This is a genomic window from Bifidobacterium psychraerophilum (genome assembly GCF_000741705.1).
In the GTDB taxonomy this organism is placed as follows: Bacteria; Actinomycetota; Actinomycetes; order Actinomycetales; family Bifidobacteriaceae; genus Bombiscardovia; species Bombiscardovia psychraerophila.
In genome coordinates, this window is record NZ_JGZI01000010.1 from 749,730 (window position 1) to 807,400 (window position 57,671).

Below are 57,671 nucleotides of genomic sequence, written 5' to 3' on the forward strand. Positions count from 1 at the left end.
ACAGTGCGCAGCACCATGAGCTCACCCGAAGGAAAGGCTTCAGCGACCTTTACCGAAAGCACTCAGGCGAACGCCATTCCAATTCGCGCTGATGCGCAAGGGCATCGCAGCATTCATACCCGCGGTCTTCGCGGCATTCTGAATCGTGCTGGCGTTAGGGGCTCCCGGTCGTCCGGGCTTAGGAGTCAGGATCCAGAGCGGGCCGTCATCTCCCAAAACCGTATATGCATCCACAATGGTGTCGGCAAGGTCGTCCTCATCATCTCCATCACGCCACCAGATTATGGTTCCGTCAATCGCCGAGTCATAATCTTCGTCAACGATTTCTTCGCCGGTGCACTTTTCTATCCGAGCGCGAATGTCATCATCCACATCGTCGTCCCACATCCATTCCTGGATAATGCCACCGGGATGGAATCCGAATTCTTCCGCTTCCTGGGTCGTCGTATCAGCCACAACCCCAGCATAACAACACAGGCGAACAGCATGTTAACAAGATGTCCATCCGCAAGCCATCACCCGCGCCACAGACGCCCCGACAGGACAGGGAATCACACATGCATGCGGTGATGATCCACGCCCGTGAAACACGCGGCACAGGAATCGGAGCAGCCAAGGACCGGCGTGACAGAGAACGGAATACGAGCCCGCAGCGCGATTCCCCGCGAACGCGACATGGCCTGTTGGGTGCCCTGCCCGGGTTTCGAAGTGTGTGAATCGGCTTTGCGGTGTCTGCCGTGTCCGGATTGCTTGAACGTTGCGTTTGGTATTACGGCTTGTGGCAATCGCTGCGCGATTCTTACTGAGCGTTGCACGCTCCATCGCACCCCGAAGAGGGGGTGCTCACCTCACCTACATGCAGCCCACAGGGCTGCATGCTTAACGGCTCAGCTTTGTGGCCGCTCACTTCGCCTGTTTTGTTCAACGTTGCTTTTGGTGTTTACGACTTGTGGCAATCGCTGCGCGATTCTTCGCGGCCTTTGTGGCCGCTCACTTCGCCTACGTACAGCCCACTGGGCTGTACGCTTTACGGCTCAGCAGGTTGGGAGGGAGGAGGCTTTGCCTTGGCCTATGGCGACCAAGGCCTGGTAGGCGCCATCCAAGGTGGAGACCTTGACGACCCTCAACCCACTGGGCACATGGCCCACCACATCGGAGCAATTCGATGCCGGCGCGAGGAACCACTGCGCACCATCGCGCTTCGCCCCAAGCATTTTGAGTCGGATGCCTCCTATCGCGCCGACCTTACCCTCATCATCCATCGTGCCCGTCCCGGCGATCTTCTTGCCGCCGGTCTCGTTCTGCTCGGTGAGTTTGTCAATCGTCCCAAGGGTATACATCAGACCGGCCGAAGGACCACCAATGTCATCAACATGGATGGAGACCTTCGCCGAGGAAACATCCACGCCCTTCGCCTCCAGGAATTTCAATGCCTGTGAGGTTGCGGCATCCTGCGAGGATGTCATCTGCGTCTTGTTCTCGTTCACATACTGGTCAACGGTCTGCCCCTCGGGGAATATGGCCTCGCGTGGCATGACGATGCTATGGCTGTCGAACCACGCCCAAAGAACCTGCGCATTGGTGACGGGATACCCCGGAACACCCACCGCATTGACGGTCGTCATCAGCAAGGAACCCGAATCCTTGTATGTCGTGACACCGGAGATCTTGATGACCGCGGCATCACCCGACTTGCCCAGCACATCCTGCGTCGGCCCCGGGCTCTCCACCACATAAGGACTCGGGAGCAGGAGCATGATCAGTCCTATCACCAAAGCGAGCGCACCTACCCGCGCTCCCATCGGCGTCGCTTTGTAACGGTTCAGAAAGCCTTTGAATGCGCCAGTGGCGGACATTCCCCGTTTCGTATGCAGAGTTGCCATACCTCTAATAGTATGGATGTGGACGACGAGTATGCTTGTCGGCACGAAATCATCTCGACAAAGACGGAATATGGGCGACGCTATGGACGATAATGCAATCCACCAATGGTTGATCGAATGCTTCGGTCCTATGCAGGGCGAAGCTGCGTGGCAGCAGTTCTCCCAGCTCCCCGAATCGATGCGCGATCAGATTCGCGCGCAGGGAGAGCAGGGGCTGCCGAAACCCGCGGAAGTGCAGTCACTGATCCAGGCGTTCACGGCAGGAGGCCTCAACACGGCCGGTGATGTGCAACGCACGGTTGAAGAAGGCCCCATCAACATTCGTCTCGCCAAATCAATAGCCGCGAAACGCATCAGCGAAGAAGGTGCCCAAACAAGCATCGACGCGCAGGAGGGCGACTCCGTCCGCTCAACACTGAGTGAGAGCAGTCTGTGGCTGGACTCCGTCTGCGACTTCAATCCGGCACCAGGCGAGACCCGCCTGCTGACCCGCGCCGACTGGCTTGAAGGCACCATCGATGCCTGGGCTCAATTCGCGGCTCCTGTAGCATCCTCGATGAACGAGGCGCTTGCTTCGGTATTCCAGGAAAGGCTCGGCGGCTCAATCGACGGCGAGGTCTCCGGCATGTTCGCGGGACCCGTGCCCATTCCGATTCCCGACAATCTCAAAGACCCCGGCACACTGATGAAACTGCTGGGCAACACATCCTTCTCCATGCAACTCGGTCAGGCCGCAGGAAACCTCTCGAGCGAGGTCCTCGGCAGTTTCGACCAGGGCATCGCCCTGCTCAAATCACCGGCCGGAGCACTGATGCCTCAGAACATCAAGGAGTATGCGGAGTCATTGGAAATCGACGCCTCCGAAGTCACGGCATTCGTCGCCCTGCACGAGCAGGCACATGCCAGACTCTTCGCGGCCGTCCCCTGGCTGATGCCGCGTTTCGAAGCCCTGATCGGCAAATACGCCCGTGGCATCTCCATAGATCTGGACGCGATGGAGGAACAGCTGCGCGATGCCACCGAAATGAACCCTGAATCCATAGCCGGTGCCGTCAACCTGAGCAATGTCGGGGTGAATGACACACCTGAGCAGCGTTCGGCACTGGAAAGCCTGGAGATACTGCTGGCATTGGTGGACGGATGGGTCGATTGCGTCGTATGGCGCGCAGGCATGGCGCATCTGCCACACATCGAACAACTCCGTGAGATGACGCGACGTCAGCGCGCGGCAGGCGGGCCGGCCGAGCTCACCTTCGAATCCCTGCTCGGTCTGCAGCTCCGCCCACGTCGTTTGCGTGAAGCCTCCGAGGTCTGGGAACGTATCACCGCCGCACAGGGTCAGGATGCCAGGGACGCGATGTGGTCGCACCCCGACATGCTCCCGGTGCTCGGCGGTGCCGATGATGAGGATGCGCTGATCGAGGCACCATCCGGCGCTTCGGTCGGAGAGACCGCTGATGCCACGCACAGCGGGGTCGATTGGGATGCCGAGCTCAGCAAGCTGCTTGACGACAACGCCAGCAACCAGCAACACGGCGCTGACACCAATTCCAACGCTTCAGAAGACAAGTCTTCGGACGCTGACACCGACACCAAGAACGATGGCAATGGCCATGGTAATGACGATGGCAAGGGCGACGAAACGACAGATCCCGGCGACGAGAAGGGCTCCGGTACCTCACAGAGCTGAGTAACCGTCAGCCGGCAGGATACCTGGGGCATATCCCGTGAGGGCATGCCCCACAGCAGTGGGCACATCCGGTATCGGATTCACCCGTGCACAAGGAACCTGCTGGCCTGCTTGTCAGGCGTGCCGGGTCCCGCCGTCCCTCTGGAGAAGGAAAGGTGCAGGCTGTCCCCTGCTCGGGTCACCCCGACGTAGAGCAGCCTTCGCTCCTCCTCCAACGCATCCCCGGCCGCGGGAGAGGCGAATGGAATCAGACCTTCAGAGCACCCGACGATGAAGACGTGGGCGAATTCCAGACCCTTGGCGGCGTGGATGGTCGAAACCGTGACCACACCCTGGTCCTCATGCTGCTCCAAGGATTCCATCAGATCCTTGCGCCCCTCCGCGGTCGATGTCAGAGCCACGTTCTGCCAACCTGATTCGGTACGGACCCGATACCGTATGCCTTCGGCCCGCAATGCCCTGCAGATAAGCATCTGCTGGGCGTTGATCCTTGTCAGCACCGCACAGTCCTTCATGTGGGCGCCCTCACGAAGCAGCTTGGCGATGCGTCTGGCCACTCCCCTGGCCTCGGCCACATCATCGGTATAGGCGGTCGTCTGCACACGCTGACCTGGATCCCTGACGGCATCCAGATGGATGTATGACTCACGGTGCTGTGCTGATTGCAGCACCTTGTTCGCATATCCAATCACCTGAGGGGTCGACCGGTAATCCGTATTCAATGTGATATCGGCGGACAACGGGCCGAATTCCTCATCGAAATGACCGAGATAATAACTCGTGGCACCCGCGAATGAGTAGATGGTCTGGGCCGGATCGCCCACCACGCAGATGTTCCTGTTATCCCCAAGCCACAGTTGCAGCAGGCGATGCTGCAGCGGCGAAAGATCCTGGTACTCATCAATGGTGAGATGCCTGATGTCCGAGCGTATCGAATTCGCCACATCCCCCGGGGTCTGGAGCACATGGCATGCGATAAGCAGCATATCGTTGAAGTCGATCTGATTGCGTGAGGTTTTTTCCTGTTCGAACATCGTCATGACCTGCGCCATCCGATCAGGATCCAGATTCGCCGGGGGTACGCGGTGCAGAGCCGTGCAGACTTTCACATAGTCCGTCGGATCGATAAGGCTCACTTTCGCCCAGGCGATTTCGGCCATCACATCCCGGACTTCCGAATCCTCGATATCCGCCGACCTCAGCACCCGTTTCATCGCTCTGAAGGTCAGGGCCCCGGGTTTCTCCACCAGCATCGGGAAAGGCGTTTCACACAGCTCATGCCATACACGACGCAACTGCTGCAATGCCAATGAGTGGAATGTGGATGCGCTCACCGTCGCGGGCGCTCCCAGACCTTGCAGTCGCAGCCGCATCTCGTCGGCGGCCTTCACCGAGAAGGTCACCGCAACCGTCCTATCCGGATTCCAGATTCCTTCGGCGCAGGCGTACGCGATCCGATGGGTGATCGTCCTCGTCTTACCCGCACCGGCACCGGCGATGATGCGTACCGGACCTTCAACGGCCAGTGCGGCCTCCCTCTGACTCGGGTCGAGATCTGCAAGAATGCTCTCGGATTGTGTGCTCACATCCCCTATTGTGGCAGCTTGCTTCCCCAATCGCGTCTCAATGTGTATTACTGTGGAAATGTGACTCATCGAAGCAATCTGACACTGGCGGCACTCGCATCCGCAACGATGCCCGGAATCGCGGTATCCGGCACCCGATCCTCGAATCAGGCAAGCGCGGGCGATCGTGATGCAGGCATAGATCTGGCCATCATCCAAGACGGTCCAGGCAGACTGTACGATGTAATCGTCAGCAGCACCGATGAGGGAAAGAAACGCTTGCGGCAGCGTGTCAAGGCGGCTGTCACGCTCAGCCGTGCCAAGGAGCCGGGTGGGCTGGGTTTCGCCATGGAGCGCATTCTGGCCTATGAGCAGGGGGAAAACGCCGAAGGCCCGACCGGTCTCAACGCTGTGGTCATCATGTCCCATTGCGAAGGGGCCTCAGTGGCCCTGCGCTCGCTCGATGCACAGGATTGCGTGGCGATCGGAACCGCAATAGGCGCCATCCATCGATTGGGCGGGGCCTTCCTGCGTGACGAGTCCTACCCCAGCTTCACCACCGACAACATCAAACAACAACTGCTGTCCTGGATTTCCAGACTGAGCAAGGCCGGCCATATTCCCCAGGAGATCATCCGCAGCTGGTCGGATATCGTCAACACCTCGGGTCTGTGGTCCTTCACCACATGCCCGGTGCACGGCGGCTTCGACGACGGCGACTTCCTGTTCTCGGACACCAGCCTCACAGCCGTTTACAACTGGCAGGATATGCAGATCAATGACCCGGCCCGCGATCTCGCCTGGATTTTCGCCAAACTCGATGAGCCGCGCAGAAACGCCTTGATCGGCGCATACGGCAGAATGATGGGTTCGCGTTTGGATCCGATGATCATGCTCCGCGCCAATCTCTGGTTGCAGATGGAGCAGGTCGGTGATTTCATCAGCGCCCTCGATCATGCCGATAACGAAGGCATTCTGCAGTTCAAGGCCCAGGTCGAGCATCTGGCCCATCAACTGACTTCACGTCAGTCCGCCCAGCAACGCTCCAACGCCCAATCACGGAATACACATGCCCCCTCGACCATCACCGTCGGAACCCTGCTGGATAACCCGGGCCGCGTCTCCGAAGATCATGGTCCATCATCCGCAACGCCGGGCCCCGTCCAACGGCCTTCTGGCGAGGCGAAGCGGCAATCCCCGGATGCGGGAAGACCCGCCTTCGGAGAATCCGATAGGCAGACGCCGGATGGACAGGACCATCCGCTGCGAGTGGCGGATGAGGCCGATGAGGCGAGTTCCGCCACGATCGTCGTGAGCAGCATCAAGCCGCTCCATCCCCCTGTCTCACAGGAGAACGAAGCCCAGGAAGCGCCCTTGACGGGGCCGGATGTGGATGAGACGCCCGGATCGATGACGCATGGTGACATTCCGGAAGAGACCGTGCCAGCGGGCGACGATCCAGCAGGCAAGGGCCCGGCAGGCAACCTCCCGGCGGAGAAGGACTCAGCCGACCAGGCAAGCGATCAGGCAGGCGACCAGAAGACCTCAGCGCACGATGAGGATTGGATGGACGACAGGGCTGCCGCCGATTCAGCGGAAACCATGCTGATTCCGAATCCCACGATGAAAGCGGATGCGAAGCCCCATGACCGCTTCGGGTATGACGCATCCCGGCATGCAGGGGACGCTGACGGCGAACAATCCCAGTCGGGCGAATAATAGGCATTGCATCATCCGCCCGACCATATGCGTACGGCCCCGCGCACCTCGCGCGCCAGGCCCCAACCAACGATGAGAGGAAATCATGGATATTGAGATTGGCATCAGGAACGTCACCCGCACGGTAAGCTTCAGCACCGATGCCTCGGCGGAGGAGGTCGCTCAGCAGGTCGAAGAGGCTCTGGCATCCGACAAGGCCCTGGATCTCAAAGACAACCGAGGACGTCGCATACTTGTACCGGCCCAGGCTCTCGGCTATGCGATCATCGGATCCGACACCTCCCACCCGGTGGGATTCGGCGCACTCTAAAGCGCTTCCGTCTTATCAGCAGATGCCCCGCACTGAATATGTGCGGGGCATCTGCTGATAAGAACCTTTTAGGCCAGCGGGATACTTCCCATTTCCACGATTCGCTCCACCGTGCGCTGATCCGTGGTGTTTTCGCCGAGCACATTGGGTTTACCGGCACCATGCCAATCGGATCCGCCGGTGACCAGAAGATCCCGTTGCCGGGCTATCCCCAGCAATCTCGCACGCTGCTCCGGACCGTTGTCCCTGTGCCATACTTCGAGACCGTTCAGGCCATCATCGATAAGCGCCTCGATCTGTTCGTCGCTGAGCAGGATCCGGTTGCGTTTCGTATCACCTGCATGTGCGACCACACTGACCCCACCCGCGGCGCGCACCGCTGCAACGACGGCATGGGTGGTGGGTGAGGGCGTCGGCAGATAATAGGGGCTTCGTGATGAGCAGATGCCTGCGAAGGCTTGAGAACGATCGGTGTATATTCCCGCCGCCACGAGCGCATCGGCGATATGGGGACGCCCCACCGTGGTTCTCCCGCCTTCCTTGACCTGGGCCATCACATCCGTCCAACCGATCGGATAGTCCTTGGATATCGCATCCACCATGATCCTCGCACGCCGCAAGCGTGCCTGCCTGGTGCTCTCGAACAAGGCGGTGATGCCTGCGTCATCGGGATCGTACTGATAAGCCAGCATATGCACAGAGACATCGCAGTCGTCCGCGGTGATTTCCGTACCCCGGAGCAGCGGCATACCGAGTCGTTGCGCGGCTTCAACCGCGTCATCCCACCCTGCCGTGGTGTCGTGATCGGTTATCGCGACACCGGAAAGACCCGAGCTGCGGGCCAGTGCCATCATCTGCGCGGGTGTGAACGTGCCATCGGAATACACCGTATGGCAATGCAAATCCCAGGCCCGGCTCAGCTCTGGGCGTTCTGCGGCGTGAATCATACATCCATCGTATGCTTGTAGCTAGTTTTATGCTCCGGACTATTCGCGGAGCGCTTCCACCATCAGGTGCACCGCTTGCACCTGCCAGCAGACATGAGGCGAGAATGACCGGCACCCAGGCTTCAACAATCAACGATTCACAGCCCACAGGCTGGCGTCATGGGTCTACTTGGACATATCTGGTGATGTTGCTTTCCTCCGTCGCCGCGCTTGTGGTTTCACTCGCGTTGTCCGCAGAAACGCTGCAGCTGGCACGCCACCCCTCGGCCAAACTCGGGTGTGACGTCAACGCGGTGGTGTCGTGCTCGGCGGTCGCCAATTCCTGGCAGGCGGAGTTCATCCACTTCGGTTCATTCAGCTTCCCCAATGCCTTCTTCGGCATCGCCGCGGAATCGGTTTTCGTCACTCTGGCCGTTCTGGGCCTGGCGAAGGTGAAACTGCCACGCTGGTTCGCCATCTGCACGTGGTGGGGAGGACTCGCCGCCGCACTCTACGCCTACTGGCTGTTCACCCAGTCCATGTTCGTCATCAATGCCCTATGCCCCTGGTGCCTCGGATTGCTGTTCGCCACGACCCTTCAATTCATGTCGCTCAGCCATGCGACGGTCACCGTGCAGGATCTGCCGTCACCCAATGCCTCCTTCGCCGGGCTTCGCAGGGGTCTTAACACCTACTACCGTCTTGGCTTCGATCTGATGTTCGATGTGGTATGGATCGTGGCCATCATCGCACTCATCTTCATCACCAAGGGCGCTGCCATCTTCTAGAATCGGCGACCCGCGATAGCGATCACCCGTCATTACACCGCCATTGGAACACCGTCGTTCCGAACACGGCCGGGGAATGACGGGATGATCGTTCAGTGCTGAGGATTCAACTCGATTCTCGCCACAATCGTCGCAGAACCAGTCAAACGCACGGATTCGTCATCCACGTCGACGTCGAGCACTCCTCCAAGCACATGGATCGTCCAGTGTGATATCCCGGTCAGCGCACGCAGGGTCACGCCGGTGGCGCATAGCCCGGTACCGCAGGAGAGCGTCTCACCGACACCGCGCTCATGGACCCTCATGAAAGCCCGTCCCTGTCCTGTGAGTGGGTCCACCGACTCGATACGTACGAATTCCACGTTCTGGCCTTCATCCAACACGGGTGACACCACAGGCTTGCGACTCAGATCGAGCGTTGTCAGGGCGGGCAGGGTCGCCTGCGACGATTCCAGCGCTTCGGTGTAGGAGGCGCTGCCGTCCTCAATCAGACACACCACATGCGGATTGCCCATATTCACATATGTCCCGCGCGCACTGCCTTCGACACCGGGGATCGATACGGTATGCCCCATCACAGGACCGATCGCCCACTTGCCCATATCCACACGGAATACGTCCTGCCCCAGAAGCTCGTCATCGCCGAGGCTGCTGAGTATCTTCACACCGGCCCGCGTCGCGAGTCTCAATGGTTTATCATCCTGTGCTTCGCCCGTCAGCATGCACATGCGCCGAATGAACAAGGCGGTCACTCGTGTGCCGTTGCCACACATCTGCGCCAGGGAGCCGTCCGCGTTGCGGTAATCCATGAACCAGGAGGCGTCATCGGCCTGCGCCGCACGGACATCCCCCTCACTGAGGTCGGATACGAACTGCGGACGTGTGATGCGAAGCAGACCATCGCCGCCGATCCCCCGATGACGGTCGGTCAGACGGACGACCTCCTCCGTGCTCGGCTCGTAGATGCCTTCGGGATCGGCATACACCACGAAATCGTTGCCGGTTCCGTGCGCTTTGTAGACGATATCAGGGATGCTCATGTCTGTAGCGTAAACGCGGCGCGAGACGATGGGCGCCCGGTGTCGGCCTGCGGCACAATCCCTGCGGCATGGAGGCTTCAATCGGCGGTGCGTGCCGTAAGCCTAGTGCCGGGGTGGTAGGAATGACCACCGACTCTTCACATGCGCAGACTACGATGGAATGCCGGTACACGGTTGTCAGCATAGGAGGGTCCATGACCTCATCAGCGCCCATAGGCATGTTTGATTCGGGATTCGGCGGACTCACTGTGGCGGCCCAGCTGCGCCGGGATATGCCGTCCGAGCAGGTGCTCTTCTTCGGTGACAGCGCACATGCACCATACGGCATCAAAACTCCCGATGAGATTCGTGAACGCTGCTTCTCCATCGCCGACGACTTCCTCAATAAGGGCGTGAAGGCACTGGTGGTGGCCTGCAACACAGCGACCAGCGCATGCATCGAGGAGATGCGGCATCGCTACGATATACCGGTCATCGGCATGGAGCCGGCCTTGAAGGTCGCCTGCGACCGAGGTCACGGGGTGAGACAGCATGTGATCGTGGCGGCCACTCCCCTGACGCTTCATGAACATAAATTCGCCGCGCTGATGGATCGCTTCAAACAGGATCATGACATCACGCCCATGCCCTGTCCCGATTTGGTGACCACCGTCGAGTCCGGGAACATACTGAACCCCGATGACGCGTGGGCGGTGATGCATCGGTATTTCGACGGGTGTGACTGGGATGCGGTGGATTCGGTGGTGCTCGGCTGCACGCATTTCGTCTTCTTCCGCGACTATTTCAAGGAACTATGCCCAAGCACCGTGTCGATCATCGACGGCAACGAAGGCACGATACGACACCTGCATGTGGTTCTGGAAGCGCTTGGCGACTTGGCTCCAGAAGGCAGCGAAGGTGGCATAACGCTGTCCAACTCGGATGCATCACCTCGGATGTCCCGTCGATCGAATGAATTATTCGCATCCATCCAGACGCGGTGTTGACCTGCGCCCGAGTAGTGCCGTGGGGAGCTTCGAGGCGACGGCAGATCCGCATCGTCTCGCGGCCCCCTGCGCGTATGTTCAATGATTGATCACTCAACGAGTATTCATGGCCAAGGGGCGGCTGTAGGCTTACTATTTGCATAAGCAGAGGGGGAAATGACATGTCGAAAACGGCCATCATTGATGTTGGGGGCGGGTACCGCGCCATATTCGGAGCAGGCGTATTCGATTACTGCGCCGACCACGATCTCAGCTTCGACCACTGCTACGGGGTCTCTGCGGGCAGCGCCAATCTTGCATCCTTCATGGCGCATCAACCCGGACGCACCTACCGTTTCTACACCCAGTACGCCTTCCGCAAGGAGTACGCCAGTTCACGCAATTTCATGCGCGAGCGCAATTTCGTCGATCTGGATTATGTATACGGCACGCTGTCGAACCATGACGGCGAAGACCCCATGGATTTCGAGGCATTCGAGCGCAACCCCTCGGATCTCACCGTGGTCGCCTGCAATGCGCTGGATGGCAGCACCAAGTATTTCGGCAAGCAGGATGTGAGCAGGGATGACTACGACATCTTCAAAGCCTCATCGGCCGTACCTGTCGCATGCGAACCATATGTGATCGATGGCGTCCCCTACTTCGATGGCGGCATCTGCGACCCCGTCCCGGTCCAGAAGGCCTTCGACGACGGGTGTGACAAGGTGGTCCTGGTGCTGACCAGGCTCAAGGATGTGCCGCGCAAACAGCACAAGGACGTATTGCCGGCACGGATTCTGCGACGCTCGTATCCGCAGGCAGCCGAGTTGCTGCTCAATCGTTACCGACGGTACAACGACGAGGTCGACAAGGCCAAGGAGTACGAGCGGGATGGGCGCGTGCTGATCGTGGCCCCTGACGACCTCTGCGGTTTGGACACCCTGAGCAAGAACTATGAAGGCCTTGGACGCATGTACCGCAAGGGTTACGCCATGGCTCCTGCAATCGAGGAATTCATTCGGGGCTGAAGTATCTCACCGAGTCCGGCATCGCTTGATGTGAGCATGGTGACCGCCAGATCGGCAAGATGCCCGGCCATCGGTGAAAGTTCCCAGTTGGTGCGCTGCACCAAGGCGAAGGTGTCATAGATGGGCTCTTCCAGCTTGGTGGTGTGCACGGTACTCGGGAAGGTGTCGGATTCCGCGACGGCCTTCGGAACGATGGTGTCCCCAAGGCCGCTCGCCACCAGGGACACGGCCGCGTCGACCGATTCGACCTCCATTTTCGGCTCCAGTGTGATGCCATGCAGCTGCGCCAACTGAGCAAGCTGATGCCTGGTGGGGTCGTTCCATCCGTGGTGGGCGTCATACAGGATCAGGGGCGCTTTGGGGATATCCTCGATGGCCATCGCTGTGGCGCACCGTTCCGGATCGGCGCTGGCCCATACGATTTCATGACGCATCAGGGGCCGTATCTGCAATCCCTCGGCAGGTATGGGCAGGCAGAGCAGCCCGGCTTCCAGCTCACCGTTGCGCACCGCGTCGGCCACTTCGAATGAGTTCTGTCCGACCAGACGCACACGCACATTCGGATAGGAACGGTGGAACACGGTGGCGAGATCCGAGAGCAGGTAGTAGCTCGCATTCTGCAGAATGCCGAAGGAAACCGTTCCCCCCTCACCGGTGTTCAGGGCATGCAAGGCGCTGTCCGCACCCAACTCCGCGTCCAGAAGACGCCGGGCCCAAGGCAGCAGGGTCTGACCGGCCGTTGTCAGGACCAGACGTCTGCCTCCTCGCACGAACAGGCTGATCTGGTATGACTCCTCGATTTTCTTCACCAGCTCCGAAACCGTAGGCTGCGTGAGACCCATGTATTCGGCTGCGGCCGTGAAGGATCCCAGTGTCGCAGCAAGATAGAATGCTCGAATTTGCGTTATCGTCATAGCTTAAACCTATAGGATACAAAGGATATCCTCGTCTTGTGCGATGGCTTGGCACTGCATAGTGTTGCTCGTGGTGATGGAACGGCATCCAGAACAAGCCCGCATCACCGCCCATCCTCCACAAGAGAAGGAACATTCATGGCGCGAACCGTATCGCAGACACCAACGGGAATCATCACAGCAATCACCAGTACGAAAGACCAGACAGTGCATTCCTTGCGAACGGCATCGCCACAGACGGAGCATCGGATCGAGCATGATTGCGTCGGCTCACTGCCGGTACCATCCCAGGCCTACTGGGGTATTCATACCCAGCGTGCAATAGAGAACTTCCCGGTCAGCGGCATAGCCGTCAGCCATCACCCTGAACTCATCCACGCCTATGCGACGGTGAAGCGGGCCTGCGCCATGGCGAATCGTGATCTCGGAGGCATCACCAAGGATCAGTGGAATCTCATAGACAGCGCGTGCACCGACGTGGCATCAGGAGCCTTCGACGATCAATTCCCCACGGATGTGCTTCAGGGCGGTGCCGGAACATCGACCAACATGAATGTCAACGAGGTCATAGCAAACAGGGCCCTGGAACTTGGAGGATACGAGAAGGGGTCATACACCCTGATTCACCCGAATGACCACGTCAACAAATCACAATCCACCAACGACAGTTACCCGGCGGCTGCACGGCTGGCCATAATAGAGGCCCTGAACGGGCTGCTCCAGAGCATGGGGATGTTGTCGCGCGCCTTCCGCGCGCTCGGCGAGCGCACGATGCAGGACGTCACCATCGGCAGAACGCAATTGCAGGATGCGGTCCCCATGACCTTCGGACAGGAATTCTCCGCATTCGCATCATTGCTTGAATCAGACGCGAAAGCCATCGACGCCGAACGTTCGCCGCTGGCCACGCTGAATCTCGGTGGAACGGCCATAGGCACCGGAATCTGCGCCGATGCGCGTTTCCGAGAGTGCTCGATACAGCACGCGGCCTCACTTACCGGGCTCCCGATAACAGCCGCGGATGATCCGATCGCGGCGACTTCGGATACGGCGGATTTCGTCATGACATCAGCCCTGTTGAAACGCAGCGCAACTCATCTTGGGAAAATCGCCAACGATCTGCGACTGCTCAGCAGCGGCCCGCGGGCTGGAATCGCTGAGATCATGCTGCCGCCCAGACAGGCCGGATCCTCGATCATGCCCGGAAAAGTGAATCCGGTCATCCCGGAGTGCGTCAATCAGAGCGTCTTCATGGTCATGGGGATGGACACCACCGTCTCATTCGCGGCTGAGGCAGGCCAGCTCCAACTCAACGCCTTCGAGCCTGTTATCGTGCATGCCATCCTGGAATCCATCGGCATACTCGGCAAGGCGATGGACACGCTACGCATCAACTGCGTCGAAGGCATACGGGTCAATGCTGAAACGGCTGAGGACAGCACCCGGCGCTGCGCATCACTGGCCACTTCCCTGATCGGGCATATCGGCTACGAGCAGGCGGTCGGGGTCGCCCAAACGGCCATGTCGCAGAACATCACGGTCCGCGAGGCCGCCGGACTTGAAGGCAGCATACGGCCCGAGATACTGGATGACATACTCAACCCACTTGAACTCGCACGCGTGCAGGGCAAGGGTTAGGGCAAGGACTGACGGATGCCTTCACTGCCATCCCGAACATAGTGAAGGGGCCTCAGCCGATCGATCTTCGGCTGAGGCCCCTTCACTATGCCTGGCATTCATCTGCGCGCCGTCTTCGACTCCGCGATGGACACGAAGCAGCGGCGCGACGCTGCACTAGCGCTGCACGATTGCCGGCGGCTTCGTCGCTCCGTCCTCCTGGGTGGTCAGCAGGGCGCTGCTGACCTGGTTAAAGAGCTCGTTGTATCCACCGGGCGTGGAAGCGGGAAGCACCACGGTCTTGGCATTCGGGGAATCGGAGAGCGAACGCATCACATCGAGGTACTGGTTGAACAGCACCACATTGTTGACATCAGCGATATCCATGCCGACTGCCTGAAGGCTCTTGATCTGGTCGACGATGCCGTTGGCGATCTCCCTGCGGTAGTTCGCCTGACCTTCACCCTGGAGCCTGGTCTTCTCCGCGTCGGCCTGTGCCTGCGTCTCGATTTCGATCCGCTTGGCCTCGGCGCGTTCCCTGGTCGCTTCCTTCTCACGCTGTGCCGCGTTGATGGAATCCATCGCGTTCTTGACCTGCGTTGATGGGTCGATTGCGGTGATCAGGGTTTTGATGACCGAGAAACCGAAACGTGACATTTCGGTGCCGACCGTGGTTTGCACATCCGAAGCCACATCATCCTTGCGTGCGAATGCGTCGTCAAGCTTCAACGCCGGGATGGCGCTGCGGAGTGCGTCCTCCATATAGGAACGCAGCTGTCCCGCAGGATCGCGCAGCTCGTAGTATGCCGTTGCGACGTCCTTGGGATTGACCCTGAACTGGGTTGATGCGGCCACCGTGACAAAGACGTTGTCAAGCGTCTTCGTCTCCAACTGGACGTTCAACTGGTTCACGCGCATATTCGTTTTCATCGCGATACGATCGATCACGGGAATCTTCAGGTGAAGACCAGCGAAGGTCACATTCTTGAACTTACCGAAGCGTTCCACGATGTACGCCTGCTGCTGAGGCACGATGTAGAGCGCCGAAAACAGCAACCATAGCAGCAACACCACAATCACAATAGAAGCAATCAATCCGCCTGACATTCTTCTCACACCTTCCAGGTAATAAGCCCCAAGGGCTTTCTCTCGATGCCTCAGACCCCCCGGCATCTCCCGGAATAATTCTAACAGGCCGCATCCATACGATTACCTGGGGCAGCGGGGCCCGCCTTCGCCGAGGAGCCGGCCTGGCAAGGCGGCGTGCCGACAGAGCCGAAGGCCGGGATCCGGTGAAGCTATGAATGTATGGTGCGACGAGCAGGAGTCGAAAGCGATTGCCGAGCCTTCTCGAAAGCCTGTTCGAGGTCGCCGAGCAGATCACTGACGTCCTCGATGCCGACCGCAAGCCTCACCAGTTCATCGCTGATGCCCAGCTTGAGACGCTCCTCACGTGGGATCTCGAAATGCGTCATCCTGCAAGGCAGCTCCGCAAGGCTTTCGACGGCGCCAAGGCTTACCGCGAGGCGGAAGACCTTCAGGCTGTTGAGTACGATGCTGGGATCCACACCCTCCTTCACCTCAAAGGAAAGCACCCCGCCCGCACCCTTCAACCCCTTCTTCCTCAGGTCGGCATCACCTTCCTCGTCGATGCCGGGATAATGCACGCTGCCCACCAGCGGATGCGCGAGCAGATATTGCGCGATGGCGCGGGCATTGTCCTGCTGGCGGTCGACGCGCAGCGCCAAGGTCTGCAGACCTCTTCTGACGGCATCGCTCTCCGCAGGAGGCAATACGCCTCCAAGCCTGTTCTGGGCGAAATAGAGTCGATTCGCTACCGCCTCCTCCTTGGCGACCGCAAGTCCTGCGATCACGTCGGAATGCCCGGCCAGATACTTCGTCGCCGAATGCAGGACGATATCGGCGCCAAGATCGAGGGGCTGCTGAAGATACGGGGTCACAAAGGTGTTGTCCACGATCACGATGGCACCATGACGATGGGCCAATTGCGAAAGCGCGGCCACATCATTGACCTGAAGCAGCGGATTGGTGAGGGTCTCGAAATAGAGGGCCTTCACGGGAGCGGCGGACAGCGCCTCTTCCACCGCATCCAGATCCTGCGTATCCACCGGCGAAAAATCAAGGCCCCAACGGTCGAAGTGTTCGTTGATCTGCGAATAGGTGCCGCCATAGATATTGGCGCCTACAACTATGCGGTCACCGGGTGCGAAGATGGAAAGCGCCGCGTGTATGGCCGCCAGCCCCGACGCGAAAGCGAAGCCTTGAACGCCATGTTCCAGCTGTGCGATCTGACGTTCCAGGAATTCACGGGTCGGATTGCCCGAACGCGCATAGTCCCATCGCGGTGCGTCATCGACGGATCCGAAGGCATAGGTCGACGAATTGTAGATCGGGGGGTTCACCGCACCGGTTGCGTTGTCGTTGACTCCTGCACCATGTACCAGCTGTGTGTTGAACTGAACCATCACCACTCCCCCGAATCGTTTATCCGCATCCTGCTCGCCGTGCACGTGAACCCGCGCTCATGCGCATCGTTCACGGATGCCTCCTATGGGCCCTGCTTATGAACACCGAAGGTAGCAGCGGGAGCGAGTCGGGACCAAGCGGAGCAGCATACAAAAAATCTATATGACGTTCAAGGCCCTTGGTCTACCAAGCATGAGGGCCTGCATCGGACGCAGCCGACACTCCCGGCGCCGGCTTGCGAACGCTCTCACGGCTGGCTTGTGCGACGCCTCTCGGGCTCCCCGGCGGCAGCAATCCCCACGGTCTTCCCCGGAGCGCGCTATACGCTGAATCACTTCGCTGCGCGCCGGGAAGGATGTAGAACTGGTATGTCGATATATGAAGGAAGACGCTTGGGATGAGCGTCAGCGATACACCCCGAGGAAAGGGACGCAATGACAGCACTTGGTAATTCAGGCATCGAAATCTATCCGCTGGTTCTGGGAGGGAACACCTTCGGCTGGACGAGCGATGAGCACACCAGCAGGGAGGTGCTGGATGCCTTCGTGTCCGCAGGCGGCAATCTGATCGACACCGCCGATGTGTATTCGGCTTGGGCACCGGGCAATTCGGGTGGCGAATCCGAAATCGTGCTGGGCCGCTGGCTCACCGCACGCTCAAAGCGCGACGATGTGCTGATCGCCACCAAGGTCAGCCAGCATCCGCAGTATCAGGGTCTTTCAGCAGCGAATATCGAGGCTGCGGCCAATGAGTCCCTGCTGCGACTCGGAACCGACTACATCGATCTGTACTACGCGCATTTCGACGACGAGAAGACCCCTCTTGAGGAAACCGTTGCGGCATTCGACAAACTCGTCAAGTCGGGGAAGGTCCGTGCAATCGGAATCTCCAACTACTCCGCCGATCGTGCGCGTGAATGGTTCAGCATCGCCCGCGAGAACGATCTGACACTTCCCGTGGCACTGGAGCCCCATTACAATCTGGTGACGCGCAAGAACTATGAGGAGAATCTGCTCCCCGTCGCCAAAGAGGAGAATCTGGCGGTATTCCCGTATTTCGCTTTGGCATCGGGCTTCCTCACCGGCAAGTACCGCACGGAGGAAGATCTCAAAGGCAAGCAGCGCTCAGGCATGGTCAAGGACTATTTCACACCCGCCGGCCTGAATGTGGTGGCGGCTCTCGATACGATCGCCAAGGATCGCGGTGTGTCCATCGCCACCGTCGCACTGGCATGGCTGCGTCATCAGCCGCAGATCGCGGCCCCGATCGCATCGGCCCGCATTCCGGAGCAACTGCCCGCACTGCTTGAATCGACCAAGCTCGCTCTCAGCGATGAGGAGCTTTCGAAGCTCGACGAGGTGTCCTCAACGGTCGCCTGAGGCATTCGCCTAGCGGTACCCGGCTAGAAGTCTCAGACGTTGAATTTCGCTGAGACCTCTTCCCGTGGGCGCAGATCCACATTGGTGATATGCACATCGGGTGAGGCCTCGGCGATCCAGAGCACGGCGTTGGCGACCGTTCCCGGATCGATATAGGCTTCAGGAGTGAATTCAACACCAAGATGCGTGTCGATCGACCGCAGCATCTTCGTATTGATCTGACCCGGGTAGATGGTGCTCACCCGGACCCCATTGCCGGCCTCTTCGAGTCTGAGGGTGTCCGCGTAACCACGCAGCGCATGCTTGGAGGCCGCATACACACTATGGTTGGCCACGGCCCTCTCCCCTGCACCGGAGTTGATGAATACGACCGTTCCCCGTACCGATCGAATGACCGGCAGCAGGCCTGCGGTCAGCAAGGCCGGAGCGATGACATTGGTGCGCAACAGGCTCTCCCAGTCTTCGACTGTCGCCTGCTCGGCCCTGCCCACTGACGCGGCTGCCGCGGCGTGCACCAGCAGATCGATGCCTTCCGACTCCCTGAGCGCCAGTTCACCGGCCCAGGGCAGAATCTCATTGCTGTGCAGCAGATCAAGCTTGAATGCCTCCACGCCCTCAAGGGCGTTCAGCTGCGCCGCATCCTCATAGGACCGCACCACCGCAAGAACCTTCCAGCCCTGTTGCAGCAGGCTTCGTACGACATTGCCTCCCACTCCGCCGCCTGCACCGGTGACCACCGCGGTCTTCTGTCGCTTCGTCATATCATCCTTCTTCCCGGGCCCCGCCAAGGTACGCTTCCTGCACCTGCGGATTGTCAAGCAGCGAGGACGCCTCTCCCTGCAATCTGATGCTGCCGTTCTGCAGCACGTAACCGTAGTCCGCGATGGACAGGGCGAGCTCCGCCTGCTGCTCCACCATCAGCACGGAGACACCCAGCTCGTCACGCAGTTTGGCTATCTGTTCAAGCACATCCTCCACCAGGCGCGGTGACAGTCCCATTGTGGGTTCATCCATGCAGATCAGACGCGGATGGCTCATCAATGCCCTGGCGAATGCCAGCATCTGCTGCTCACCGCCGGACATCGTGCCCGCCTGCTGGTTGCGGCGCTCCTTGAGACGCGGGAAACGCGCGAACATGTCTTCCACATCGGCATCCGTCTCCGCCGATTTCTTCCGCGTGTACGCACCGGCAAGCAGATTCTCCTGAACCGTCATCTGCGGGAAGACACGTCTGGCTTCGGGCACCGCGGCGATACCGGCAATGACCCGATGACGCGTGCTGGCTGTGGTGATGTCGGCACCGTCGTAGTGGATGCTGCCCTGTTTCGGATGTTTGAGACCGAGAATGGTCTTCATCGTGGTCGACTTCCCCGAGGCATTGCCACCGAGCAGGGAGACGATCGCACCTTGCGGAACATCGATGGAGATCTGCTGCAAGGCATGCACCTGTCCGTAGAACACATCGACATCCTTCAAGGACAACAGGGGCGCATCCTGAGGCGCTGATTTATCGGCCAGCGATCCCGTCTGCCCCCGCGGGGGCTCGGGCTCACGAACAAGGGCCGCCTGCCGTGCATCTGTAGCCGCATGCCCTACTTCCGTGGCGGTGGGCGAGGTGACCGGCAGGGAATTCTGCATGCTCAGCACACCGCCCTCGGCGTCGAGTTTCCTGAGTTGCTTCTTCGCAGGGGTCCGCCGCTTGCCCAGATAGGCCTCGACGACCTGGGGATCGTTCCTGACCTCGTCCGGATCCCCCTGGGCGATGATCCGACCGCCATCCATGGCCAGAACCCGATCCGACAGGGCGATGACCAGATCGATCTTGTGTTCGACCAACAGAATCGTATGTCCCTGTGATTTCAGGTATTGCAACTGTTGGAGCACCTCTGCGGTCTCCGATTGGTTCATGCCCGCCGTGGGTTCGTCAAGCAGCAATAATTTGGGTTCGCTGATATGCGCACGGGCTATTTCGGTTCGGCGACGGTTCGCATAGGACAAGGTGTATGCCAGATCATTGCGACGCGATTCGAGTCGTTCACGGAAACGGTCGATCTCACGGCCAACCCGCTCATCCACCTCTCGACGTTCCCTGCGCGCGGCGGGCCCGGGCACCAAAGCGACACCCGTCTCGGACAGCAAGGGCAGCCATCGGAGCAGGGGAAAACGCTGCAGGGAGCTGAAGGGCCGTTGGGCGCGAAGCTTCTTGTGGTATCCAAGACCGATGTTCTCGTCAACGCTCAGGCCCGCGAATACCCTGCCGTTCTGGAATGTCCGAGCCAGACCACGATCGGAGACCTCCGCCGCGCTCAGCCCGGCGACCGGATTGCCGTCGATGTCGATGATCCCGGAATCAGGTGCGATGAAACCCGAAATGAGATTGATCGTGGTGGATTTCCCTGACCCATTCGGCCCGATGATCGAGATGATCTCACCCTCATGCAGGTCGAAGGAGACCTTATCGACCGCGTGCAGCCCCTGGAAGGACTTCTCCAGATCCCGTACACGCAGCACCACGGGTGCCTCGAGAACCGCTTTACGGTGCTCGGCATTGCTTAATTCCGGATGCTGTGGGATGTACTCCGGATGATTCGCTTCGGATTCGGCGATATTGCTGGTCATGGGTATCAGCCTTTCCTTGCAAAGAGACCCTGCGGCCTGAAAAGAATAATGAGCACCAGAAGCAAGCCATACACGATGATTCGTGCGTCGGGAACGATGCGGAGCAGCTCAGGGCCGCCGATGAGGATAATGGAACCGAGTACCGCACCGAGCGGCGAATTCATGCCACCCAGAACGATGATGGTGAGGATCAGCACGGAAGCGCTCGAGGTGAAGATCGTGGGGTCAATATACGTGTATTGATGGGCCAGCAAAGCGCCGGCGAGACCGGTGAAGAAAGCCGCCAAAGCATAGGCCAAGGATTTATACGCACTGCTCCGCACACTCAGGGCCTGCGCCGCTTCCTGGTCGGAACCCACCGCCTCGAAGACCCGTCCGAGATGGGACGATCGGATACGCATCACCACAAGCAGCGCGAGCAGCAGCACCACGATGTCCAGAAGATATTGCATCTGCTGGGTATAGAGCACCTGCCCGAAGATCGTGGGGAACGGTATGCCCTGAATGCCCAGAGACCCTTTGGTCAAAGGCTCCCAGAGTCTGATGATCGCCACCATCACGGCGCCGACACCTATGGTCGCGATCGCGACATAATGACCCGAGAGCTTCCACACCGGGAAGGTGAGGATACTTGCCGCAATCGCCGCAACAATACCCGCCGCGGGAAGGGCCGCCAAAAACGGCCAGTGCAACTGCGTCGTCAGGATTGCCGAGGCGTAGGCCCCGGCGGCAAGAGGACCTGCCATGCCCAGAATCGTCTGTCCTGCCGAGCCGGATATCAACGTCAGACCGACGGCAGCGATGGCGTAGATCGCCACCTGCGTGCCGACACCCGCAAGATAGTCGGAGAAGAAGAATGGTGTCGCCAGCAGCAAGGCCGCCAGTGCCGCATTGCCCCACCACGGAAGGGTAATGGGCCTTCCGCCGCCCAGGAAGGTCCCGGTCAGAGGCTCCGACTTGACGTCGGTTTTCGGCCCGAGCAATCCCTGTGGCTTGATGATCAGGATGATCAGCAAGGCGCCGAAGGTGATCAGATCATGGGCGCCGTCACCGAGCCAGGAAATGCCAAGGGACTCGACCACACCAAGAACCAGTCCGCCGACGACGGCACCGGGAATGGATCCCAGACCGCCGATCGTCGCCGCGACGAAGGCGGTCATGCCGATCGAACCACCATTCATCGGATTGATATTCGCGTTGAACAGACCGACGAATATACCGGAGATGCCCGCAAGCACCGAGCCGATCACAAAGGAGATGTTGCGAATCGACTTCACGGGGATTCCCATCTGCCGCGCGGCTTCAGGATCCTGTGATGTGGCGCGAATCGCCTGACCGGTTTTGCCGTACTTCAAAAAAGCCCATAACGCGAGCATCAGCAGGGCCGTGAGCAGCACCATCACCACATCCGAGGTACCGAAACGCACATCGAAAAGCTGCAGGTTGTATGTCGGCAGCAGTTTGGGGAATGGTCTGGTCTGCGGTCCGAAGATGAGCTGCAGCCCATTATCGAGAATCTGACCGATACCGATGGTCGCCAGCAATGCCGCAATCGGTTTCCGACCCTCCAACGGTGCGATCACCGCGGTGTTCATCAACAGGCCGAGCAGCCCGGTGACCACGATCACCACCAGAACCGTGGGCAGTATGCCCCAACCCAGCGATGACCCGAGCCACCATGCCACCATGATGCCTACCGCGACAATGGAACCCTGGGCGAAATTGGCCACATTCGTCACGCCGAAGATCAACGACATGCCCACTGCCACCAAGGCATAAGCGCTGCCGTGAATCAGGCCTGAAAATAATGTATCGATCATATGATGTGCTTCCCTTGATTTCCCCACTGTGCAATACGGACAACGCTCCACCCTCGCCATCATCCCGAGGTGTCCAATGGCCCCGCCGCCATCCCGGATGACGTATCAGGAGAAGCGTCGAGCACCTTGCGTCACGATGATACGGGAGCGAATCGGCGTCCATTCGACTCGGAGCGTTGCTACGCAAACATGGCGATCAAGAAGGATCGGGTCAGGATCTCGGGTGGATGGGGCCGGAAGCCCTTAGGGCTTCCGGCTTGACGGCTCAGCCTTCGTATTGTTCGAATTTTCCGTCTTTTACGATCAGCAGGATCGGATCGATATTATCCGCCCTGCGTGTGCTTTGGTTGAACTTGAAGGTCCCTCCGTTACCTTGGTACAGCGGGAAATCGGTGACCGTCTTCAGGGCCTTCTGGATGCCTTTGCGCGTTGCATCGGTGCTGTTGGCGGCATGGGCCAGATCGATGATCGCCTGATAGGCGGTCACTTCGAAATTGCCGGGGTTGTTGCCGTATTTCGCCTTGAAGTCCTTGACGAACTCCTTGGCCTTGGCATCCTTGGTCCCTGTTGCGGAGAAGCTTCCGGTGATGATGGTCCCATTCGCGTTATCACCTGCGAGATCAAGGAATTCCTTGGTCTCCTGGCCTCCGAAGTACTGTCCTGTGTAGCCGAGCTTGTCACGCAAGGTGTTGAGCACCAGAGCACCGTCCGGGCCGTAGCCGATGTCGACCACCGCGTCGGGCTTGGCATCACGCGCGGGAATCAGAATCGGTGACAGATCCGTGGAATCGGCGAGGTATGAGGATTGATAGACGATCTCGGTACCGTTTTTGGCCGCGGCCTCCTTGAAATACTCGTACGCCTGCTTGCCCCAGTCGTTCTCTATGTAGACCACCGAGATCTTCTTGGCCTTCTTCGCCACGATATCGGCATTGGCTTGCTGATACTTGTCCTGTCCGATTTGCGGTGTCCAGACATGATCACCGGTATCGGTGAATGTGGGTGCCGAATTGTTGAAACCGTAGTGGACCAGACCGGCCTGCTGGAAGATCGGCGAAGCGGCCGAGGATGCCGGGGATGCGTAGTCACCGACAACCGCGATTATCGACTTGTCGGCGACGAGCTTGGGCGCCACGGCGGCGTCCTGCTTGGCATCGGACTGTGTATCGAAGTATTTCAGCCCGAGTTTCTTGCCCTGCACGCCACCGTCTGCATTGACCTTCTCGATGGCCAGGTTGAAGCCTTCCTCGAAGAGCTTGCCGTATTCGGCATATTGCCCGGTCTTCGGGTAGATGACACCGATATTCACCGTGTCCGAACCGCTAGCGGATGAGGATGCCGAGGAATCTCCCCCAAGGCCGCAGGCCGAGGCGCCGAATACGGTGCCGGCCGCGACGATAAGCGCCGCACCGCTTCTGAGATGTCGTTTCAAGTTTGTCATGTCCGTTCTCTCTCTTGTTGCTTACTGTTCCTCCCACCGCAAACGTTCCTGCCGGATCGCCAGGGGCGATGGGTCAGGATATGGCTCACCGTGTCTTCCACCGAAGGAGGCTTTCCTTGATGGATTCCGCGGTGAAGATCACACGTTGTGGAGCGCGATGGAAATGTCTGTTGGTGATGGGTCTCAGGCGGCCGAGGTGGATTCCAGGACACGGGCCCTGCTCAGCACCTGCAGTGCCTCATCGCTTGCCGGCGTAGGCACCGTACAGCTGGGAGCCAGCAGGAAAGGCGTGCCCTTCAACGCCGTGATGCTCTCATTGATGTTGTCGGCTATGCCGTCCACGCGCGCATCCTCGGCGAAATCCTGGGCGCTTGCCCCGACCACCGGAACCGCGTCGATGTGATCCTCCACCTGCGGGTTGTCCGCAAGGAAGGGATCCCACTGCAACAACTCATAACGCCCGTCATCGAACCATCGGACGTGGGAATGAGCCTGACAGGTGTGGAACAGCACAACGGCATCGGAGGATGCCTTGCGGAGCGCGTCAACCACAATCCGGTCGTAAGGCTCCGAGAATTCGCGGTACTCCTGCTGATCGAAGTAGTCCTCACTCACCGTTCCGGTTATGGCATAGAAGATGCCGTCGAGACCGGCCCCACCCTCGGATTCGGGTTTCACCAGAAGCTCCACATAGCGGGCAAGCGTGTTGGCGATATGCTCAAGCGCACGTTTGGCGGCTTCGGGCTGGTCGAGTATCAGTGCCTGCACGGTGGTGTCCGAGTGGGCGTAAGCGTCGCCGGGATACAAGGGCAGGTCGGCGATCTGAAGGAGCACCGAAAGCGGTGAGAACACCGTCTGCAGCACCGCGCGGTCCTCAAGGCCTCGTCGTATCAGCGTCGCAGCCTCAAGTGCCTCTGCGAAGGCGGGGCTGCTGAGCGGATCAAGCTCATTGATCTTCTCGATATCCGATGGGACCGCAATCGGTGAGCTGACCTTCCTGGGCAGGACGAAGCCCTGATAATCACCGGGGTCGAATACCGCGCCCCACGCCTCGGCGTAATACACGGCACGAGGATTGATCTTGACCCATTCCCAATCCCAATGCTTGACGAAGTCAACATAGGCATCGGCAAAAGTCTGTGCACCATACTCATATCCGACCAGATGCTGCCATCCGCCGACGAGATAGGGTGTCTCCACGCTGCTGTCATGGCGAGCTATGTCATGGAATATCTGACGACGATCGGATGTCATGATGCTCCTTCTGTTCTGGACGTCTGAGGCGTCGGGCGATTGCTGAGATGTGGACCGGTGTAGACATGCGCTCGATTCGTCACATCCTGATTGATTTCCTACGGGTACTGCCGCCTGCAACCGGTAAGAAAAGATAAGCGCATGCCTGCCCCCCGCGTCAACCTCGAAACGCTTCCACGGCTAGAGACGTTTGTTATAGCCTTTCATCATTCCTTGCAATACAAGCAATCTTGCACCTTCTATCAGTAACGCCTATAACCTCCCGCCTGTGCCGTACCCGGGCATTGCCGGATAATGGGATATCAGACAACGAGCGATCAGATAATGAAGGAGCCGCAAGCACGGTGAGCGAGAACAACAGCTTCGATACGGTACGCATCCATGGCGGTTACGATCCCGAGGAACATCAATACGCCTCGAATGTGCCCATCTACCTGAGTGCGGCCTTTTCCATGGGAAGCGCACAGCGCGGCAGGGATATCGCCGAAGGCAGGGAACCGGGATTCACCTATTCCCGGGTCGCGAATCCCACGGTCAGCATACTGGAGCGCAGAATCGCGCAGCTGGAAGGTGCGGTATCCGCCGTAGCCGTGGCTTCGGGCATGGCGGCGATATCCAATGCCGTGCTGACCGTCGCTGAGGGCGGCGGCAGGATCGTCGCCCACCATGACATCTATGGTGCGAGCCTTGATGAATTCATCAGTCTGGCGCCGAAGCTCGGCATCACCTTTGATTTCGTCGAGGATATCAACGATCCGGAAGAGCTCGCATCGGCCATCGGCCCCGACACCAAGGCCGTCTACGTCGAAAGCATCACGAACCCTTTGACCAAGGTCACGGATGTCGACCAGGTCGCTGCGATCGCGCATGAAGCCGGCATTCCGTTGATTGTTGATAACACCTTCCCCACACCGTATCTCTTCCGTCCGATCGAACACGGCGCCGACATCGTGGTCTATTCCTCCACCAAGGCGATCAACGGGCACGGCAATGTCATCAGCGGACTGATCGTTGACGCAGGGCGCTTCGACTGGTCCAGCGAGCGCTTCCCCCAATTCTCCGAACCGGAGTTCACCCTCTATACCGAGGAGGTCGGCCATTCGCGCAGCTTCGTCGAGGCTTTCGGCAACGAGGCCTTCCACCAACGCCTGCGCTGCAAATTCCTGCGCCTGCTTGGTGCGGTGCTCGGTCCGCAACAGGCGTATCTCGAGCTGCTGGGTTTGGAGACCATCAGCGAGCGGCTCGACAAGGAAGTGTCCTCAGCGCAACGAATCGCCGCATTCCTGGCCGGGCACGATCATGTGACGAAGGTGAATTATTCCGGGCTGCCCGGCGACCCACAGGCCGGACTTGTCGAAAGGCTCTATCCCAAGGGCATCGGTTCCATACTCTCATTCGAGATCGAAGGTTCCGAGGAGCGGGTGAACCGTCTTATCGACGCCACCCGGGTCTTCAGCTATATCCCGAATGTGGGCGATGTCCGTTCACTGATCGTCAATCCGGCACGCACCACCCATCGCGAGATCCCCTTCGAATTCTGGGAGAGGAACGGGTTGAACGTCAATCTCATCCGTTTGTCGATCGGCTTGGAGGATCCTGACGATCTGATCCGCGACCTTGAGCAATCATTCGAACAGGCTTACCGGGACTGATCCGGCACGGTATTTCGGGACTCACCAGAAAGGGGTCATTATGGCAGCATCATTGTATTTCATCGGTGGTGGCAACATGGTCACAGCCATCATCGAGGCGGTCCGACGCAAGCAGGACGGCTACGCCGTCGATTCACTGTATGTGGAGGAGGTGTCCCAGGAGAGACTCGACTATCTGCATGAGGCATTCGACGTCCAGGCCGCCGACAGCACCAGCACTCCCAAGGCGGATATCGTCGTCATCGGGGTCCGCCCGCAGGACGATGTCGCAGGAGTGGTCAGATCGGTCTCCGAGCGATTCGACCCCGCACATACCACGGTGATCTCCATCGTCGCGGGTTACACCATCGACCAGATCGAGCAGAACCTCGGCGATGGATTCAAACTCGCCCGGATCATACCGAATACACTCACCACCACGGATTACGGATTCAGTGGAGTCGCGTTGAACGGGCACGCCACAGCAGAGGATGTCGAGGATTTCCTCCGCACCTTCGGCAAGCCCCTGTATGTGCAGGAGCGTCTGATCGACGTCATCACGGGCTTCTACCCACCGAACCTCGTGTATCACTTCATTGACGCCTATGTCGATGCCGGTGTGCTGGCGGGGCTTCCCCGGGACATCGCGAAGGCGATCGCCCTCGACACCCTGATAGGTGGGACCGAGTTCCTCAAGCAGAAGGATGTGCTCCCACAGGTGTTGCTCAATATCAATAATTCACCTGGTGGCGTGGGAATCACGCAAGCGTATACGCTGAATAAGAACGGCTTTGCCGCGGCGATACAAAGTGCGGTTCTCGCAGCTGTGGAGCGCACCACCGCGTTGGGGAGCGAAGCCAAGTAGCGATCGGAGGGTCACCTGATGAGTACTGCATTCGTCGCACCTGAGGACATCGAAACGGAAACACTCGAAGCAGCCGTGAAGGCCCGTCATTGGCTTCACCGGCATCCCGAGATCGCCCTTCGTGAATATGACACCACGCATTTCATCACCGATCAGCTGGCGTCATACGGCATCGAGACGCGACAGCAAACAGCTTCTGGATCCGCCGACGACCGCTCGGACCATCAGCTCGGAACCGGGGTGGTCGCGGATATTCATGGATTACAAGGCGACGGCCCCACACTGGCCTTGAGGGCGGATATCGATGGCCTCCCTCTGGCGGAGAACGCCGATCATCCTTTCGCCTCTTTGAATCCGGGCATGATGCATGCCTGCGGCCATGATCTGCATACGGCATCCCTGCTTGGCGCCGCGAAGGAGCTGCAAGGCCACCGCGATCGCTTCCGTGGAACCGTGCGTTTGCTGTTCCAGCCTGCGGAGGAATCGGAGTTGGGAGCCCAGAAGGTTCTGGCCGCAGGCTGGCTTGATGGTGTCGATCTCATCGTCGGATACCATAACCATCCCGGCCTGCCGGTGGGCACGGTCGGCATCTCCTCCAAAGCGATTATGAGCGGCAACTACCGCTTCGACGTGACGATTCACGGCAAGGGCGCTCACGGCAGCAGGCCGGAGGATTCGGCTGACCCGATTGCGGCCTTCACCGCGATGTCCGCTCAGATCCAGACCATCGTGAGCCGCAATGTCTCCCCACTCGAGCCCGTCGTCGTCAGCATCACACAGGTGCGTTCGGGATCGGCGTGGAATGTCATCCCATCGGATCTGGAATTCCACGGCACGGCCCGTGCCTTCAACCGGCATAGCGCCGAGTTGATTCAGGAGAGACTCACACGAATCGTCCAAGGTGTCAGTGATGCCTACGCCGTACGCTCGGATCTGGATTGGAGCGTACGCGCCGTACCCATCGAGAACGACCCGGATCTGGCATCGGCACTGGCACGCAGCGCGGAGAGCTACGCGCTGCACGTCATCGAACCGCAGCCGAGCCTTGGATCCGATGATTTCGCTGATTTCCAGCACTCAGGCATTCCTGGTCTCTTCAGTTTCATCGGGTCGAACGGCGACCCTGGTGCCAGCGGCTGGCATACGCCGAACTTCGAGGCGAAGGATTCGGCTCTCCCCTACGCCATCGATTACTACACTCATGCGGTGGACACGCTGCTCGCATGAGGGTCTGATCCGCCGGACAGATGCAAGGCCGCCACGGCATCCCAGTCACCTCGGGTGACGTCGGATGCCATGGCGGCCTTGCCACAGCTGAGCGTGCTGCGTGGAGCCTTCCTCAGCTCAGCTCACAGGAAATCGAGTACCGAATCCCCTATCACCAGACTCTGTCCTCGCAGGCTTTCCTTGGCACCGGTGAATTCCAATGCGGTGATGTGATTGGCAGTACCGTTGCGGAACACCAGATCGCGATCATGCAGGTGGATCACCACACCGCCATCCGTGTTGTCCTCCGCCGACTGCGCGCTTTCCGGCTGTCCGGTGAGCAATGACCACACCCGTGCCATCCCCGCCACATCAGGCACCTCGAATATAACGCGTTTGACCCTCAGATCACCCGCTGGATGAGCCGTGATCAGCCCTTGTGCGGACAACTGCTCCTCACGCTGCTCATCGGTGCCCGGCCATTCAAGGAAGAAGGGATACGGCAAGCCGCTGATGGTGTTGTCTATGAAGAAAATAGACCAACGGATCTCGTTCCCCTGCTGATCGACGCGTCTGCCATCCACCACATCACCGACCGGGATACCCGCGTTCTTCAAGCGCAGGTGCGTGGCTTCGATGTCGTGCGTGCGTATCGCAATGGTGTTGATACGTTCGATCCCCTCATTGAAATCCCGGGCCGCATCGAAGACGGCTGCCGCGCCATCACGGGGGAATGCCGAGGCAGTCCGTTCGTCCTGCACGGAGATGAGCTCGATGTAGTTCAGCCCGAAATACCCCAGGGCGTTCTCGGTCCCCCATACCCGGTGGCTTCCACCCCGGGCGAAGGTGATACCCAGATCCGCGAAGCGCCGGATCTGTTCGTCAAGGTCCAGAACATTGATCATCGTATGGTCCCAGGCAAGATTTTCACTCATTGATCATCGCTTTCTCTTCTTCCGCATCCCCGTCGGATTGCACGTGAGATGCAGGCTTGGTTCAACAGCTTGGTTCACAACTGGGCGGATCGTTCGGCAGCGGCACTGACCGCATCGATCACCGCGGATCTGAAGGCCTTGTCCTCCAGAACGGCGCATCCTTCGATCGTCGTCCCGGCCGGGGATGTGACCATGTCTTTGAGGTCGGCCGGATGCATGCCCCGCTCAAGAATCAATTTCGCCGTGCCGAAACAGGTCTGGGCCGCAAGACGCAGCGCGACGGGACGCGCAAGTCCCTGCCGCACCCCTCCGTCCGCCAGGGCCTCGATGAACATCGCCGCATAGGCTGGGCCTCCTCCGGACAGACCGCACACCGCATCGAGCTGATACTCCGGAAGCAGTTCCACAGTGCCCAGAGAGGCGAATAGCCGTGACGCCCATCGCAACTCCCCATCGTGGAAATCGTTGTCGGAACACAAGGCGAAAGCCCCCGCGCCGACCAGGGCCGGAGTATTGGGCAGGAGGCGCAGCAGGCGGATATCGCCCTGCACCCTCTCTCGAATGCGGGTCGAGCCGACACCGGCCACAATAGACAGCACGGCCTTGCCTGCGATACCCGATCCGCACTGTTCCAATGCAAGGGATAATTGCTGTGGCTTGACCGCAATCAGTATGATGTCCGACTGTTCGCAGACCCCGGCATCATCATCCATCACATTGGCGCCCAAAGCCTGCGCACGTTCACGGGCCTTGGCATCCACATCGTAGACCTGCACGGAGTCCGGGCTGAGTATCCCGCCAGACAATGCCCCGGAGAGAATCGCCCCTCCCATGTTGCCGAAGCCGACGATTCCGAGACGATATGATGTCTGATTCCCCATCCGTGCCCCCATGCCGTGTTCCGATGACATATTCCGATGACATATTCCGATGACATATTCCGATGCGGTGTTCCGATGTCTCGGCGTATCCGCTCTGTGACCAAGCTTATTGGCGGAAAGGGGGCAACACAGCTGTCTCGCTAAACGAATCATCTATCATTCGTTATCGTCTGCGTTGATAAAGGCGCCCGGAAACGGAATCTTCATTGATGGGAAGCCGTGTCGGAGCGGTGCCGGGCATCATCCGGCGATGCCATGAAAACAGCGGAGCCGATGACCGAAAGCCAGGTAGGACATCCATCGTGGAACCCGGGCTTCGACCATCGGCCTACTGTGGCATGCGCCGACGCGCACTGCCGATCATTTACGTGCGGATACTAGGCGAGCAGCTGCTGGACCGACTCGCGAATCTTTCCGGTGGTGTCGTCAACGGCGGAACCCGCTGTCTGTACGGTCTTCGCCAAAACCTTCTGCGCCTGCTTCTGCTTGCGGTCCAGCTCGCCACACCACTTCGACGAACATTGACCCGAAGCGCAACGGTACTTGAAGAAGAAGTAGCCTGCGACCGCCGCAAGCACCGCGATGATCAGGAACAGCTTGCCATGGGAGCATTTGCTCTCGTGGCGCTCATCATCCCAGCCGTAGAAAACATCCGAATTATCGAAATCCTCGTTGTCGTCGGAGCGCACCTCATTGTTCTGCGATCCGTCGTCACGTGGCTCTGTCTCGTCATACTCGTGTTCATTTGCCATATGCCCATCCTCCTTTTCACCAATGGTATCCCACCATATGACCGCACACTCTCGGTGAAATCACACATCCCGGGAGTGTCGCACATCCTGGCTCTCTTCTGGGATGCTCATCTTCGCGCGGTAGCGGGTCAGGAGACCCCGAACCCGCTGTCTCGCTTCGCATAGACCATGGCCACCGCCGCCGTACGATCGTTGACGCCGAGTTTGGCGAAAATCCTACTGAAATAGGTTTTCACAGTGGCTTCACTAATGAACAGGCTGGCGGCGATCTGCCGATTCGTTTTACCGGCTGCAGCAAGTTGCAGGACGGCATGCTCCTGTTCGGAAAGCGGCGGCTTATGCTGCGGATGCAGATGATCGGCCATCGCCTGTGCGGCGCGCGGTGCCATCACAGTCCCGCCTGCAACCGTGTTCCGTATGGATTCGGCAAGGAACTGAGGTTCCACATCCTTGAGCAGGTAGCCGTGCGCACCCGCTTCGATGGCCGTGAGAATATCACCATCCGTGTCATAGGTCGTGAGAATCAGGATTTTCAGACCGGGCTGGATCTGCAGGGCTTTGCGTGTGACCTCGGGGCCGTTCATATCCGGCATCCTCAGATCAAGCAGCAGCAGATCCGGCACCGTCCGTTTGACGCATTCAAGTGCCTGCTTCCCGCCCGAAGCCTGGGCGACGATATCCATATCGGCATGCCTTTCCAGCATGCTGCGGATGCCCTCACGAACCATGGGATGGTCGTCGACGATCACGATGCGAATCATAGCGATGCATCCTCCGTCAGTATGTTCTGCGTCTGCTCTCCAATCGGGAACAGTACCATGATTCTGGTGCCTTTCCCGATCGAGGAGACGCAGCTGAAACCACCCGACAATTCCTCGGCCCTTCTTCGCATATCGATGAAACCATAGCCATGCCCGGTGGCGTTCGCCTGCTCATCGGAAATCGATGCGGCATCGAAACCGATGCCATCATCCTCGATGCACAGGCGCAGCACGGCGCCACCCTGTTGAAGGTCATGCGTCACCCCAAGATCCACGGTGATGCCATGCGCGCGGGAATGCTTTTGCGTGTTCGTCACCGCTTCCTGGACGATACGCAGCACGGCGACCTGCAATGCGAGCGGCAACTCCGGTATGTTCTGATCCACATGCAATGCGCATGTCGGGCCGTCCTCCCCTTCCGTATTCGCCAGTGTCCGTTGCAAAGCGTCACGCAGACCACTTTTCTGCAAAGCCGCCGGCGTGCTGTTGGCAATCAGCGCCCGGGTGTCGTCAAGGCTTTCCTTGGCGATTGCACTGATCATACGTATATGTTTCATCGCCAGTGTGCGGTCCTGCTCGTCACACATCTCATCCGCCGCCGCGCGTGACAGCGCCAGCACCGAAGTCAGGGATTGGGCGATCGTATCGTGCATCTCACCGGCCATGCGCTGCCGTTCGGCGGCGATGCCCTCTTGATGGCTCAAGTGTCTGATGACCTCCTGCTGGCTTTCAAGCCGGCCGATGAGCTGCATGTTGTGCTCGTTGACCTCGACGAGGTGATCGTTCGCGATTCCGATCATTCCGCTGAAGAACACCGATGCGATGGATTCAACGACCGTGTCCGTGATGTTCCCGCCATACAGTGTGGCCGACTGGACCCATGCCACGCCGATGAACCCGCAGTTCATCAGCGTGACGATTCCGAGGGAGGGCCAATAGGTGAACGCGATGAACAGTTGCGGCACGACGATGAACTGGACGAAAACCACGGATGGATTGATCGCCGCCGCCGCGATCAGGCATACGACGGCCAGCACGGCAAAACACCAGCCTCGATATCCGCTTTTGCTCAACGCCTCCGCATCATCTCCGGAATAGGGATCGACGAAGAACAGGAAGACCACAGTCGGCAAGCCGAGCAGCACGACCAGGGCAAAACGCTGATACCAGTCGATCTGTGTCAACATCACGATGGCGATTATCAGCAGCGGAGTGGCTACGGCAAAATACATATTCCACCGGCTGTGCACATTGCTTGTAGAAACGCGCATTGCGTCGATTCCCGATTCCTCCATAGGCTGCATCCCCTTCATACCCTCGTCCGCTGCATACTCAGCCTAGCCCCGGGTGCCCATGGCATCCGCCGTGGCATCCCTCGCCGTGGCGTTCTCGCGTGGATACAGCAGTGCGATAACGATGAACAGCACTCCCGCACATGCCATCACCATGAACACTCGCCCGACCGCAGTGGCGTAGGAACTTCGGATGATGTTCATGATCCCGGTCTGGATCTGCTGCGGCAGCTCAGAGAGTTGGGAAGAGGAGTGCGAAGCGCTGCCGGAGCCGACCGAGTCTGCTATGGTCTGCGCCGCTTCTCGACTCACCCCATAGGGGTGGAGACCGGAGTAGAGCTTCTCGGTGAACACGGATGAGGATACGGCGGAGAGCAGGGCCATGCCAAGCGCACCTCCGAAGTTCTTGAGCAGTTGCGATATCGCGGTGACTTCACCATATGAGGCGTCGAGAGCCCTGTTGACCATATCCGTCGCTGCAGGACTGAACATATAGCCGACGCCGGCACCAGCCAGACCGATCATCACATTCAGATTCCCGGTGGACACGGGGACCCCTGAACGCACGGCGGTGGCCGCGTTCGCGATGCCCGAGAAGCCGATGATCGTCAGTACCCCACTGACGATGAAGACCCCGCGAATGCCTCGACGCCCGAAACGTTTGGCACCCAGCTGCGCGGCGATCATGAAGCCGATGAAGAAGTACAGAATCAGCAGGCTCGCATTGGCCACACTGAGTCCAAGACTCAACTGGCCATACACGCTCAGGAAGAACATCACGGGAATGAAGACCACCGATGCGATCAGCGAAGCGAGGGCCGAAAGCGAGAAGCGGAGGTTACGAAAGACACCGACCTTCATGATCGGATGGCTGCGTTGCAACTCCACCATCACGAAAGTGACGATCAATCCAAGTGAGATGATCAGGCTGCCGATGATTCGCGGATCGGTCCATCCGACCGAAGCACCCTGCTGCAACGGTACGATCAGCGCCACCATCGCCAGGGCCGCAAGCAGGGCTCCCGGCCAATCCAGATGCCCCTGCCGGACACCGCCCGCCACTGCCCGATCCTGGGGTGTCAACCATGCGGTCAACAGCAATGCTGCCAGTGCGAGCGGGATATTGATGAAGAACACGTAACGCCATGAAAATGCGATCAGGTAGGAACCTGCGATAGGACCGATCGACGTCATCGCGCCCGTGATCGCAAAGAACAAGGCCATTGACTTCGCACGCTTGTCGACCGGCGAATACGTGAAGATGATGCCGACAGCCGCCGGGAACATGCATGCGAGTCCGATTCCCTGCACCACGCGGGAAGCGATCATCCATGTCAATGCGATACCGGTATGCGGACCCAGACCGCAGAGCAGGCTTCCCACACCAAACGCGAGGATGCCGATCAGCATCATCCGCTTGTAGCCGATCACATCCGACAGTCTGCCCGCAAGCGGGAAGAAGGCGGCAGCCGCGAGCAGATAGGCGTTGACGATCCACGTCACACCGGAGGATTCAAGACCCAAACCGGATTGGATGGCACTGTATGAAAGCGAGACGATGGTCTGATCGATGGAGCTCATCGACACCGCAACGATCAGACCGAGGAGGATCAAAGCCATGTTGCGCTTGTTCCCGGAAATCTGCGCGCCGGCCGGCGCAGCTGCATACCCCGCACCATTCGCTTGGGATGTTTGATTGATTGACACCTTGGGGACCTTCCTTACACGGATGGGGCTGTTGTCCCATTCACCATGCAAGACCGTATGGCAAGTCAACCGTCACGTCTGTCATCCATCAGGCCACACCTGTGTCCCCCATTCGGGTGACACAGGCTCAGGCGGCGGTGAGCGTCTGAGTCCGACCGTTGACCACGGTGATGACCTGGTTATTGCTGATCGCACGCAGATCGAACTGCTCACCGTAGCTCTTCAGAATGGTGTTCGCCGCCTTCCTGAAGGGGATGTTCCCGACATGCGGCAGCACTGAAAAATCCGTGACCCCGAGTGCGGTGAAGTCACCATCGAGGCTTGGCGCCACATCGCTTGAATCCATCGGCGAGATGTATGTGATGTCGTGCGAAAGGATCACCGAACCCGCCGACGCCCCGATATATGGTTTGCCCGCATTGATCTGCTCGACGATGATGCGGCCCGCACCTGAACGACGCATCTCTTCGAGCAGGTAGAAGGTGTTGCCACCGGAGACGAATATGTAATCCGCCTCATCCAGCTTGCTGCTGATCTCCTGTGTGGAGGCTTCGGCGATATCCAAATCGGAAACCGTGACGCCCATATCCTTCAAGGCGTTGCGATCCGAATTCACGAAGAAATTGATCTTGTCCTTGTTGCTTGCCGTGGGGATCAGGCACGCCGTCCTGCCTTGGATGTCTTCACCGATGAACTCAGGGAAGAACTGTGCGACATCCTCGAACGACGACGAAAGAAATAGATTCTGCATCATACCCCCGGACTCTGCGTTGAAATACAGGTACAGCCTACCCGATGTGAATGATGGCGCGATGAAGCCTTCGGCTTATATTCGACGCATCGCTTGCCGCGACCGTTCCTGCGACCACTCGGTCAGGCATCCCTACGCCCCGCTCGCGTGAACGCGACAGCCGACCGTAAGCGCTCGAATTCCCTCAGGCGAGGGCCACCGACCCCTTCACCACCTGCCACCGCCCGTCGATGAACTCCCAATCCCTGTGCCATTTCAGCCGCGCGACCCTCGTTGCTCCCTGCTCCGAAGTCGCCACATCGGCGACCACTTCGGTGAAGTTCCGGCCATTCGAGGCATGAACGATCCGGCTCACCTCATCCAGACGCTCGAAGTGCGTGGCACCGGATCGGTGGGCTTCCAGATCGTCCTCTTTGCTGATGGCCGCACCATCAACGCCGGTGAACACCAGATCATCGGAGATCATACGGTCCAGAGCCACGACATCGCTGGATTTCATCGCTTGCTGCATATCGCTTTCTGCCGCATCCAGCGCTGCTTCAATCTTCGAATCATTCATATACCAGCCTGGTCCTTATCGTCGTGCATGTCATTATGCGTCATCGTGCATGGGTTGATGAGTCAGTCCTATCCGCTGGCATTGACCGGCAACACCGATCCCGCGTGTTGCCTCCCTCCGGCATGCAGCCGGGAATCAAGCGCTCTCCACGAATCGTGATCCGCAGACCGAATCGTCACGATCACAGCAAACAGCACGCCGCCCTTAGGCGTGCGTGCTGTTCAATCGTGCTTGGCTTGGCCTTGGAACTAAGCCTTGGCCACCTCCACGCTGAGCTCCTGCGCAGCGCCGTCGCTCTCGACGGTGATCGCGGTTGCCAGGGTCTCCCCTGCGATCAGCTCTTTGAACTGTTCGATCTTGCTCACATCCGCCTCGGGCACATCAAGCTTCAACGTGATGCGGTCCGCGATGTCAAAGCCTGCATCCTTACGTGCGTCCTGCACCACGCGGATCGCATCACGGGCATAGCCTTCCGCCAGCAGATCATCATTCAACTCGGTGTCGAGAATCACGAAGCCACCGGAGGGCAGGGCGGCCGAAACCGAGTTGGCTGCCACCTGTGCATCGCGTTCCTTGACGCTGTTATTGACTTCATATTCGCTGGATTCAAGTGCGATCTCCCCTGAGGGTGTTTCCACAAACACCGTTCCGGAAGCATCCACATGCCAGGCTCCGGTTTTGGAAGCCTTGATGGCGAATTGCACCTGCTTGCCGAGGCGCGGACCGGCGGCACGGGCGTTGACCTTCAACTCGTGAACGATATCGAGGCCCTGTTCCGCGGCGTTCTCGATCGTGGAGAAGGCCACATCCTTCACATTGAGTTCCGATTCCAGCAGCGCCGTGTAGGGCTCGATGGCCTCCACATCTTCGACGATCACCGTGAGCTTGCTCAGCGGCTGACGCACGCGAATCTGTTCGGCCTTGCGCAGCGACAAGGTTCCGGAGACGATCTCGCGCACCTGCTCCATGGCCGAGACCAATGCCGGATCATCACGGAGCACCAGACCCAACTCGGTTTCGGCACCGCTTGCGGTGTCGGTCACATACGGCCAATCCGCGAGATGCACGGATTCGCCACCGGTCAGACCACGCCAGATCTCCTCGGCTTCCATCGGAGCGAGCGAGGCAATGGTCCGGGTGAAGACCTCCAGAACCGTATAGAGGGTGTTGAAGGCCCGCTCGTCTTCCTTCCAGAAACGGTCGCGGGTGTTGCGGATGTACCAGTTGGTGAGCACGTCGATGAAGTCGCTCGCCGCTTCGCAGGCATCGGCGATCGCAAAATCGTCAAGCGACTGCTGCGCCTTGACCACCAGGCGACGGGTTCTGGCCAGCAGATAGCGGTCCATCTCCGGCAGCGCGTCGATCTCTTCCGGCTTCAGGCATCGCGCCTGGTAACCCTCGCCGTTGTTCGCGGCATTCGCGTACAACGTGAAGAAGTAGTACGAGCTCCACACCGGCAGCATGACCTGACGCACGGTGTTGCGGATGCCCTCCGCAGTCACCACCAGATTCCCGCCGCGCAGGATCGGCGAACTCATCAGGAACCAACGCATGGCATCGGAGCCGTACTTGTCGAATACGCCGTTCACATCGGGATAATTGCGCAGATGCTTGCTCATCTTCTGGCCGTCGGAACCCAGCACGATGCCGTGACAGATGACGTTCTTGAAGGCGGGCTTATCGAACAAGGCCGTCGCCATCACGTGCAGCAGGTAGAACCATCCGCGGGTCTGACCGATGTATTCGACGATGTAGTCGCAGGGGAAATGCTGTTCGAAGTACTCCTTGTTCTCAAAGGGATAGTGGAACTGTGCGAATGGCATCGAACCGGAATCGAACCAGCAGTCGAGCACATCACTGATGCGGTGCATATGCGACTTGCCGGTCGGGTCATCGGGATTCGGGCGCGTGAGGTTATCAATCCACGGACGATGCAGATTCACCTCGCCTTTGTCATCAACCGGATAGCTGCCGAAGTCGTCTTTCAGCTCATCCAGGGAACCGTACACATCCACACGCGGGTACTTCGGGTCGTCGGACACCCACACCGGTATCGGGGAGCCCCAGAAACGGTTGCGGCTGATGGACCAGTCGCGCGCATTCGCCAACCACTTGCCGAACTGCCCATCCTTCACATTCTCGGGGATCCAGTTGATCTCCTGGTTGTGGGCCAGCAGCCGGTCCTTGAACTTCGTCACACTGACGAACCAGCTGGAGACGGGCTTGTAGATCAGCGGGGAGCCACAGCGCCAGCAATGCGGATAGCTGTGCACGTAGCTCTTCTCCTGGAAGAGGATGGCTTTGCGATCCTCGGGGATCCCGGCCAAGGGTCCGTCTCCCGCACGCAGGTTACGGATGATCGGCATATTCGCGTCGAAGGCCTGCATGCCTTCGTAATCCGGGCATTGCGAGGTGAATACCGCGCCGTCGTCGAGCACGTCGACGCTGCGGATGCCCTTGGCGTTGAGGGTGTTCATATCATCCTCGCCGTAGGGGGCCTGATGGACCAGTCCGGTTCCCTCGACGGTATCCACGTAGTCCGCGGTGAAAATCTGATAGGCGTTGGCGCCGGGAGTGCCATCCTCGGCCAGCGACTTCTCGTCGGAGAAGTACGGGAATACCGGCCAGTATCGCCAGCCTTCCATATCCGAGCCTTTCAGGGTGCGCAGGACCGTGAAGTCCTCTCCCAGTTCCTTGGCGTAATCCTCGACGCGTGGTGTCGCGATATAGAATTTCTTGCCTGCATACTGCCCGTTCACGGCCTGCACTTCGCTGTATTCGATGTCGGCACCGACGACGATCGCGAAGTTGGTCGGTACGGTCCAGGGCGTGGTGGTCCAGAAGACCGCGTAGGCATCGTCTTCGTCCTTCAGGCGAACGGCCACGGAAACCGTGGTGTCCTGACGGTCCTGGTACACGTCGGCATCCATGCGCAGCTCATGGTTGCTCAGGGGCGTCTGATCCTTCCAGCAGTATGGCAGCACGCGATAGCCCTGGTATGCCAGACCCTTGTCGTACAGCTGCTTGAACGCCCAGATCACGGACTCCATGTACGGCACGTTGAGGGTCTTGTACCCATGCTCGAAATCAACCCAACGGGCCTGACGGTGGACGTAGTCCTTCCACTCCTCGGTGTACTTCAACACCGAAGTGCGGCAGGCATCGTTGAACTTCGCGATGCCCATCTGCTCGATTTCGTCAACGCTTTCGATGCCAAGCTCACGCTGGGCCTCAAGCTCCGCTGGCAGGCCGTGCGTATCCCAGCCGAATACCCTGTTGACCTTGTGACCCTTCATCGTCTGGTAACGGGGAATCACATCCTTGGCGTAGCCGGTCAGCAGATGGCCGTAATGAGGAAGCCCGTTGGCGAATGGGGGTCCGTCGAAGAACACGAACTCGTTGTTGTAGTGTTCACCGGAGTCATGTTCGTCAATGGACTTCTGGAAGGTATTGTTCTCATCCCAGTATTTGAGAGTGTCCACTTCCATTTGCGGGAAGTCTGGATTCGGCGTAACAGCCTGGGCCTCAGCATCCGTCGAAGCTTTCGGATACACATTGCCCGGACGCGCGTCGTTCTGATTTACACCATGGGAAGCTGTGGTATCACTCACTGCAATCTCCTCGTTCGTCACTTCGTAACTTCAGTCACTTGACGAGGACGATGCTCCGCACCCTGTGGCGCGATTCACCGCGGTACCACCCCGCTTGCTGCGTGAGATGCACAAGACATGCTCCAACAGCCGCTTGATACAGGCTATGTCGGGCCAACCCGCCGGTTCTACTGAGAATCGTCCGCAGGCCTGGGCCTGCATGCCGTTTCCGTTCTTCCGAAGACTCCCCGCTGATAACGGATCATCGCCACAACGAAGCCAATCATAACACCCGGCCGGGCACACCGGATACGGTTTCACCAGTACAGCGGATTCCGCATCTCTTCGTCCGGAGACCCTCGCCGTGAAGCGGCTTCCCGCCACGATCCGGCTTCACCCTTGGAAGACGTCCGGATGGTTCGGGTCGCCGGGAATCTCAGGCATGGTGCCTTCGAGCCCGAGGAATTCCTGCCAGAATCCCAAAGGTTGTCCGTATGGGCCGGCGTTATGCCCTTGGGCCTGGATATTGGCTTTGGCCTCCAGCACATCCTCTTCGGTGATGCCATCGAAGTAGGTCTGCAGTCTGCTGAACCGGCGTTCATCGTAGAACAGTTCGTTGATGATTTCCGTCAGGCGCTCGACCCGTTCCAGTGGAAGGGAATCCCAATGCCTCAGTTCGACGAAGTTCTTCAGACGCACATCATTGAAATGCGTTGAAAGGATGTGGTTGATCTCATATTCATTCAGGGGGCGATCGGGATAGATTTCGGCGGCATTCTCATGCCATGCGATCATATGCGGGTCGGGAACGGTATCCTTCAGCTCCGGTGTATGAGTCAGATCAGCGAACATCATCGGGGTGCTCAGCACATCGACCGCATAATCCTCCCAGCCGAAATGAGGGTTGAACAGACCTGGCGTGAGCCCGGTGCGTTGAGGATCCATCCAATCCCACATTCGTTGGCGGAGCAGCGGGTATGGATTGCGCTCCCCCTCGCAGAATGGCGAGTTCCTGAAGAACCAGGCCAGAATCGGCCCTATGGCCGAAGCGATACGCATTTTGGCGATGGCATCGCTTTCATCCTTGAAATCGATGCTCACCTGAGTGGCGGAGGAACAGCGCATCATCATGGGTCCACATTCACCGATTCGGCCCAGGTATGCGTTCATGGCCTTATAGCGGCTTTTCGGGTTCAGAGGGACATCCGCGTAGGACGATACCGGTTGATACCCGTATTCGATCAGACGGAAGCCCAGATCCTTGGTTATCGCGTCGACCTCACGCCGAAAGGCCAGATAGGAGGCGTTGACCTCGCGTGGGCTGTGCAGGACTCCAAGGGAACATTCGAACTGCCCGCCTGGTTCCAGCGATACCGCGACTCCGGGACGCGCCAGTCCCACCAGATGACCGTTCTCCCAGTATTCCTTTTCGGGATCGTATCGTGGCGCAAGGCGTTTGAGCAGCGTTTCTATGCCATTCGCCTCGAAATAGGTCACAGCCGTGTCCGAACCGTTATGGACAGGCAGATGCTCGATCTCGATGCCGAAGCCGAAGTCCTCCCGGGATTTCGAGCCGCTTTCAAAAAGACCGACGAGGCTCTCGACATGCTTCGGATTCGCCGTGGCGAGCATGTGAGCAAAATTGACCCGTTTGCTATTCATGCTTTGATGGTATTGCACTACCCGTGTTCGACCGGCTAAAACATCCAAATCACCTATACGAATAATCGATGACGACTTGACGGCGGGCTCAGCAGCAAGCGTCGGGGGCGGTATTCGTCCCCTGCTTCTTGGCCGCCGCGATCATCAGCTTGATTCGGTTGAGCTGATTCGCCTCGGATGCTCCGGGATCGTAGTCGATCGAGACGATATTCGCATTGGGGTATTCCCGTCGAATCTTGCCGAACATTCCACGTCCGGTCACATGGTTGGGCAGACAGGCGAAGGGTTGCGCGCACACGATGTTGGGCGTTCCCGACTCCACCAGATCCACGATTTCCCCGGTGAGCAGCCACCCCTCACCGGCCTGGACGCCAAGCGATGTTACCGTGCTCGCTTTGCGCCGCAGCTCGTTGATCGATACAGGGACATCGAATTTGCCATGCGTCGAAGCCAAGGCCTTCAACATCGGACGACGATATCCCTCCGCCATGCTGAGCAGCAGCTTCTTCACCCAGGTATTGCCCCCGGTGCCGAGATGCTCTTCGTTCCATTCGGCATTCGACATGCCGTTGATCATGAAGTCGCAGATTCCCGGAAGCACCGCTTCGCAGTCCTGGCTTTCGATCACGTCGATAACGTGGTTATTCGCATCAGGATGGTATTTGACCAGGATCTCCCCGACCACTCCCACGCGGGGTTTACGTGCGACATTCTTCAAGGGCAGCTCATCGAAGGCCCTGACCATATTCCTCATCAGCTTCGTGTAGCGCATACGCCCATAGCCGTAGAGCTTCCTGGCTGTTTCGGAAAGGCCATGATGTTCCAGATTCTCACGGATGATGGCATTCCATAGGCTGTACAGCTGATTCGCCGTTCCCGATTCCTCCTCATACGGCCGCACACGCAGGAGGCATTCCATCAGCGCATCGCCCAGATAGAAAGCCTTGACGGCCCGGTGCAGCAAGGTCGGCGTGGCCTTGAGACCTGGATTGGCGTTCAAGCCTTTGACGCTCAGGGTGATGATCGGCACGTAACCGAAACCCGCGTCCTCCATCGCCTTGCGCAGCAAGCCGAAGTAATTGGTCGCCCTGCACATACCGCCGGTCTGTGTGACGATGACCGCGCATGTGTGCGGATCGTAGGCACCCGTCAAAAAGGCGTTCACCAATTGCCCGACGATGATGATCGCGGGGAAGCAGGCATCGTTATTCACATATTTGATACCGGTATTGATGTCTTCCTGGCTGGCCTTCTCAAGCAGCCTGAAGTCATAGCCGCCACTGCGGAAAACCGATTCCAGTAGGGAGAAGTGGACAGGGGACATCTGCGGCGCAAGCACCGTGTACTTATGCCCCATGCTCTTGCTGAAAGGCCTGACCTTCGCATACCGGGCCATTGCGGAATCATGTTTCGGCCCTTTCCCATCGGCCCTGCGGCCAGAACCGCCACTGCCGCCGCTGCCCGCCCCACGCTCCTCGTCCTGCACGGGCATGCCTTCACGCTTGCGGATCACTCCGGGATCCGAAAGACCTTGCCGCCCCTGAGGTGATGCGGGGGAACCGTCGCGCTCCTCAACGGCCGCCTTCAGCGAGCGCAGGCGAATCTTGGCAGCACCGAGATTGGAGACCTCGTCGATTTTGAGTTGCGTATAGACGTCATCCTTGTCGGCGAGGATCTCCTGCACCTGATCGGTGGTGATCGCGTCGATTCCGCAACCGAAGCTGACCATCTGCACCAGCTGCAGATTCTTGTATCCTCCGACGAAACGTGCCGCTTCGTACAGTCGGGAGTGGTATGCCCACTGGTTCTCGACGCGCAGCGGCATACGTTCATGCCCCTCATATGAGGGAACGGTTTTGCGGAAACCGTCGGCATTCTTATTCGACTCGATGGCCCGTTGACCGTGCTCATCCACAAAAGCGCTGAAATCAGGCATCCGCTTGGGATTCAACTCGCATATCGAATCCTCGGAGAGCACCACCATGCCCAACGAGCAGATGGTTTCAGGAATGCCATGGTTGATCTCCGGATCCACGTGATACGGCCTTCCGGCAAGAACGATGCCCCGGGTGTTATGCTCACGCATATATGCCAGGGCGCGCAGGCCCTCCTGGCGCACATCGTTTTTGAAGACGGCATCCTCACGGTATGCGGCCTTCACCGCCAGACGGGCCTCATCCTCGCTCACCCCGGACCAGGAGAAGATATCCACGATCCGTTCGACCAGCTTCTCCCTATCCGACAGATTCACGTAGGGTCTCAGGAAGCGGACGCCCGGCTGCTGGAGTCTGGTCAGATTGGCTTCGATGACGACCGGATAGTGGGCGACCACCGGACAGTTGTATTTGTTGTCGGCGTCGGGGGCCAACTCCTGTTCATAGGTCACACAGGGATAGAAGATGGTCGTAACGCCTTTATCCAGCAAGGACTCGATATGGCCGTGCACGAGTTTCGCCGGATAGCAGATGTTCTCCGACGCGATGGAATCCATGCCCTGTTCGAAGACCTCGTGATTCGAGCGTCCCGAGATCATCACGCGGAATCCGAGCGAGGTCAGCAACGTGAACCAGAAGGGGTAATCCTCATACATGTTGAGCACACGTGGGATGCCGATGTCTCCGCGTGTGGCCTTGGCCGGGGTCAGACGGCGATAGGCGAAGGCACGCTTGTATTTGAAGTCATACAGGTTGGGGCGATCGGAACGCTGCTTGCTTCTGTCCCCACCACGCTCGCAACGGTTGCCGGTTACGTAGCGTGACCCATCCTGGAATTCCGTAACCGTGAGCTTGCAATGGTTCTGGCATAGATTGCAGACGTCGTGGGTGCTCTGCATGGACAGGCCATCGAGATCCTCGCCCATCAGTATCGAGCTGCGGCTCCGCCTCCCGGGGATACGCTCGGATGCGGCATCACTGGACGCGCCTTCGTCCGTCTCCTGATCGCCGGAGGCATCGAGGGCACCGTTGTGAGCAACGCCGTGTCCATTCGCACTGCTCTCATCAACGCTGTCTTTATCAACACTGTCCTCATCGGTACTGCTCTCATCAACGCTGTCTTCATCAACACAGTGGATTCTGGCAGTCAGCGCGGCACCGTAGGCCCCCATCAGTCCGGCTATATTCGGCCTGGTCACCTCCCGGCCTGTCAGCAGTTCGAAGGCCCTGAGCACGGCATCGTTGAGGAAGGTCCCACCCTGCACCACAACCGTTGATCCCAGCGCCTGAGGATCACGCAACTTGATCACCTTATACAGTGCGTTACGAACCACTGAGTAGCACAAGCCCGCGGCGATGTCCTCCGGTGTGGCCCCCTCCTTCTGGGCTTGCTTCACCGAGGAGTTCATGAACACCGTGCAACGCGAACCCAAATCGACGGGGGCCTTCGACGCCAGGGCCTGCCTGGTGAATTCCTGAATATCGATACCCAGGGATTGCGCGAAGGTCTGCAGGAAGGATCCGCATCCCGAAGAGCAGGCCTCATTGACGCAGATGGAATCGATCACGCCCGAGGTCACCGACATGTATTTCATGTCCTGCCCGCCAATATCGATCACCGATGTGACTCCCGGGCTGATCTCCTCAGCGGCTCGATAATGTGCCATCGTTTCCACGACACCCTCATCGATATGCAGCCCGGCCTTGATCAATCCTTCGCCATAGCCGGTCGCACATGCACGAGCGATATAGCAGTCCGCCGGCAGCGATGACTGTATGTCGCGGACGATGTCCGCCGCGGCGAGCAGGGGGTTTTCCTGATGGGTGGCGTATGTGGACCACACGATGGTCTTGTCATCATCGATCAGGGTCGCCTTGATGGTGGTGCTGCCCGCATCGACTCCCAGGAACAGCGGTCCCTTTGCCTCTGCGAGCCGCCCGACCGGAATCGTCGCATCCGCATGGCGTCGATTGAAGGCCTCGCGTTCAGACTGATCGGCGAAGAAAGGCCGAAGAGTCCTTGCCTGGGAGGGCAGGGATTCCAACATCTTCAACGCCGCTATCAGACCATGGAGGGAGTGCAGATCATCACTCGTGATCGCAGAGCTCCCCTTGGACTCCCCCCTTGCCTCGTCGTTGCCGGATTCGCCCTCGCCCGTGGCCATCAGGGCGGCTCCGTATGCGACGAAGAGGTGCGCATCGGCAGGAACGATGTATCGTTGCGCCTTGCCTTCCAGAATGCTTTTGAATGCCTCCTGGAGCTCGGACATGAAGAACAGCGGGCCACCCAGGAACACGACATTGCCCCGTATCGGCCTGCCACAGGCGAGTCCTGAAATCGTCTGGGTGGCCACCGCCGCGAAGATGGAAGCGGCCAGGTCCTTTTTGTCGGCTCCGTCATTGATCAGGGGCTGAAGATCGGATTTGGCGAACACACCGCATCGTGAAGCGATCGGATAGATGGTCTCGTGCTGTGCCGCCAACTCATTGAGACCCTGCGCATCGACGTTGAGCAGGGTCGCCATCTGATCGATGAAGGCCCCTGTCCCGCCCGCGCAGGAACCGTTCATGCGCTGCTCCGGCGTCGGCTTGAGATATGTGATCTTCGCGTCTTCGCCACCCAATTCGATGATGACGTCGGCCTCGGGATTGGTCGTGTTGATCGCCTCGGTTTCCGCGATCACCTCCTGGACGAATGCTGCGCCCAGCTGCGAGGCCAGGCCAAGCCCACCCGAACCGGTGATTGCGATTCGAAGGGAATGGTTGTCCTGACCGACTTTCTTCAGGCAGGTAGCTATATCCTCCAGAAGTTCGGCGACGCATTTGCGGACATTCGCATGATGCCGTCTGTAATCGCTGTAGAGCGCATCCGAGAGCTTGTCGGACTCCCCCAAGACCACGGCTTTCACGGTTGTGGAGCCGACATCGAGCCCGACCCTCAATGGTCGCTTCTGATGGTCATCGGCATGCATATCATGTGTTCCGGCGTCTATCATCCGAACCCCTTTTCGACACTGTGACTGTGCCGTTGCACGCGGTTTCCGCCACGTTTCTCCTCATCCTGCACATGTCAGGCAACTCCGGCAACATCCCGGTGCCACCGTCCGGCACCTCTCCAATGCTGCAACTGTCACGGCATGCACGAGCAGCTTCTACATTAACCGATGCCAACCCCATAACACGGTAAGCTCGTGAACTTTCGGCACTCCACATTTCAATATGGGTGTCCGAAAGCCAAGCGGCAGTAAGTCCCGTAGAATATCTATCAATTGTAAAGAATATTTTACATCTGAATATGTCCGGCTGATGCCCGAAAGTGGAGACCATGAGTGAAACGCTTTTCACACCATCCCAGCAGAACGGTTTCGCCGGCAATGCATCCGCCAACGGCGCATCAGGTACGGCCGGGCCGGAAGCCCCTGCGGAAATCCCCCGGCTCGCGCGTGAAACCACGGTCGAGCACCCCTGGCCGGTCAGCATACTCAGCCAGAAATTCCATGATGCCGTCTCCAAATGGCCCGGTGCCTGGATCGAGGGGCAGATTGTCGAGATCAATACCAGACGCAGCGGATCGGCCTATCTGACCGTCCGCGACAATTTCGAGGACATCTCCATTTCGGTGATGGGGTTCCGTCAATTCGCCGTCATGGCCCGCGACTTCCGGCAGGGGGATCGTGTCGTCATCCACGGCAGGCCCGATCTCTGGGTAAAACAGACCCGTCTGAGTTTCATGGCCGACGACATTCGACGCGTCGGCACCGGCGATCTCAAGGAACAGATCGAGGAACTGCGCAAGAAACTCAAAGGTGAAGGCCTCTTCGACGCCGAGCGCAAGGAGGCGCTGCCCGAATTCCCGACCCGCATCGGCTTGGTGTGCGCGCCGCAGGCCCGCGCCGAGGGGGATGTCATCACCAATGCGCGCCTGAGGTGGCCCACAATCCAATTCACCGTGGTCCATGCACACGTACAGGGACCGCAGTGCCCTCCCGATGTGGTTGCCGCCATACACAAACTCGACAATGACCCGGATGTGGATGTCATCATCGTCGCCCGTGGAGGCGGAAGCTTCGAAGACCTGCTCGGTTTCTCGGATGAGAGCGTCGTCCGTGCGGCTGCGTCATGCTCCACTCCGCTGATCTCCGCCGTTGGGCATGAGGATGATTGGACCCTGATCGACCTTGCCGCGGACTTGCGCGCTTCGACTCCGACCGATGCCGCGAAGCGTGCCGTGCCCGATGTGAACGAACAGCTCCAGATCATCGCCGAGGGTCGTCGCCGCATCCGGGACCGCATCACCAACATGGTCGACAACGAGCTGCGGCTCATCGAGGGGTATGCCAACCGCCCCAGCCTCACACAACCCCTTGTGATGCTCGAAAGGCCGCAACGCCTCGTTGACGAGGCCGGGCAGCAACTTGATATCGCCTTGCGACGAATCGTGGATGACGCCGGGCTCACCATCGAAAAGCTCCATGCCTCGCTCACAGCACTGAGTCCGCAGTCAACCCTCGACAGGGGCTATGCGGTCGTTCAGTCCGCAGAGGGCAAGGTCGTGGATGATGCGGAGCAGGTACACGCAGGCGATGAGCTCACCATCACATTGCATCACGGCGTCATTGTGGCGACGACACTGGGTTGAGCGGAGCAGGCACAGAACTTGTACTATCGCTTCACGGAAGACGTGAAGGATGTAGGACCATATGAAGGGAAGCACCGTGACAGACAGCGAAAGCACAGCAAGTGCGGAGAACAAGAAGGAATCGGCGGCTCCGGCGGCGGTGATCGCCAGCAGCCTGAGCGAAAAGGAACGCGAAGCCATTGCAAAGCTCCCATACGAGCAGGCGCGCGACCAGCTGATTCAGGCCGTTCAGGCGCTTGAAGCGGGCGGACTCGACCTGGACGCCTCGATGCGTCAATGGGAAATCGGGGAGGCGTTGTCCAAACGCGCCCAGGAACTACTCGATCAGGTTCGCGCGAAACTGGACGACGCGCAGGCCCAGCAGGCCAGCGCCGGCGCAAGTGCGGGCACCCAGTCCAATTTGGAATAATCGGCGGGATGCCTGAAACCCTGCCTCGGATACGGCCGGGGACTTATGCATACGGCACCTTATGCATGGGTCCCCGGTGCAGCAGTCATCGCATGTACCCGTGATGCCGCTATGCGGCAAGGGCCTGCGAAAGCTCGCGCAGATCCTTGAGAATCTCCTCATGTGACTGCTCGTCGGTGTCGAATGCGAGGTGGCAGAAGGCGCAATCGTGGTGCTCATTGTTTTCCCTGCACGCCTCATGGCAATCCTTCGCCTCGCACTCCTTGCCCTGGACGCAGTCCACATCGCCGCAGCAGTCACCGGTGAAGCAGCAACCACAGCAACCGCAGGCGGCGGCACCATGCTCATGATTGGAGAGGTCGAAGCTCTTCAGCGTCTCGATATCCACCGCCAGCCTCCCGGCGGAAACGGTGTTGATCTCGTATGCGTGCTCGTCATACTTCGTAATGTCAGTCACGATAATCTCCTCGTCATTCGAATCGCAGCATTCAGCAGCTGCATGCAGTTCGAAGAGTATGGCGCGTTGTGGCAACGGCAAAACTGCTGAGAGTGAGTATCAATCCGACGACAGGCGACGGTGCTGCCCATCATCCCCCTTTGACTCCCTTAGTCGGCATGCGGCGCAGAGGCCGAACAGTTCAAGCGAATGGCTCACATCGGAGAAACCCAGGGATTCCGCCCTCAGACGCGTCCATTCCTCGAATCCGGGAATCTCCAGTTCTACGGCCTTGCCGCATTCCCGGCATATCAGATGGTGATGATGGTGATGATCCCTGCACAGGCGGTAGAAGGTTTCGCCGTGGACCTGCAGAGTGTCCACTTCCTTGCCATCAGCCATGATCTGCAGATTCCGGTAAACGGTCGCGATGCCCACCTTCTTACCACGTGCCTGCAAACCGGAGTAAATCATTCGGGCCGTTGAAAATGCATCCGAATGCTTGAGCTCTTCGACGATCAAGGTTCGCGGCCGTGTAACCCTCTTCACCACAGGACTCACCGGCCTTATTCCGCACCGAGACATCGCTGCGGACCGGACGAGGACAGACATCGGCCAGCATGATGATTCGGCATTCAATAATAATAATTATCATTATTATATACATACCTCACCAGCCTTCCGGGCAGCCGCATACACCCGGACTCAGCCTCACGATCAGAAATGCCGTCGAAGCTCGCGCCGGTCACCTCCCGATCGGTTCATGCCTCAGGAGCGCCGATGAGCTCGCGACCCGGTAGCTCAGGAAGCTCAGTGCAGGGCGATGGTGGCGAGCAATGCGGCGTGATCGGAACCCGGAATCCTGGCAACCTTCATATTGCCTGCCGCAATGCCCTGATCGACCACAATATGGTCGATGGATACGAGAGGGGGAATATGCGCACGGTTCGCAGGCCAGGTCATCGTGAAACCATCACCGGACTCTCTGGCGGCGTCACTGAAGCGCTTCCCCAGGAAATCACGGAATGGGCCGTGGTCATAGGTCGCATTGAAATCGCCCATAAGCACGTATTTGGTATTGATGTCCGCATGCTCCCTGAAGGTTTGGAGCTCGGTGAGACTTCGCTTCCACTGAGCCCACTCCCCCGACGTGGGCGAAGTGGTGTGCACCGACACGAAGCGGATCGAGGTCGAAGCTCCCGGGAACGCCACGGTTCCGGCAGGCATGTATGAGGCGCTGGAGTTGATCTGATCATTCACGGTTGACGTCAGCTGGGTGGCCGACCAGATGCCGTTGCCATAGGTCTTATCGGATGAAGCCACCTTGGAATACGGCAGATAGTCCCCTATCCCCGCCGCATCAAGCTTGCGCACGAATGCATCGGTGGTCTCCTGGAGGGCCAGCACCTCCACACGTTCGCTCTTGACCAGATCCACGATGCTCTGGGCATCGGCACGCCCTTTGTACACATTCGCGGTCATCACACGGGCATAGGCATCGCCGGTATCCGGTGTGGAGGAAGTGGCCGTATCGGCTGCCGACGGCAATGCCGTGCTCGACGAGAAGAATGGGTACTGCCACCAGACCTGGGTGCACAGGCAGAGCAAGGCGATCAACGCCGTAGCCCACCGCTTGGAGAGAAGCCCCAGAAGCAGCGCGATGGCAGCCGCGAGCGCAAACCACGGGGTGCCCGACACCAGGACCGGCAGATAAGGGATATCCGAGAAACGGCTGGGAACAAGACGCGCCAGCACCCCGATCAGAGCCGCAAGCATCAACAATCTTGCGATCACGGTCGCGATCATCCTGAGTAGCGACGAATGTCCTCCATGCTGAGCACTCATACTGAAGGCTCCCTCCATACGCTTGGTCTCGCTTGCACCGTCATGATCGGCACCGTGCCGGTCGGCACTGTCTAGGGTAATGGGCATCACCCGAATCCGACATCATCCTGGGGTACCGGATTGCCCATAATCAGCCATGACGCAACAGCAAGGGCCTTAGCGGTGCTTCACGATGAGCGAACTTCACCCAAGCCGATCACGCCGACACCCTACACCGTTCGGATGTGTTTTCCCCCGGAGCGTGTACCATGGAGTCTCGTTGCCCCGGTAGCTCAGGGGATAGAGCACTTCTCTCCTAAAGAAGGTGTCGTGCGTTCGAATCGCATCCGGGGCACACTGAGTCGTTGAACGGCAAGGCATCAGAACCGTTCCAGCGGCCCGCAGGCAGACGGGAATATCCAAGGGCACCAAGCGGCGTCGCCTCTCCACTTCCCATGATGCTCCCCATATCGCGTGACATCTCCATCACATCGGTGCAGGCGTGCCGAACTAGACCCGTACGATACGTGCGATTGCCTCGATGATGTCATCCTCGCCAGCCGGCTCCCGATCCAAAGCCCTGTGGATATTGAGTCCCTCTATCAGTGCGTCGAGCAGGCGCGCGGTACGCGGGTCGAAATGTCGTTCAAGGCTTGCCCGGCTACGGGCCATCCACCCCTCCGTCACCTGCCGGTATGCATGATCGCGTGCGGCGAGGGTGTACAACTCATAGGTCACGACCGTATCCGCCTGGGAATGCTCAACAACGATGGACTCCATCACGGCATCAAGCGCCTCCGAGCGCGTATGCGCGGAGCGCATCCTTGCATCGAATTGATCCGCGGAGCGTTCGGCGAAACGCGAGAAGGCTTCGTGCAGCAGCTCCTTCATGCCATTGAAATGGTAGGTCATCGAGCCCAAGGGGACACCAGCCACAGCCGCCACTTTTCGATGAGAGGTTCCGGCCACACCCTGTGTGGCTATCACGTGGAGCGCCGCGTCAATAATCCTGTCGCGCCTGCCCGGATCGGCATTCCTAGCTACAGGTGCATCCATGAACAACCCTTCCTTCTACGCACTTAGCGATCCGATGGTAGTGGCCGCCAACCGCAAGCACATCGGCAGAGGCGGCCCCGGTGACCGTCCCCTATTCGAAGGCGGGCAGATTCATCCGATCGGCTTCGCTGATTTCCCTTATGACTTTGCAGGGGACACCGGCTGCCAGCACATTCTCCGGGATGTCATGCGTGACCACGGCACCAGCCCCGATCACCGAACCAGCACCGATGTTCGCACCGGCCGTAACCGTGACATTGCCTGCAAGCCAACAATTCGCCCCGATGGTGATGGGTGCGCCATACTCGTAGTCGAAGGTGGAGCCGTCGCGGTGCTGGCGGGAGTTGCGCTCCTGCCATCGCAGAGGGTGCAGCAGCGTCAGCAATGATACATTCGGGCCGAACATCACATTGTCGCCGATGGTCACCGGGCACACATCAAGTACCGTGAAGTTGAAATTCGCATACACGTGATCGCCGAGTGTCGTGAACCTGCCGTAATCGAAGAAGATCGGTCCATTCAGATATGTTCCCACTCCCCTGTTGGGAATGAGTTCGCGGAGTATTGATTCGCGCTGCTCCTCGTCGGATTCCTTGCAGGAGTTGTAATCCTTGCAGAGCTGGTGCGCTTTGGACAGGAGATTCGCGATTTCGGGAACGGATGGGTCATAGAGCTCCCCCGCGATCATGCGTTCCAGTTGTGTTTTCTCTTCCACGGCCATGTCCTTTCCTCGGTCTTGCCTATGCCTGGTTCCCGCGAGCGTCCAAACGCTCCAGATAACCCGTCTTGTCATCGGATGTGATCGGCTTGAGGACGCGCGCCGGGTTGCCCACCGCCACCACATGTTCAGGAATATCCTTCGTCACCACCGAACCAGCACCGATCACCGATCCGGCACCGATCGTGACACCTCCGAGAACGATCACATGGCCACCGAGCCATACCCCGTCCTCAAGAATGATTGGGCTCGCCTGGCAGGCCCCGTTGATTCTTTCATCCCTGTCGAGTGCGTGGTTGGTGGCGAACAAACCGACTTTTGGCGCGATCCAGACATTGTCATGAATGGTGACAGGTGCATTGTCGAGAATCGCGCAGTCGTAATTGATATGAACATTGGATCCGATGCTGATATTGCATCCCAGCTCACACCTGAAATTCGGTTTGATAACCGCATCATCGCCGACCGCTCCCAACAACTGCGACAGTATCTCGCCCTGCCGTTGAGGATTGTCATAACCGAGTCGGTTATATTCGGTGAAGAGCCTCTCGGCGCGCAATCGCGCCGAATCGATATCCGGATGCGTGTCCTGATAGACCTGACCGGCAATCATGCGGGCCCATTCCACTTTCCCTGATTCGCTCATCGTTTCAGTGATATCCATATTCTCCCCCATACTTCCTGAGATCAACCAGAGTCTCCATTCGGCGGCGCAGCCGAAGACCCATCAATGTGTACGAATGTACACTATACCTGGGATACGTTGCCACCGCACGGATAAAGGATGCAAGCAGGGTGCCGCGCCGTACGCCGAACTCGTCACCGCCGTCCTCGAGGAGCCGCAACATCGAAGAGATAATTTCCAATATGATATAGTTTCCAATATGAAACTATATCAAGACGGCGATCTCCACGATGCCCTGATGCTGCTGCAATGCGAATTCGTGGCCCAACGCAAGAGGGTCAATCCTTCGGACATCACATGGCTGCAATACGACATCCTCTCGTCACTGAGGAGCGGGGCGACGATGCCGTCATCATTGAGTGTGCAACTCGGCATCTCACGATCGAAGCTCTCCAAGAGTCTGGGAGAACTCAAGTCCTTGGGATTCATCGAGCAGACGCCGAGCGCCCATGACCGCAGGGAGTTGCAGACATCCCTGTCGGACAAGGGCCTGCACCTGCTGCACGATATCGACGATCAGCACCACGAACTCACCGAAAGCGCGGCATCCGTGTGGTCCCCCGAAGAACAGCGGTCATTCGCGAATCTGGCGACGGAGCTCGTCTCGGTGCTGCGGGAACAGCGGAAACAGCAACGGTAACGCGACGACGGACGGACAAAGCCGGCTCTGATGAGCCGCGAGGGAATGACGGGTGATATGGCAACACACGACGAATCAATCATCATCGAGCATGCAACAACCAATAATCTCAGGAACATCAACGTCTCCATACCCAAACGCCGGATCACCGTGGTCACCGGTGTATCCGGTTCCGGGAAATCATCCCTGGTATTCTCAACGCTTGCCGCGGAATCGCAACGCAATGCCAGCCAAGGATACAGCGCCTACATTCGGCACCTGCTGCCGAAATACGACGCGCCCGACGTGGAGCGAATCGAACATCTCCCCTTCTCCATCGTCGTGACGCAACAGACCCTGAGCGGTAATGCCAGATCCACCGTCGGAACGTACAGCGATCTGTTCACCGCCCTTCGCCTGCTCTTCTCTCGCGTCGCGAAACCATGGATCGGCTATTCGATGGCCTATTCCTTCAACAATCCGGCGGGGATGTGCCCGAGATGCCAAGGTCTGGGCACCACCACAAGCATCCTGCCCTCCCGCTTGCTCAACACATCGGCATCACTGAACGAGGGGGCCATACTATTCCCCACCTTCCAGCCAGGCGGATGGCGGCTGACCCGGTACGCGGATTCCGGCTTTTTCGACAATGATCTGCCCTTGGAACAATGGCCGCAATCATCCATCGAACTGTTGCTGCATGGCGGCAAACAGAAACCACCACACCCGGCGGCCTCATGGCACAAAACAGCCAGCTACCTCGGGCTCATCCCTCGCATAGAGCAGAGTTTCCTCAATCAGGGCACGGGAGCCTATGCAAGCGAGATCAAAGGAATCACCACCAGCACGACCTGTCCGGATTGCCAAGGTGCACGGGTCAATGAACGGGCCCGCTCGGCGATGATCGAGGGAGTGAATATCGCCGATTGCTGCGCGATGAGCATCGTCGAGCTCCGCTCCTGGCTCAGCAGGCTTGAGAACAGCCATGCCGCCGTGATTATCAAAGAGCTTCTCAATGGCATAGACAACCTCATGGCGGTGGGACTCGGCTATCTCAGCCTTTCCAGAACCACGACGAGTCTGTCCGGCGGCGAGGCCCAACGTCTGAAACTCGCCCATTATCTGAACAGTCCACTCAGTGATGTGCTCTATATCTTCGACGAGCCAAGCGTCGGACTTCACCCCCACGACCTCATCGGAGTCAAAACCATCTTCACGGGACTCCGGGATAAAGGGAACACCGTCGTCATCGTCGATCATGACCCGGATGTCATCGCGATCGCCGACAAGGTCATCGACCTGGGGCCGGGTGCTGGAAGCGATGGCGGAGAGGTCGTTTTCGCGGGGAGCTATCACGAACTGCTCAGCAGCGAGACGGCCACGGCGCGAGCGTTGCGACACCCCGGAACACTGCGAAGCGCTCCCGACGATGGGGCCAGCCAACACAACAGCTCCCATAGCTTCGATATCAGCACTTTCAGTGCACGCAACCTCCATAATGTCGCCGTCAGCATCCCGAAAGACTGCCTGTGCACGGTGACGGGCGTTGCGGGTTCCGGCAAAAGCACGCTTTTGACCGAAGGCTTCATGAAACAGCACCGGGCCGTGATGCTTGACCAGAAAGCCATACACGCCAATAGCCGTTCGAACATCCTGAGTTATATGGGAGTCTTCGAAGCCTTACGAAAGGACTTTTCAGCCGCAACGCACAGAAGCGCCTCCCTGTTCTCATACAACGGCGAGGGGGCTTGCCCCGGATGCAAAGGGAAAGGCATAGTCACCATAGACATCGCCTATCTTGGGGAAAGCTCATACACCTGCGAGGATTGCGCGGGGTCCAGATATTCCCCTGACGCTCTCAGAGCAGTGCATCGGGGGCTGAACATCGCCCAGGCTCTGAAACTGAGCGCCCGGGAGGCGCGGCGCCGTTATCCCATCCCCATCGGTGCGGCCATGCGACGACTCGAGGATGTTGGTCTGGATTACCTCTCGATAGGGCAATCATTGGATACGCTCTCAGGCGGCGAACTGCAACGACTGAAATTGGCGAAACTGCTAATGGAGCGCACCGATGGCGCACTGATCCTGGATGAACCGACCAGCGGACTGCATGAGTCGAATATCCAACAACTGATCGATCTGCTGCGTCGTCTCATCCGGGACCAGGGCATCAGCATCATCGTGATCGAACACAATATGCGCTTCATCGGGCAGTCCGATTGGGTGATCGACGTCGGACCGGGAGCCGGAAGCGAGGGAGGACGCATACTCTTCGAAGGCTCGCCGCAAGGCTTGGCCGCTTACGGTGAAACACCCAGTGGACGGGCTCTACGGTCCTATTTCTCGCCGGACCCATCCAAGCGCATCGACACAGCCAAGTTGTCATGAGGCACTCCGGGCATCCGACCTGGCACGTCGCATGAACGACGCACCAGGATCATCCGTGCCCGCACCAGCCGGTCTTACTTGCCTGCGAAATCCTTGCTGGCTACGGTTGCGCCACTCGCATCCCTGTAGATCACCCGAACCACCGGATTATCCACTTCCACCGCGCTCTTCATCATCGTGGCGATGGATTGGAATGTGGAAGCCTGCTTATCCAGACCCGAGTTGAGCTGGTCGGCCAGACCCGCCGTGGATGCACTCATGCCGTCAGGCAAGGTGAAGTCGTATACCAGCGCGTTGCCCTCACCACGGACGTCAAGCGACATCCCACCGGATTCCGCCTGTGATTTCACGGAGGACAGCTGGCTTTGCACCTCGTCGGATTTTACATACTCGTCGATTGACTTGTATCTCCCGGAAGCCGGACTTGAAGTGTCCGATGTGCTCTTGCTGGCATCCGGATTCGCGGTTGCGGTTTTGGTTGTGTTTGCCTTGGACGACTGAGTCTGTGACGGGGTGGCGTCGTCAGCCGCATTCGACGAACCGCAGGCGGACAATGATGCCATCAGACAGAGCGAACCCACCCCGGCAGCCATAATGGACAGAGTTCTCTTCTTCATATCGTTCCCCTTCTTCTCCCTGGATACGTTCAGGCAACTTTACACAAGTGCTTGAGCGGAACCAAATGGAGCCGGCCGCCAGGGGGCTCGACACAGGCGGAATCGACTGCCGGAACCGAGATCACCTCGGGTCCGATTACCATAAGGGTCATGACCTGTGAAAGCGCCCTGATAATCATTGACTTCCAGAACGCGGTGGTGCGAGACTGCGTGGATGTGCCCGCAATCATCGAACGACTCAACCTGCTCATCGGCAGAGCACGGGAACATCAGGTGCCTGTCATCTGGGTTCAGGATGATGACGAAGGG

At 58.9% G+C, this 57,671-nt stretch carries 47 protein-coding genes and 1 tRNA gene (1 of these 48 only partly in view); 17 read left to right on the forward strand and 31 right to left on the reverse strand.

Features of this window, described 5'->3' with window-relative positions:
• Positions 1–39: 39 nt before the first annotated feature.
• Positions 40–456 (reverse strand): DUF3052 family protein, encoded by a 417-nt coding sequence (locus tag BPSY_RS10240; RefSeq protein ID WP_033497627.1) that lies wholly within the window; start codon positions 454–456, stop codon positions 40–42.
• A gap of 578 nt (positions 457–1,034) precedes the next feature.
• Positions 1,035–1,883 (reverse strand): YlbL family protein, encoded by an 849-nt coding sequence (locus tag BPSY_RS10245; protein WP_100841052.1) that lies wholly within the window; start codon positions 1,881–1,883, stop codon positions 1,035–1,037.
• An 82-nt stretch (positions 1,884–1,965) separates the two neighbouring features.
• Between BPSY_RS10245 and BPSY_RS10250 the strand changes: the two genes are divergently transcribed.
• Complete coding sequence (locus BPSY_RS10250) at positions 1,966–3,573, forward strand: zinc-dependent metalloprotease (protein WP_033497629.1); 1,608 nt, start codon at positions 1,966–1,968, stop codon at positions 3,571–3,573.
• An 80-nt stretch (positions 3,574–3,653) separates the two neighbouring features.
• On the opposite strand, the gene BPSY_RS10255 is transcribed toward BPSY_RS10250, so the two are convergent.
• On the reverse strand, positions 3,654–5,159 hold the full coding sequence (locus tag BPSY_RS10255) for an ATP-dependent helicase (protein WP_033497631.1): 1,506 nt from the start codon (positions 5,157–5,159) through the stop codon (positions 3,654–3,656).
• A gap of 60 nt (positions 5,160–5,219) precedes the next feature.
• Between BPSY_RS10255 and BPSY_RS11230 the strand changes: the two genes are divergently transcribed.
• Together BPSY_RS11230 and BPSY_RS10265 are read left to right on the forward strand one after the other, a co-directional pair.
• A complete protein-coding gene (locus BPSY_RS11230) occupies positions 5,220–6,857 on the forward strand; it encodes a phosphotransferase (RefSeq protein ID WP_238556852.1) in 1,638 nt (545 codons plus the stop codon).
• An 85-nt stretch (positions 6,858–6,942) separates the two neighbouring features.
• Complete coding sequence (locus tag BPSY_RS10265) at positions 6,943–7,167, forward strand: DUF3107 domain-containing protein (RefSeq protein WP_033497633.1); 225 nt, start codon at positions 6,943–6,945, stop codon at positions 7,165–7,167.
• Between the two features lie 68 nt (positions 7,168–7,235).
• Here BPSY_RS10265 and BPSY_RS10270 read toward each other — a convergent pair whose 3' ends face one another.
• The gene (locus tag BPSY_RS10270; RefSeq protein WP_051921924.1) at positions 7,236–8,114 is read right to left on the reverse strand and encodes a PHP domain-containing protein; all 879 of its coding nucleotides are present in this window, start codon (positions 8,112–8,114) and stop codon (positions 7,236–7,238) included.
• Between the two features lie 104 nt (positions 8,115–8,218).
• On the opposite strand from BPSY_RS10270, the gene BPSY_RS10275 reads away from it, so the two are divergent.
• Complete coding sequence (locus tag BPSY_RS10275) at positions 8,219–8,881, forward strand: vitamin K epoxide reductase family protein (RefSeq protein WP_033497635.1); 663 nt, start codon at positions 8,219–8,221, stop codon at positions 8,879–8,881.
• A gap of 92 nt (positions 8,882–8,973) precedes the next feature.
• On the opposite strand, the gene dapF is transcribed toward BPSY_RS10275, so the two are convergent.
• On the reverse strand, positions 8,974–9,921 hold the full coding sequence (gene dapF, locus BPSY_RS10280) for a diaminopimelate epimerase (protein ID WP_033497637.1): 948 nt from the start codon (positions 9,919–9,921) through the stop codon (positions 8,974–8,976).
• A 194-nt stretch (positions 9,922–10,115) separates the two neighbouring features.
• Between dapF and murI the strand changes: the two genes are divergently transcribed.
• Together murI and BPSY_RS10290 are read left to right on the forward strand one after the other, a co-directional pair.
• A complete protein-coding gene (gene murI, locus BPSY_RS10285) occupies positions 10,116–10,907 on the forward strand; it encodes a glutamate racemase (protein WP_033497686.1) in 792 nt (263 codons plus the stop codon).
• Between the two features lie 161 nt (positions 10,908–11,068).
• The gene (locus BPSY_RS10290) at positions 11,069–11,914 is read left to right on the forward strand and encodes a patatin-like phospholipase family protein (protein ID WP_033497639.1); all 846 of its coding nucleotides are present in this window, start codon (positions 11,069–11,071) and stop codon (positions 11,912–11,914) included.
• On the opposite strand, the gene BPSY_RS10295 is transcribed toward BPSY_RS10290, so the two are convergent.
• Complete coding sequence (locus BPSY_RS10295; RefSeq protein WP_033497641.1) at positions 11,872–12,828, reverse strand: LysR family transcriptional regulator; 957 nt, start codon at positions 12,826–12,828, stop codon at positions 11,872–11,874. The two genes, BPSY_RS10290 and BPSY_RS10295, sit on opposite strands and share 43 nt — an antisense overlap.
• Before the next feature lie 138 nt (positions 12,829–12,966).
• Here BPSY_RS10295 and BPSY_RS10300 point away from each other — a divergent pair, with 138 nt between their 5' ends.
• On the forward strand, positions 12,967–14,466 hold the full coding sequence (locus BPSY_RS10300; protein WP_081884411.1) for an aspartate ammonia-lyase: 1,500 nt from the start codon (positions 12,967–12,969) through the stop codon (positions 14,464–14,466).
• 156 nt (positions 14,467–14,622) lie between these two features.
• Here BPSY_RS10300 and BPSY_RS10305 read toward each other — a convergent pair whose 3' ends face one another.
• A complete protein-coding gene (locus tag BPSY_RS10305) occupies positions 14,623–15,552 on the reverse strand; it encodes an SPFH domain-containing protein (RefSeq protein WP_033497642.1) in 930 nt (309 codons plus the stop codon).
• Between the two features lie 191 nt (positions 15,553–15,743).
• Positions 15,744–16,931 (reverse strand): trans-sulfuration enzyme family protein, encoded by a 1,188-nt coding sequence (locus tag BPSY_RS10310; RefSeq protein ID WP_033497689.1) that lies wholly within the window; start codon positions 16,929–16,931, stop codon positions 15,744–15,746.
• A 435-nt stretch (positions 16,932–17,366) separates the two neighbouring features.
• Between BPSY_RS10310 and BPSY_RS10315 the strand changes: the two genes are divergently transcribed.
• A complete protein-coding gene (locus BPSY_RS10315) occupies positions 17,367–18,311 on the forward strand; it encodes an aldo/keto reductase (protein WP_033497644.1) in 945 nt (314 codons plus the stop codon).
• Between the two features lie 32 nt (positions 18,312–18,343).
• Here the strand turns inward: BPSY_RS10315 and BPSY_RS10320 are convergent, their stop codons facing one another.
• The 5 genes from BPSY_RS10320 to BPSY_RS10340 form a co-directional block, all read right to left on the reverse strand.
• Positions 18,344–19,072, reverse strand: coding sequence for an SDR family oxidoreductase (locus BPSY_RS10320; RefSeq protein WP_033497646.1), 729 nt, complete (start codon positions 19,070–19,072; stop codon positions 18,344–18,346).
• 1 nt (position 19,073) lies between these two features.
• Positions 19,074–20,930, reverse strand: coding sequence for an ATP-binding cassette domain-containing protein (locus tag BPSY_RS10325; protein WP_033497648.1), 1,857 nt, complete (start codon positions 20,928–20,930; stop codon positions 19,074–19,076).
• Positions 20,931–20,935: 5 nt separating this feature from the next.
• Complete coding sequence (locus BPSY_RS10330; protein ID WP_033497650.1) at positions 20,936–22,750, reverse strand: ABC transporter permease; 1,815 nt, start codon at positions 22,748–22,750, stop codon at positions 20,936–20,938.
• A gap of 265 nt (positions 22,751–23,015) precedes the next feature.
• On the reverse strand, positions 23,016–24,191 hold the full coding sequence (locus BPSY_RS10335; protein ID WP_033497652.1) for an ABC transporter substrate-binding protein: 1,176 nt from the start codon (positions 24,189–24,191) through the stop codon (positions 23,016–23,018).
• 183 nt (positions 24,192–24,374) lie between these two features.
• Positions 24,375–25,445, reverse strand: coding sequence for a uroporphyrinogen decarboxylase family protein (locus BPSY_RS10340; protein ID WP_033497654.1), 1,071 nt, complete (start codon positions 25,443–25,445; stop codon positions 24,375–24,377).
• Positions 25,446–25,789: 344 nt separating this feature from the next.
• Between BPSY_RS10340 and BPSY_RS10345 the strand changes: the two genes are divergently transcribed.
• Genes BPSY_RS10345 through BPSY_RS10355 form a run of 3 tightly spaced genes read left to right on the forward strand, consistent with a single transcriptional unit; the run spans position 25,790 to position 29,168 of the window.
• Entirely contained in the window at positions 25,790–27,097 is a 1,308-nt protein-coding gene (locus BPSY_RS10345) for an O-acetylhomoserine aminocarboxypropyltransferase/cysteine synthase family protein (RefSeq protein ID WP_033497656.1), read from the forward strand.
• 40 nt (positions 27,098–27,137) lie between these two features.
• The gene (locus BPSY_RS10350) at positions 27,138–27,941 is read left to right on the forward strand and encodes a pyrroline-5-carboxylate reductase family protein (protein WP_033497658.1); all 804 of its coding nucleotides are present in this window, start codon (positions 27,138–27,140) and stop codon (positions 27,939–27,941) included.
• 18 nt (positions 27,942–27,959) lie between these two features.
• A complete protein-coding gene (locus BPSY_RS10355; protein ID WP_033497660.1) occupies positions 27,960–29,168 on the forward strand; it encodes a M20 metallopeptidase family protein in 1,209 nt (402 codons plus the stop codon).
• A gap of 122 nt (positions 29,169–29,290) precedes the next feature.
• Here the strand turns inward: BPSY_RS10355 and BPSY_RS10360 are convergent, their stop codons facing one another.
• The 11 genes from BPSY_RS10360 to BPSY_RS10410 form a co-directional block, all read right to left on the reverse strand.
• Positions 29,291–30,082, reverse strand: a complete 792-nt coding sequence (locus BPSY_RS10360) for a VOC family protein (protein ID WP_033497662.1) — start codon at positions 30,080–30,082, stop codon at positions 29,291–29,293.
• A gap of 74 nt (positions 30,083–30,156) precedes the next feature.
• On the reverse strand, positions 30,157–30,963 hold the full coding sequence (proC, locus tag BPSY_RS10365; protein ID WP_033497691.1) for a pyrroline-5-carboxylate reductase: 807 nt from the start codon (positions 30,961–30,963) through the stop codon (positions 30,157–30,159).
• 377 nt (positions 30,964–31,340) lie between these two features.
• The gene (locus BPSY_RS10370; RefSeq protein ID WP_033497136.1) at positions 31,341–31,715 is read right to left on the reverse strand and encodes a hypothetical protein; all 375 of its coding nucleotides are present in this window, start codon (positions 31,713–31,715) and stop codon (positions 31,341–31,343) included.
• Positions 31,716–31,843: 128 nt separating this feature from the next.
• Complete coding sequence (locus tag BPSY_RS10375) at positions 31,844–32,476, reverse strand: response regulator (protein ID WP_033497134.1); 633 nt, start codon at positions 32,474–32,476, stop codon at positions 31,844–31,846.
• Positions 32,473–33,789: a sensor histidine kinase gene (locus tag BPSY_RS10380; protein ID WP_081884412.1), complete on the reverse strand. Its 1,317-nt coding sequence runs from the start codon at positions 33,787–33,789 to the stop codon at positions 32,473–32,475. The genes BPSY_RS10375 and BPSY_RS10380 overlap by 4 nt, the downstream gene beginning before the upstream one ends.
• A 24-nt stretch (positions 33,790–33,813) precedes the next feature.
• Positions 33,814–35,475, reverse strand: coding sequence for an MFS transporter (locus tag BPSY_RS10385; RefSeq protein ID WP_051921925.1), 1,662 nt, complete (start codon positions 35,473–35,475; stop codon positions 33,814–33,816).
• Positions 35,476–35,602: 127 nt separating this feature from the next.
• Entirely contained in the window at positions 35,603–36,229 is a 627-nt protein-coding gene (locus BPSY_RS10390) for a Type 1 glutamine amidotransferase-like domain-containing protein (RefSeq protein WP_202961812.1), read from the reverse strand.
• Between the two features lie 181 nt (positions 36,230–36,410).
• A complete protein-coding gene (locus BPSY_RS10395; protein WP_033497130.1) occupies positions 36,411–36,785 on the reverse strand; it encodes a nuclear transport factor 2 family protein in 375 nt (124 codons plus the stop codon).
• Positions 36,786–37,033: 248 nt separating this feature from the next.
• Positions 37,034–40,396 carry an isoleucine--tRNA ligase gene (gene ileS / locus BPSY_RS10400; RefSeq protein ID WP_415926591.1) on the reverse strand — a complete coding sequence of 1,121 codons (3,363 nt, stop codon included), beginning with the start codon at positions 40,394–40,396 and terminating at the stop codon, positions 37,034–37,036.
• A gap of 372 nt (positions 40,397–40,768) precedes the next feature.
• On the reverse strand, positions 40,769–42,037 hold the full coding sequence (locus BPSY_RS10405; RefSeq protein ID WP_033497128.1) for a glutamate-cysteine ligase family protein: 1,269 nt from the start codon (positions 42,035–42,037) through the stop codon (positions 40,769–40,771).
• Positions 42,038–42,125: 88 nt separating this feature from the next.
• Positions 42,126–46,967, reverse strand: coding sequence for an acyl-CoA dehydratase activase-related protein (locus BPSY_RS10410; RefSeq protein WP_051921926.1), 4,842 nt, complete (start codon positions 46,965–46,967; stop codon positions 42,126–42,128).
• Between the two features lie 329 nt (positions 46,968–47,296).
• Here BPSY_RS10410 and xseA point away from each other — a divergent pair, with 329 nt between their 5' ends.
• Both xseA and BPSY_RS10420 read left to right on the forward strand, forming a co-directional pair.
• On the forward strand, positions 47,297–48,610 hold the full coding sequence (xseA, locus tag BPSY_RS10415; RefSeq protein WP_081884413.1) for an exodeoxyribonuclease VII large subunit: 1,314 nt from the start codon (positions 47,297–47,299) through the stop codon (positions 48,608–48,610).
• 61 nt (positions 48,611–48,671) lie between these two features.
• The gene (locus BPSY_RS10420; protein WP_081884414.1) at positions 48,672–49,019 is read left to right on the forward strand and encodes an exodeoxyribonuclease VII small subunit; all 348 of its coding nucleotides are present in this window, start codon (positions 48,672–48,674) and stop codon (positions 49,017–49,019) included.
• A gap of 109 nt (positions 49,020–49,128) precedes the next feature.
• Here the strand turns inward: BPSY_RS10420 and BPSY_RS10425 are convergent, their stop codons facing one another.
• The 3 genes from BPSY_RS10425 to BPSY_RS10435 form a co-directional block, all read right to left on the reverse strand.
• Positions 49,129–49,476: a lectin-C gene (locus tag BPSY_RS10425; RefSeq protein ID WP_238556853.1), complete on the reverse strand. Its 348-nt coding sequence runs from the start codon at positions 49,474–49,476 to the stop codon at positions 49,129–49,131.
• Positions 49,477–49,575: 99 nt separating this feature from the next.
• Positions 49,576–50,004 carry a Fur family transcriptional regulator gene (locus BPSY_RS10430; RefSeq protein WP_157809749.1) on the reverse strand — a complete coding sequence of 143 codons (429 nt, stop codon included), beginning with the start codon at positions 50,002–50,004 and terminating at the stop codon, positions 49,576–49,578.
• Between the two features lie 261 nt (positions 50,005–50,265).
• Positions 50,266–51,300, reverse strand: a complete 1,035-nt coding sequence (locus BPSY_RS10435) for an endonuclease/exonuclease/phosphatase family protein (protein WP_100841105.1) — start codon at positions 51,298–51,300, stop codon at positions 50,266–50,268.
• Positions 51,301–51,561: 261 nt separating this feature from the next.
• Here BPSY_RS10435 and BPSY_RS10440 point away from each other — a divergent pair.
• Positions 51,562–51,634: transfer RNA gene (locus BPSY_RS10440), tRNA-Arg, on the forward strand.
• Positions 51,635–51,789: 155 nt separating this feature from the next.
• Here BPSY_RS10440 and BPSY_RS10445 read toward each other — a convergent pair.
• From BPSY_RS10445 to BPSY_RS10455, 3 genes are all read right to left on the reverse strand, one after another.
• A complete protein-coding gene (locus BPSY_RS10445; protein ID WP_033497126.1) occupies positions 51,790–52,335 on the reverse strand; it encodes a TetR/AcrR family transcriptional regulator in 546 nt (181 codons plus the stop codon).
• A 91-nt stretch (positions 52,336–52,426) separates the two neighbouring features.
• The gene (locus BPSY_RS10450; protein ID WP_239647651.1) at positions 52,427–53,056 is read right to left on the reverse strand and encodes a sugar O-acetyltransferase; all 630 of its coding nucleotides are present in this window, start codon (positions 53,054–53,056) and stop codon (positions 52,427–52,429) included.
• 19 nt (positions 53,057–53,075) lie between these two features.
• A complete protein-coding gene (locus tag BPSY_RS10455; protein WP_033497172.1) occupies positions 53,076–53,717 on the reverse strand; it encodes a sugar O-acetyltransferase in 642 nt (213 codons plus the stop codon).
• Positions 53,718–53,937: 220 nt separating this feature from the next.
• Here BPSY_RS10455 and BPSY_RS10460 point away from each other — a divergent pair, with 220 nt between their 5' ends.
• Both BPSY_RS10460 and BPSY_RS10465 read left to right on the forward strand, forming a co-directional pair.
• Positions 53,938–54,378 carry a MarR family winged helix-turn-helix transcriptional regulator gene (locus BPSY_RS10460; protein ID WP_051921973.1) on the forward strand — a complete coding sequence of 147 codons (441 nt, stop codon included), beginning with the start codon at positions 53,938–53,940 and terminating at the stop codon, positions 54,376–54,378.
• 57 nt (positions 54,379–54,435) lie between these two features.
• Complete coding sequence (locus tag BPSY_RS10465) at positions 54,436–56,745, forward strand: ATP-binding cassette domain-containing protein (RefSeq protein WP_052118898.1); 2,310 nt, start codon at positions 54,436–54,438, stop codon at positions 56,743–56,745.
• 74 nt (positions 56,746–56,819) lie between these two features.
• On the opposite strand, the gene BPSY_RS11235 is transcribed toward BPSY_RS10465, so the two are convergent.
• Positions 56,820–57,362 (reverse strand): DUF4854 domain-containing protein, encoded by a 543-nt coding sequence (locus tag BPSY_RS11235; protein ID WP_051921930.1) that lies wholly within the window; start codon positions 57,360–57,362, stop codon positions 56,820–56,822.
• Between the two features lie 150 nt (positions 57,363–57,512).
• Between BPSY_RS11235 and BPSY_RS10475 the strand changes: the two genes are divergently transcribed.
• Positions 57,513–57,671, forward strand: partial view of an isochorismatase family protein gene (locus BPSY_RS10475; protein WP_033497124.1) — the 5' portion only. It continues 396 nt past the right edge of the window; 159 of the gene's 555 nt are visible here — the first part of the coding sequence; it begins with the start codon at positions 57,513–57,515; its stop codon lies off the right edge, out of view.

Coding starts and splice junctions, on each gene's coding strand:
- BPSY_RS10290 (WP_033497639.1), top strand. CDS start 11,069: ATGTCGAAAACGGCCATCATTGATGTTGGGGGCGGGTACCGCGCCATA.
- BPSY_RS10350 (WP_033497658.1), top strand. CDS start 27,138: ATGGCAGCATCATTGTATTTCATCGGTGGTGGCAACATGGTCACAGCC.
- BPSY_RS10335 (WP_033497652.1), bottom strand. CDS start 24,191: ATGACAAACTTGAAACGACATCTCAGAAGCGGTGCGGCGCTTATCGTC.
- dapF (WP_033497637.1), bottom strand. CDS start 9,921: ATGAGCATCCCTGATATCGTCTACAAAGCGCACGGAACCGGCAACGAT.
- BPSY_RS10300 (WP_081884411.1), top strand. CDS start 12,967: ATGGCGCGAACCGTATCGCAGACACCAACGGGAATCATCACAGCAATC.
- BPSY_RS10380 (WP_081884412.1), bottom strand. CDS start 33,789: ATGAAGGGGATGCAGCCTATGGAGGAATCGGGAATCGACGCAATGCGC.
- BPSY_RS10460 (WP_051921973.1), top strand. CDS start 53,938: ATGAAACTATATCAAGACGGCGATCTCCACGATGCCCTGATGCTGCTG.
- BPSY_RS10275 (WP_033497635.1), top strand. CDS start 8,219: ATGACCGGCACCCAGGCTTCAACAATCAACGATTCACAGCCCACAGGC.
- BPSY_RS10340 (WP_033497654.1), bottom strand. CDS start 25,445: ATGACATCCGATCGTCGTCAGATATTCCATGACATAGCTCGCCATGAC.
- BPSY_RS10355 (WP_033497660.1), top strand. CDS start 27,960: ATGAGTACTGCATTCGTCGCACCTGAGGACATCGAAACGGAAACACTC.
- BPSY_RS10370 (WP_033497136.1), bottom strand. CDS start 31,715: ATGGCAAATGAACACGAGTATGACGAGACAGAGCCACGTGACGACGGA.
- BPSY_RS10360 (WP_033497662.1), bottom strand. CDS start 30,082: ATGAGTGAAAATCTTGCCTGGGACCATACGATGATCAATGTTCTGGAC.
- BPSY_RS10375 (WP_033497134.1), bottom strand. CDS start 32,476: ATGATTCGCATCGTGATCGTCGACGACCATCCCATGGTTCGTGAGGGC.
- BPSY_RS10390 (WP_202961812.1), bottom strand. CDS start 36,229: ATGATGCAGAATCTATTTCTTTCGTCGTCGTTCGAGGATGTCGCACAG.
- BPSY_RS10465 (WP_052118898.1), top strand. CDS start 54,436: ATGGCAACACACGACGAATCAATCATCATCGAGCATGCAACAACCAAT.
- BPSY_RS10295 (WP_033497641.1), bottom strand. CDS start 12,828: ATGACGATAACGCAAATTCGAGCATTCTATCTTGCTGCGACACTGGGA.
- BPSY_RS10410 (WP_051921926.1), bottom strand. CDS start 46,967: ATGATAGACGCCGGAACACATGATATGCATGCCGATGACCATCAGAAG.
- BPSY_RS10310 (WP_033497689.1), bottom strand. CDS start 16,931: ATGGTTCAGTTCAACACACAGCTGGTACATGGTGCAGGAGTCAACGAC.
- BPSY_RS10305 (WP_033497642.1), bottom strand. CDS start 15,552: ATGTCAGGCGGATTGATTGCTTCTATTGTGATTGTGGTGTTGCTGCTA.
- BPSY_RS10330 (WP_033497650.1), bottom strand. CDS start 22,750: ATGATCGATACATTATTTTCAGGCCTGATTCACGGCAGCGCTTATGCC.
- BPSY_RS10420 (WP_081884414.1), top strand. CDS start 48,672: ATGAAGGGAAGCACCGTGACAGACAGCGAAAGCACAGCAAGTGCGGAG.
- BPSY_RS10450 (WP_239647651.1), bottom strand. CDS start 53,056: ATGGCCGTGGAAGAGAAAACACAACTGGAACGCATGATCGCGGGGGAG.
- BPSY_RS10250 (WP_033497629.1), top strand. CDS start 1,966: ATGGACGATAATGCAATCCACCAATGGTTGATCGAATGCTTCGGTCCT.
- BPSY_RS10320 (WP_033497646.1), bottom strand. CDS start 19,072: ATGACGAAGCGACAGAAGACCGCGGTGGTCACCGGTGCAGGCGGCGGA.
- proC (WP_033497691.1), bottom strand. CDS start 30,963: ATGGGGAATCAGACATCATATCGTCTCGGAATCGTCGGCTTCGGCAAC.
- BPSY_RS10445 (WP_033497126.1), bottom strand. CDS start 52,335: ATGGATGCACCTGTAGCTAGGAATGCCGATCCGGGCAGGCGCGACAGG.
- xseA (WP_081884413.1), top strand. CDS start 47,297: ATGAGTGAAACGCTTTTCACACCATCCCAGCAGAACGGTTTCGCCGGC.
- BPSY_RS10405 (WP_033497128.1), bottom strand. CDS start 42,037: ATGAATAGCAAACGGGTCAATTTTGCTCACATGCTCGCCACGGCGAAT.
- murI (WP_033497686.1), top strand. CDS start 10,116: ATGACCTCATCAGCGCCCATAGGCATGTTTGATTCGGGATTCGGCGGA.
- BPSY_RS10455 (WP_033497172.1), bottom strand. CDS start 53,717: ATGGATATCACTGAAACGATGAGCGAATCAGGGAAAGTGGAATGGGCC.
- BPSY_RS10435 (WP_100841105.1), bottom strand. CDS start 51,300: ATGAGTGCTCAGCATGGAGGACATTCGTCGCTACTCAGGATGATCGCG.
- BPSY_RS10245 (WP_100841052.1), bottom strand. CDS start 1,883: ATGGCAACTCTGCATACGAAACGGGGAATGTCCGCCACTGGCGCATTC.
- BPSY_RS10315 (WP_033497644.1), top strand. CDS start 17,367: ATGACAGCACTTGGTAATTCAGGCATCGAAATCTATCCGCTGGTTCTG.
- BPSY_RS11235 (WP_051921930.1), bottom strand. CDS start 57,362: ATGAAGAAGAGAACTCTGTCCATTATGGCTGCCGGGGTGGGTTCGCTC.
- BPSY_RS10265 (WP_033497633.1), top strand. CDS start 6,943: ATGGATATTGAGATTGGCATCAGGAACGTCACCCGCACGGTAAGCTTC.
- BPSY_RS10395 (WP_033497130.1), bottom strand. CDS start 36,785: ATGAATGATTCGAAGATTGAAGCAGCGCTGGATGCGGCAGAAAGCGAT.
- BPSY_RS10270 (WP_051921924.1), bottom strand. CDS start 8,114: ATGATTCACGCCGCAGAACGCCCAGAGCTGAGCCGGGCCTGGGATTTG.
- BPSY_RS10325 (WP_033497648.1), bottom strand. CDS start 20,930: ATGACCAGCAATATCGCCGAATCCGAAGCGAATCATCCGGAGTACATC.